Raw genomic sequence first — 57,671 nt, forward strand, 5'->3', positions numbered from 1 at the left:
GATGGTGCGGGACGGTTCGTCAGCGCGATCCTGCGACCGGCCAAGCGGCCGAGTGGGGCTGAGATCCGCCCCCACCTGCGCCGTCCGGTGCGGGCGATCCAGATCAACTGGCCGAACATTCGAATCCTGCTCCGCGGCGATAGCCCTTATTGCAACCCGCAGGTCATCGACTGGTGCCGCGCCAACGACGTCGACTTCATCTTTGGCCTCGCGCCCACCCCGACCCTGCGCAAGCATGTCGCGGATCTGGAGGCCAGCACGACCGCGCGCTTCGAAGCGTCGGCCAAGACAGGCAAGGTCCGCAGGTTCAAGAAGTTCGTTGACGGCGCCGCTAGTTGGAGCCGCGTCGAGCGCATCATCGCGCGGGTCGAGGTCGGCGCCCACGGTGGCGATATCCGCTTCGTCCCCCGCCTGCCATCACGCCGGAGCAATCCCGGCGCCTGACGAGGCGCGTGGAAAAGCACCGCAACGGCGACCACAGCGTCGCTTCAGGCCGTCAAAAGCTTATCGCCGTGCATCAAGGCGGCTAGATGGCAACGAGGCTTATGCCGCCCGAGCATCGCAGCTAAGTATGCATGAGGGGTCGTCCCTTCAAAATACTTGATACATTTGCGCTTGCGTAGCTCCTTGCATGCGCTCGATGCCAGGAGGAGACCTCTGTTCTAAACGCTCGCATCGATGCAACGCCGTTGACACCATCATCGCGGCGACCGCTTTGCCGCGGCCGCCGCAGCCCTTTTCGAGCATGACGATCATGCCGGCGCCATCGCAGTGATGCACTTGCAAATTCAGAGATGCACTCTGCCCAAATGCTAGGTGCCCAGCATATGTCCGGCATCCCGCAACGCCGCTACGAAGAGACGGGCATTGCCGTTGGCATCCATCTTGGCCTGCATCGACAGGGGCATCCTGTGCCAGCTCTCCAAGGCCGCAATGTAATGTGAGAACATACCGTTAACGATGCAATAGTGGGTAACTAGGCCGTGTCCGTCTAACGCCAGCACGCCGAATTGGCCGCCGTGGTATCGGATGGCTGCGACCCGCTGGACCTGCGCGTCACCGTCGATCCGCACGTTGAAAAGCAGGCTGCCGCGGCTCCTGGTGGCTATTTCGGCGGCTTTTTCAGCGAAGCTCAACGAGAGCGAGCGGACGCTTTCGACTGCCATCTGTAAAACCATCAAGTTCAGTTCATCCACTGCCATAAGGTACCTGTGCGCAAGACATGGGTGATTGCAATCGACCACACCGCTTGTTCACAGATGTCGGCTCACGACGGTTATTCAGGGTTCGCCGGTTATCCCTTAAGGGCGTGCTCATCAAAATGATCCTGACGTGGAATGCGCTGCATCTACGAAGCGCGAGGAGCAGGCCAGCCAAAGCTGTCGCGACAATTGATCTCATAATCCACCCCGATATCTGGATTTCGGCATCGCTGAACATCCCTGGTAAGTGAGCTGTTTGCGGCAAGCCCATCTCGGCTTTGTACTCCGAAACCGTTGCAATGGCGTCGCTCGGCGCTCGGGACCGACAGGCTCTGCTCGTCGAGAACTTTGTCCCCGAGAAGCGTTCGACTTTGAGCATTCCGCTGAAGCGTGACGTCTCGCCAGTCCGTGTCCTTGCAGCTCACCGCGAAGGCTTTTTGCGCATCGCACGCAAGCGCACGAATTGGTCTCCGTTCACTTCACAAAATGGTTTTCCTGAAGTACTGGAGCGCAGAGAAATCTCCGGTCGCAGCCTACCCGGTTAAAACAAGGACCCAACGATGAAGACTCTCGTCGTCTGCTCCGGCGGATTGGATTCCGTTACTCTTGCCCACAAGGTGGCAGCGGAGCACCAGCTGACCGGCCTGCTATCGTTCGATTACGGCCAACGGCATAGGAAGGAATTGGGCTTCGCCACCCTTTGCGCGGAGCGCCTGAGTGTCCCGCAGCGAATCATCGATATCCACGAGATCGGCGGCGACCTTTCCGGCTCCGCGCTGACCGACAATGTGGACGTGCCCGACGGGCACTATGCCGAAGACACGATGAAGATAACGGTGGTGCCCAACCGGAACGCCATCATGTTGGCCATTGCCTTCGGCCTCGCCGCAGCGCAAGACGCTGACGCAGTGGCGACGGCCGTGCATGGTGGGGATCACGTTGTCTATCCCGATTGCCGTCCGGCCTTCATCGACGCTTTCCAGATGATGCAGGACCACGCGCTCGACGGCTACGCGCAGATTCGCCTTTATGCACCCTATGTGAACCTGACGAAGGCGGACATTGTTACGGATGGAGCCACATACGGCACGCCGTTTGCGCAGACCTGGTCCTGTTACAAGGGCGCCGAGCGTCATTGCGGGAGGTGCGGGACCTGCGTCGAGCGGCGTGAGGCGTTTCACATCGCTGGGCACCCGGACCCAACCGAGTATGAGGACTCCGACTTCTGGCTCGGAGCGCTGCGAAGGACCACCGCGTAATGTTCCGCATCACCAAGGAATTCCACTTCTCAGCCTCGCATCAGCTCACCTCATTGCCACCCGATCACCAATGCGCGCGCCTGCACGGACATAACTACATCGTCGAAGTGGAGCTTTCAGCGGATGGACTGGACGATCACGGCTTCGTGCGCGACTACCACGACTTGGCGCCATTCAAACGCTACATCGACGAGAGCTTCGACCACCGGCATCTCAACGACGTGCTGGGACACGAGCAAGTCACGGCGGAATATCTGGCCAGACATTTCTACGACTGGTGCAAGGCACGCCTGAGCGAAACCGCGGCCGTGCGGGTGAGCGAAACGCCGAAAACCTGGGCGGAATACCGGCCATGACGAATACTCATCCCGCAATCCGCGTTAGCGAGATTTTCGGGCCGACGATCCAGGGCGAGGGCGTGCTCATAGGTTTGCCGACGATCTTCGTCAGAACCGGCGGGTGTGACTATCGCTGTTCCTGGTGCGACAGCCTCCATGCTGTGGACAATCAATTCCGCCATGAATGGGAGATGATGTCCGTTGGGGCGGTGTGGGAAAATGTGCTTGCCCTTTCCGGTGGCCGCCCGCTGATGGTGTCGCTATCAGGCGGCAATCCGGCCATCCAGCCGCTCGGCGCGCTCATCGACCGGGGCCATGGTGACGGTTACCGTTTTGCGCTGGAAACCCAAGGGTCGCTTGCCAGGGACTGGTTTGCGCAGCTTGACGTGCTGATCCTCAGCCCAAAGCCGCCGTCAAGCCGAATGACGACAGATTGGGCCGCTGTCGAGGCGTGCCTCCAGGCGGCACAAGGCAAGCCCCAAGTCGTGCTCAAGCTCATTGTTTTCGACGAAAGGGACTACACCTACGCGAAAGACGCCGCTGCGCAATTTCCGCAACTTCCGATCTATCTGCAGCCCGGCAATCACACGCCGCCACACCCCACAAATGATGACGCGCCTGTCGACCTTGACGGAATATTGAAGCGCATGGAGTGGCTGGTTGACAGCGTGACCCGCGACAGATGGTTCGAGGCCCGCGTGCTGCCGCAGCTGCACGTTGTGCTCTGGGGTAACAAGAGAGCCGTCTAGCCCAGGCCCTTTCCACTGGAACTGCGCCGGCAGAATTCGGGTGAACGGGTGGTTCAGGTCGAAGGGAGCTGTCGCCGACAACCATGATCCGACAGGCAGGGCTCGAGCGGACGATATCGTCGCTGCGCCAAGACGCGTCTGGTCCGCTCAGAATCTTGTCTCGATAGACGGTCGCCGATCAACAAACGTACCGCGGTCCATGATCGACTGAGAGGCATGACCGTTCCTCTGAGTGCTCAGACTGCCGCCGAGTGCCTGGCCGTTCCAGCTTCGAAATATTTGTCGAACCTGGCCGCGATGCTTCGGACGAAAGGGCGACTTTCAGCCGGCACAACGAATCTGTCGCCATCAAGTTCAAGCAATCGAACCGGATCGTGGAGGGCCATGGAACTTGACTGAAGGAGGAGCCTCTGGCCGGCCTCGCCGAAGCGTTCCACCAGATCGATGGCCGAGAAGGCGAAGTCGCACATCAAACGTTCGATGATCCAGCCGCGAACGCGGTCGTCGTTGGAAAGTGCGATACCCCGAACAGCGGCCAGCCCACCGTCATCAACCATGCGTCTATATTCGCTGGTTGAAGGCATGTTCTGCGCATAGCCTTGCCGAAACTGGCTAATGGATGACGGGCCGAGCCCGATCAAGATTTCGCAGCAATCGTCCGTGTAGCCCTGAAAGTTCCGGTGCAAAGTCCCGGTGTGTGCCGCAATCGCCAGCGCATCGCCCGGTTTGGCGAAATGGTCGAGCCCGATTGCCTCATATCCATTGTCTACAATCGCCTGTGCAGCCAGTTGCGACTGGGCAAAGCGCTCCGCGGGACCCGGCAACCAGGCCTCGTCGATCATCGTCTGATGTTTCTTGAACCACGGTACATGCGCGTAGCCAAACAGTGCGATCCGATCCGGTTCCAGGGTCAGTGCCTGCGTGACCGTAGAAGCGACGCTTTCCCTGGTCTGGTGCGGCAGACCGTAGAGCAGGTCCAGATTGACGGATTCGACGCCGCGCGAACGAACGCCGTCGACGACCGTCTTGGTCTGCAGGAAGCTCTGTTCGCGGTTGATCGCCTTTTGCACCTTCGGATCGAAATCCTGGACGCCGAGGCTCGCACGGGTCATGCCGATTTCGGCAAGCGCATCGAGGCGGGCATCGTCCATATCGTTGGGTTCGATTTCAACGCTGATCGTGGCGCCGGGAAGAAAGCCGAAGCTGTTGCGCAGGGCGGTTCCCAGCGCCACCATATCTTCGGGCTTGAGCATCGTCGGCGAACCACCGCCGAAATGGACGGCACGCACACGACCTTTGCCTCCAACAAGACTGGCGACGGTGGCGATCTCGGCATGCAGTGAGCGCAGATATGTGGTCACCGGTTCGTAATGGCGTGTCTGCTTGGTATGGCAGGCACAGAACCAGCAAAGCTTGTCGCAGTATGGGATGTGCAGATAGAGCGAGATTTCGTCGCCCTCGTCGAGCCCCTGTAGCCAGCCACGACAAACGGTAGCGTCAACGCTTGCATTGAAATGCGGCGCGGTCGGGTAGCTCGTGTATCGCGGGACGTTCTCGCCAAATCTGGCAACTAGCTTTTGTCGCATGTCGTGGTCCACCGTGTTTGCGTCGCCCGAACTGTGGATGCTTGGATGAGCCTAAGCCCTGATTTCGATCAACCTTCAGCACGGACAAACTGCCGCAAGGATTTTTCTACCGTGGATGCTATCCTGCCCGCACGGACCGGTAGAGCGATCGAATGACATTACGGCAGGATATTCACAGTTCCGGCATCCCCGTTCTTTGCCTGTCTTGCGAGGCACGGCGCCGCGGTGTCTGTGGCGCGCTAGAGCCAGACCATTTGGCTCAGCTCGCCAAGACGTCGTCGCGGCACAATATCGAGCCGGGGGTCGAACTGATCGGCGACGCCGAGGCGGTCGACTGTTATTCGAACGTGCTTTCAGGCGTGGTGAAGCTCACGAAGAGCCTGTCAGATGGACGCCAACAGATTGTCGGCCTGCATTTCGCCCCGGATTTTCTGGGTCGGCCCTTCAAGATGAAAAGTGCGATCAATGCGGAAGCGGCAACAGCTGTCTCGCTATGCTCGTTTCCCAGAGCGGCCATCGAACGGATGATGAAGCAGTCACCCGAATTTGTGCATCGCCTGCTCAAGCAGGCGCTGAACGAACTTGACGAGGCACGCGAATGGATGGTGACTCTGGGGCGCAAGACCGCACCAGAGAAGGTGGCGAGCTTTCTCCTCATGATTGCCCGGAACATCGACTCCAATGTTGACCCGACGGCTAGCTCGACGTGCTTCGAGCTGCCGATGACGCGTGCCGACATTTCTGATTTCCTTGGAATCACAAACGAGACCGTGAGCCGTCAGCTGACCAGCCTGAGAATGGACGGCGTGATTCGGATCGAGAACAACCGCCGCGTCACCGTGGACAGCATGAGCCGGCTGGAACGGCGCTGCGGCGGCCGAGGCGCTACAGCCGTTTGAATGACGCAGAAGCTGCATGGCCCCCGTCACTTACTTCATCCGGGGCAGGGCATGCTCGCGTTGGGCTCAGAAGAAGTCGCGTAGCGACAGCCCGTTCTCCATCCGATCGTATGCGCCAGTTGCCTTTCGGCTCGTCGGCGAAGCATCCACACTTGGCCGAAGTCAATACGCCTCATCCGCAGGGGAAAATCGCCGTCTCCCCAAGCCACGAATGTCACGACGGCAGCGTAACGCTGGCGCTGGCTGTTCCAAGGCATTGAACGCGGGGTTCGGTAAGGCGTCGACCTGCTTTCCAGCGTCGCAGAAGGTGCGCTCCCCCACACGCCCGCGGTCGCCTCCGCACCCGGGGCCCGACCGGGGACGCCAGGTCCCATCCATAAACGAGCGGCCGGTGGTGCGCTTCCACATTCGATTGTCGCAGTCTGATCGCACCGAACTCGATGCTGCTCGAGCAAAATGGTGCGGCTCTGACATGGATCAGGGCGAGCAGGCGACGGCTGCGCAATAAGACACCGCGGTTTGGCATCCGCCGGAATTGGAAATCGGGGCTTGCGATGAAATTCGGCAAAGAAATCGTGCTTCTAAGCCTGTTCGCATTCGCGGCTTTGGTGGCGGCTGGCGCTGGGGTGGATGAACCCTTTCGCCAGCATATGTGGGTCTTGTTCTTCGCCTTGGCTGGCTTCACTGCGATCCTACTGCGCAACACTGAGTTCAAGCCTGCCGCTCCGATCGACCCGTCCGCTTACATGGACGGGCCAATCCGCTACGGCGCCATCGCCACCATGTTCTGGGGTGTGGTTGGCATGCTGGTCGGGGTGGTCATCGCGCTGCAGCTTGCCTATCCCGATCTCAACATCCAGCCCTGGTTCAACTTCGGCCGCTTGCGGCCTCTGCACACCTCGGGCGTCGTCTTCGCCTTTGGCGGCAACGCGTTGCTTTGCACGTCTCTCTATGTCGTCCAACGCACCTGCCGCGCTCGGCTGTTCGGTGGCGATCTCGCCTGGTTCGTGTTCTGGGGCTACCAGCTCTTCATCGTCATGGCCGCGACCGGTTATCTGCTCGGCATCACCGAGAGCCGCGAATATGCGGAACCCGAATGGTATGCCGACATCTGGCTGACCATCGTCTGGGTCGCCTACCTGATCCTGTTTCTGGGCACCATCCTGAAGCGTAAGGAACCGCACATCTACGTCGCCAACTGGTTCTACCTTTCCTTCATCGTGACCATCGCGATGCTGCATGTGATCAACAACCTCTCGATGCCGGCCTCCTTCCTCGGATCCAAGAGCTATTCCGCATTTTCCGGAGTCCAGGACGCCCTGACGCAGTGGTGGTACGGCCACAATGCGGTCGGGTTCTTCCTCACCGCCGGCTTCCTCGGCATGATGTACTATTTCGTGCCCAAGCAGGCCAACCGGCCGGTCTATTCCTACCGCCTCTCGATCGTCCATTTCTGGGCAATCATCTTCCTCTACATCTGGGCCGGGCCGCATCACCTGCACTACACCGCCCTGCCCGACTGGGCGCAGACGCTTGGCATGGTGTTCTCGATCATGCTGTGGATGCCGTCATGGGGCGGCATGATCAACGGCCTGATGACGCTGTCGGGCGCGTGGGACAAGCTGCGCACCGATCCGATCATCCGCATGATGGTGATGGCCATTGCCTTCTACGGCATGTCGACCTTCGAGGGCCCGATGATGTCGATCAAGACGGTCAATTCTCTGTCGCACTATACCGACTGGACCATTGGCCACGTCCATTCCGGCGCACTCGGCTGGGTCGGCATGATCTCGTTTGGCGCAATCTACTTCATGGTGCCGAGACTCTGGAACCGTGAACGCCTCTATTCGCTCAGGCTCGTCACCTGGCATTTCTGGCTGGCGACGCTCGGCATCGTCCTCTACGCCGCGGTGATGTGGGTGTCCGGCATCATGCAGGGCCTGATGTGGCGCGAATACGACGAACAGGGCTTCCTGGTCTACTCCTTCGCCGAAACCGTGGCCGCTATGCACCCTTATTACATCATGCGCGCCATCGGTGGAGCCATGTACCTCTCCGGCACCCTGATCATGGCCTGGAACATCGCCATGACCATCCTCGGCTACCGGCGCGAGCAGGATCCGATGCCGCGCTCCACCCCCGCCCTCCAGCTTGCGCGATGATGAGACAGAAAATGAGGTTGATGAACAGACACGCGGTCATCGAGAAGAACGCTACACTTCTCCTCCTCGGGTCGCTGCTGGTCGTGACAATCGGCGGCATCGTCGAGATCGCGCCGCTCTTCTATCTCGATAATACGATCGAGAAGGTGGAAGGCATGCGGCCTTACTCGCCGCTCGAACTTGCTGGTCGAAACATCTATGTCCGCGAGGGCTGCTACCTCTGCCACAGCCAGATGATCAGGCCGTTCCGTGACGAGGTCGAGCGCTACGGCCACTACAGCCTGGCGGCCGAGTCGATATACGACCACCCCTTCCAGTGGGGATCGAAGCGCACCGGACCGGATCTCGCCCGCGTTGGCGACCGCTATTCCAACCTGTGGCACGTGGATCACCTGACAGATCCACGGTCCGTGGTGCCGGAATCGATCATGCCGAGCTATGCCTTCCTGAAGGACAAGCCGATCGCGGTGAAGGACTTCTCGACGCATCTGGTCGCCAACAGGCGCGTCGGCGTCCCCTACTCCGACGACATGATCGCCAACGCCAATGCCGATTTGATGGCGCAGGCTGATCCCAACGCCGACACATCCGGCCTCGAGGCCCGCTACCCCAAGGCCAAGATCGGCGACTTCGACCGCAACCCGCAGCAAGTCACCGAAATGGACGCGCTGGTTTCTTATCTCCAGATGCTGGGCACGCTGGTCGATTTCAAGAACTACGATGAGACCGCCGGCTACCGCTGAGGACAATGGCCATGACGTACAATTTCATGCGGGAGTTTGCCGACAGCTGGGGCCTACTTGCCATGGCTCTTTTCTTCATCGGATCTGTTGCCTTTGCAGTTCGTCCCGGAAGCCGCAGGCAAGCCGGCGAAGCAGCTCAAATTCCTCTGAAGGAGGACTGATCATGAGCAGCGATCACATCGACGAGGTTTCCGGCATCTCAACCACCGGTCATGAGTGGGACGGCATCCGGGAGCTCAACAACCCGCTTCCGCGCTGGTGGATCTGGACGTTCTACATCACCATAGTCTGGGCGATCGGCTACACCATCGCCTATCCGGCATGGCCTCTGCTGCACACGGCAACCAAGGGGGTGCTCGGCTACTCCAGCCGCAACGATGTCGGGAACGAGTTGTCCGCGGCTGAAGCGGCCAAGGGCAAATATGTCGCCGCGATAGAAGTGAAAAGTGTTTCGGAGATCGCGGCGGACGACACGCTGCGCGAATTCGCCGTCGCCGCCGGCGGTGCCGCGTTCAAGCTCAATTGCGTGCAGTGCCATGGTTCCGGCGCCCAGGGCTCCAAGGGCTTCCCCAACCTTAACGACGACGACTGGCTGTGGGGCGGCAAGGCGGACCAGATTCAGCAGACGATCACCCATGGCATTCGCTTCGCCTCCGATCCGGATACGCGCCTGTCGGAAATGCCCGCCTTTGCCGACATCATCACCGCCGACCAGATCAAACAGGTCAGCGCCTACGTCGCCAGTCTGTCGGGGGCCGTCGTCAATCAAGCATTGGTCGCGCCGGGCGCAAAGGTCTTTGCCGAAAACTGCGTGGCCTGTCATGGCGACAATGCAAAAGGCAACAAGGAACTCGGCGCTCCAGATCTGACCGACGCCATCTGGCTCTACGGGTCAGGCGAAGCGGCCATCGCCGCCCAGGTAACCGCACCGAAACACGGCGTGATGCCGGCTTGGGGCGCGCGCCTCGGCGAGATCAAGGTCAAGGAACTGGCGGTCTACATCCATTCGCTTGGCGGCGGAGAATAGGAAAGCAGCCTATTCTCGTCCTCCCCCTCCCGCCAAGCGACGAGGCCCGGCGCAAGCCGGGCCTCGGCATCATCCAGAACCGATGAGTCGGCTTCCGGCGAAATCGTCGCTGGTGACTGGAGCTTCTCGTGCTCGATAACACGCAAATAGAACGGATCGAACCCACTTTCAACTCCGCCAAGGTGCGCCAGCCAATGTATGCCGCGCGCAGGAAGATCTTCCCGAAGCGGGCCTCTGGCAGCTTTCGCCGATTCAAATGGATCGTGATGGCGATCACGCTCGGCATCTACTATCTCACGCCGTGGCTGCGCTGGGACCGCGGTCCGTTTGCCCCCGACCAGGCGGTGCTGCTCGATGTCGCCAACCGGCGCTTCTATTTCTTCTTCATCGAGATATGGCCCCAGGAATTCTACTATGTCGCCGGCCTTCTGGTCATGGCCGGCGTCGGTCTTTTCCTGATCACGTCAACCGTCGGCCGTGCATGGTGTGGCTACACATGCCCACAGACCGTATGGGTCGATCTGTTCCTGGTCGTCGAGCGCGCGATCGAGGGCGACCGCAACGCGCGCATGCGGCTCGATGCCGGTCCATGGACCACTCGTAAGCTTGCGCTGCGGGCATCGAAACACGTCATCTGGCTGGTCATAGCCGCAGCGACTGGTGGCGCATGGATCTTCTATTTCGCCGATGCGCCGACGCTGGTCGGCGAACTCTTCACCGGCACGGCAGCGCCTGTCGCCTACATCACCGTCGCGGTTCTGACGGCGACGACCTACACGTTTGGCGGGCTAATGCGCGAACAGGTCTGCACCTATATGTGCCCTTGGCCGCGCATCCAGGCAGCCATGCTCGACGAGAGCTCGCTCACCGTCACCTACAATGACTGGCGCGGCGAACCGCGCACCCGTCACGCAAAGAAGGTTCTTGCCGCAGGGCATCCCGTCGGCGATTGCGTCGACTGCAATGCCTGTGTCGCCGTCTGTCCGATGGGGATCGACATACGCGACGGTCAGCAACTCGAATGCATCACCTGCGCGCTCTGCATCGATGCCTGCGACGGCGTCATGGATAAACTCGGCAAGGAGCGAGGACTGATCTCCTACGCGACGCTCTCCGACTACAACGCCAACATGATGCTGGCCACCGCCGGCGGCGCCAGCTCGGTCGATCCGTCGCTGGTCAGGACGGATGACGGCCTGTTTTCGGACAGGGTGGCGCATTTCCATATCCGCAAGATCTTTCGGCCGCGCACTTACGTTTACATGGCTATGTGGTCGATGATCGGCCTGGGCCTGCTCTTTTCGCTGCTGACCCGCGACCGGCTCGAGATCAATGTCCTGCGCGACCGCAACCCGCAATTCGTGACGCTCTCCGACGGCTCGATCCGCAATGGCTATACCGTCAAGCTGCTGAACATGATCCCCGAACCGAGAACGATTATCATCACCCTCGGGGGTTTGCCAGGCGCAGAGATGAGCATCGTTGGCGTCGACCTCCCCGCCGATCGCTCCTTTGCGGTCCAGGTCGAACCCGACCGGCTGAAGATGCTGAAGGTTTTCGTGCGCCTGCCCGCCGATCAGATTAATCGCCAGGCGCAGACCTTCACATTCCGCGTCGAAGACAAGGTCAGCTTCGAGTCCAACGAATACACCGCCACCTTCAATGCGCCGGAGATCGCCAGATGACCGCCACCACGCGAAAACCCCGCGAATTCACCGGCAGGCACATGTTGGCCACCATCCTTGCCTTTTTCGGCGTGGTCATCGCGGTCAATCTGACGATGGCGACGCTTGCCAACACAAGCTGGACCGGCCTTGTCGTCGAAAATACCTATGTCGCGAGCCAGCAATTCAACAAGAAGGCTGAAGAAGGCCGTGCGCAGGCAGCGCTTGGCTGGACCGGCCAGTTGACCATCGCATGGGGTGAAGTCCGCTATGGCATCATCGACGCCGCGGGCAAACCGGTTTCCCTGCATGGCGTGAAGGTGCTGTTTCGCCATCCCGCTTACGAGAAAGAGGATGAGTCCGTCACGCTCGCCCTGGTCTCTGGCCAGGAGTTTGCTGCACAACACGTGCCAAGGGATGGTGTCTGGATCATCGAAATAGACGCCGATGCCGGCCTGGCAAAGCCTTATCGCGACGTGCGCAGGATCATGATTTCCAATGGAGCGCTAAAATGAGCTGTTGTGCACCGGGCGCTGAAATAGCGCTGGATCTGGCCAGCGGCACCTCGGTCCTGCCCTCCAGCCAGGAAATCAGGCTGGCGAGCCGATCGCTTGGCGACGACCTTCATCAGTCCGACCTTTCGGTGCCGACCGTTCATTGCGGCGCCTGCATCCAGACGATCGAGACGGCCTTGGGAAAACTCGATCACGTCGAGGCAGCTCGCGTCAACCTGTCAACCAAGCGGGTCTCAGTCCGCTGGCGCGGCGACGAGGCTCCACCATTGGTCGCTGTGCTCGGCCGGCTCGGCTATCAGGCGCATTTGTTCGAAGCCGAGATTGATGCAAAGGACAAGATGCTTTCGGAGCTTATCCGCGCCGTCGCTATTGCCGGCTTTGCTGCGGGCAACATCATGCTGCTCTCGGTGTCGGTCTGGTCCGGCGCCGAGGGCGCCACCCGCGACCTGTTCCACTGGGTCTCGGCCCTGATCGCCATTCCTGCGCTGGCCTTGGCCGGCGGCATCTTCTTCAAGTCGGCGTGGAATGCGTTGCGCCACGGCCGCATGAACATGGACGTGCCGATCGCCGTCGGCGTGTCGCTGGCCTACGCCATGAGCCTCTATGAGACGATCACCCACGGCGACCACGCCTATTTCGACGCGTCGGTATCGCTGCTGTTCTTCCTCCTGATTGGTCGCACGCTCGATCACGTGATGCGGGAACGCGCCCGCACCGCTGTGAAGAGCCTGTCACAATTGGCCGCGCGCGGCGCCATGGTGCTGCGCGGCGATGGCGCTCGGGGCTATCTGCCGGTGGCCGAGATCGAACCGGGCATGCTGTTGTTGATCGCCGCCGGCGAAAGAATCCCTGTCGATGGCAAAATTGTGCGCGGGACATCGGACGTCGACTGCTCCCTGGTCTCCGGCGAGAGCACGCCCAGTAGCGTGGCGCCGGAAGACACCGTGCAGGCCGGCGTCCTCAACCTTACCGGTCCGCTGACGGTAGAGGCCACAGCCGCCGCGAAGGATTCGTTCCTGGCGGAAATGGTTCGGCTGATGGAGGCCGCCGAAGGTGGTCGCGCCCGCTATCGCCGTATCGCCGACCGCGTGTCGGCACTCTACGCGCCCGTGGTTCATCTCACCGCATTGGTAACATTCACGGGCTGGATGGCGGCGACCGGCGACTGGCATCGGGCGATGACGATTGCCATCGCTGTTCTCATCATCACATGCCCCTGCGCGCTTGGCCTCGCCGTCCCAATCGTTCAGGTGGTCGCCGCGCGGCGCCTGTTTGAGAATGGCATCATGGTCAAGGACGGCTCGGCCATGGAGCGCCTGGCAGCGATCGATACAGCCGTGTTCGACAAGACCGGCACGCTCACGCTTGGCCAGCCCAGGCTCGTCAACACGTCGTCGATCGATCCCGCCATGCTGGCAATCGCTGCCGACCTGGCCGCGCATTCGCGTCATCCATATTCAAAGGCCATTGCCGGCTTTGCCGTCAGCAGCAGCCAGCACAAATTCGACGCGGTGACCGAGCACCCGGGTTTCGGGATCGAAGCCACCGCCGCCGGTATCACCTGGCGGCTGGGTCGACGCGGATGGGCTGGCTGGAAGGCGCGAACCGGCGGCGAAGGCAAACATGGCTACGGCGGAACAGTGCTGACGAAAAACGGCATGATTGTCGCATCCTTCGTTTTCGAAGATGCGCTACGCCTCGACACCAGGGCAGCGATCGATCAACTGCGCAACGCTGGTATGTGCGTGGAAATGCTGTCGGGCGATACCGCGAAAGCCTGCGCCGAGATTGCGGACGTGCTCGGTGTCGATGACTTCGTTCCCTGCCTGCTCCCGTCCGGCAAGGTTGAACGCATCGAGAGTCTGGCGAGAGACGGGCACAAGGTTCTGATGGTTGGCGACGGGCTCAACGACACACCGGCGCTGAGCGCGGCCCATGTCTCGATCGCACCGGCCACCGCCGCCGACATTGGCCGCAATGCAGCCGACTTCGTTTTCCTGCGCGAAAGCCTCATGGCGGTTCCGCTGGCGCTGGACGTTTCGCGCAACGCGGGAAACCTGATCCGCCAGAACATCGCGATCGCCATCGTCTACAATGCTGTCGCCGTGCCGATCGCCATTCTGGGTCATGTTACGCCTCTGATCGCGGCGGTCGCGATGTCTGCCTCGTCATTGCTTGTGATTGGAAACGCAATGCGTCTGCAAGGCTTCGCAACGGGTGCGTCGTCCGAAACGGCGCGGCAGGACAGGCCCGCGCGGGCCGGCGCCTTGGCCCGATCCTCATGACGACGCTCGCCTATCTCATTCCGGTGGCGTTGTTCCTTGGCGCACTCGGCCTGTCCGGCTTCCTGTGGGCGTTGAGAAGCGGCCAGTACGATGATCTCGATGGCGCTGCGGAGCGCATTCTAATCGACCGCGACGACGGCGCGGAGAATCCTCCTTGTTCCAAGTGACTCAGATCAACGCGCCGCGGGTCGGGATGTCCTATCGTCGTCCGACGAAAGATCAGGAGGGTGAGGATGCAAGCCGAATCCATAATGACAAAGCCAGTCATCACGACGGATGCGAACGCGACGATCGCGCAAGCGGTCGAGCTCATGCTTTCAAACAAGGTCAGCTGCCTGCCGGTAGCAGACAGCGACGGTGCCCTGATTGGTATTGTAAGCAAAAGCGACTTCTTGCGCCGAGAAGAACTTGGGACCCAGCGTGTGCGTCCGCGCTGGCTGGAGTTTGATCTTGGCCCGGGCACAGTCGCCAATGACTATGCGCGCTCGAACGGACGGATCATCCATCAGGTGATGACCACACCCGTCATCTCGGCGCCTCCTGGCGCCTTGATTGCAGATATTGTCGACCTGATGATGCAACATCGCATCAACAATCTTCCGATTGTCGATCGGGACAGGGTCATCGGCATCATCACGCGAACTGATTTGCTGCTTGTCCTGATCCGCGCCATGCCGAAACAGGGAACCACGCCACCCGATGACGACCTGATCCGCAAGGCTATCCTTGCCGAACTGCAGTCACAAACCTGGAGCGGTGGTGACTTGATCGATGTGAGGGTCAGCGACGGCCTTGTCGAACTGAAGGGGGCGATTGTCGACGAGCGTCAGCGGAAGGCAGCGATCGTTGCGGCTGAGAAGGTTGCCGGCGTCGGGCAAGTCAAGGACGGCCTCCTCCTCAGTACGGATCCGTTCGGTGAAGGTTTCATAGCTGCGGAAAAGGCGGGGACGCGGAGCAGAGTCCCTTTGGTTCTGCTCCCTTCCCACATCACTTGGACATGAGGCCGTCGGCGAGTTCCTTCGGCGTCTAGCGCCCGTCATGGGCGGAGAGTACGCTGTCGGCAGCAAGATGCCCGTCCTGACGGAATGCGATGGCCGCTGCCTGTTTTGGTGGGGCTTGGACCGGCGCTTCCTGTGGATCTGAAGAGCGGCCAATACGAAGATCTCGACGGCTCCGCCCAGCGGATCCTTATCGATCGGGAAGAGCCGCGAGGCTGAACCGGTTGGCGGCGCCCAACGACTGTGCGGATGCTGGTCGTCAGTCGACCGAGTCTTTGCTGGATTGCCTCGTCATGATGATATCGGCGCGCGTGCGAAGAACGGATCAGCCACAATACGTTGCCGAACCTTTGGCCAGTAGGGGCACGCGATTGGGAAGCCGAACATTCAGAATGCCTAGACATGCAAACGTTTTCACGGCAATCGACCACTCGACCGTGAACCCGCCGTTGCCGGGTTATCGAGCCTGCTTGATCCAGATCAGCGTTATCTCTTCGTCGGCGTGGTTTCATTGACCAGGCTTCCAACGGAGAACGCATGTCTATCGACGATGGGGAGATGAGCGGCAAACCGTGGGTGATTGCGATGCTTCAAGAGCGCTTCGTATCGCAGATAGCCGCTATGGCGGCACGCTGATGGCCGGCTCTGTCGACACATTCGACATCATTGTCGTCGGAGCTGGGCCGGTCGGACTTGCCTTCGCAGCATCGCTCGCCCTGAGCCGACTCAAGGTGGCTGTGGTTGAACGGCAGTCGCTCGACAGCCTGGCGAATCCGGCTTTCGACGGTCGCGAGATCGCGCTGACGCACGCATCGGTGAGAATCCTTCGCGAGCTCGGCGCCTGGGACGCCATGCCCGCATCTGACAAATCACCGCTTCATGGCGCGCGCGTGCTCAACGGATCGAGCCCTTTCGCCCTGTGCTTCGATACTCGCAGCGGATCTGGGGAACCACTCGGATTTCTGGTCCCAAATTGTCGGATCCGCGATGCCCTGTTCAAAATTGTCTACTTCCAGGATCATGCCCGGCTGCTGTGCGGCAACTCGGTCGTGAATGCAACAACCAGCGACGACGAGGCGGTCATAACGCTTTCTGATGGCAGGCAATTGGCCGCTCGGCTGCTCGTAGCAGCGGATTCGCGTTTGTCCGCGATGCGCGACCTGCTCGGCATTGGCGCCAACATCCATCCGCTTGGCCACTCCATGCTGATTTGCCGAGTGAGGCACGAGCGCTTCCATCACCAGATCGCGGTCGAATGGTTCGACCACCATCAGACCATAGCGATGTTGCCGCTCATGGAAGGCGTGTCGTCGCTGCTTCTGACTTTGCGCTCAATCGAGGCCGATAGACTGTCTGTTCTCGATGACGAATTGTTCCTCATGGAATTGATGAACCGGTGTCGAGGACGCCTCGGGCAGTTGACCCTGGCAAGCACCCGCCATGCCTATCCGCTGGTCACGACCTGGGCGCACAAGTTCTCGGCACCGAGTGCGGCACTTATAGGAGACGCTGCCATCGGCATGCACCCGGTGACCGCGCATGGCTTCAACATCGGCCTCAGCGGCCAGAAGCAACTCGCTCATAAAATACTGACAGCATGTCGCGCACGCCGCGACATTGCCGATCCCGACATGCTCGGCAGATATGAAAGCCGGCTGCGGCTGTCGGCGGCGCCGCTCTATCATGCCACCAACATGCTTGTCGGTCTTTACTCAAGCGAGCACCCGGCGGCACGGCTTGCAAGACATGCTGGGCTCCGCTTTGCCCAACATCTTCCCTTTGTCCGCCATGGCATTTCGGCCATGCTCAGGCGGTGAATCGCACAGAGCGCTACCGCTCTGGAGCGCTGTCTCGGCGCGGCTTCTTTGTCTTGCTGGCTCGCAGCGTCGCGGCAAGGCTGCTTCCTGGTGACGTTGCCGATCATGGCATGATTCGGATCAAGGCACGCGCGCGGGCGAAACCTTGATGATTCGGCAATGCTAAGCCAAAGGTGTGACCCGAAGCATGGTGAGCGCACTGGTTACCCTCGCTGGGTAGTTAACCCGTCCTTCAGTGGGCTTGCATAGGTTTGGTCCTCGCGAACAATGACGGAAGCAAGCTGGTCCATTCATGGCACCCCTAAAGAAAGAAGAATCGCTGGAGGCCAAAATCCGTCAGGATCAGCTTGCTGACCTGAGGGCCGGGCTCTTCGTGTCGATGCCGATAAGCGCGATCCTGTCAGGCCTGATTTGCGGGGTGCAGGCCCTTTCTGGCGGCGGCTTTGCCGCTGCAAGCTGGTTCCTGGTCGTCAATGCGCTAAATGCCGCCCGGCTTGCACTCGCCCGTTTTCAGCTAAAAGAAACGGGGCGCCATCAGGATTTGCTTGGCGTTTTGCCGCGCCTTCGCATGTTTGGCGTCCTTGCCCTTCTGGCAGGGTTTGCCTGGTCCTTCCCGGCCGTGCTGACTGTTGGATACACAACACCTCAAGCACCGATGCATCTGGTCATACTGGCGGGCATTTCAGCTGGTGCGGTTACATATGGCAGCTCGTATGCCGCCGCGGCGACCAGCTTCATCACACCTCCACTCCTCATCACGGTGGCGTGCCTTTTGGCGAAAGGCAATTTTGAACGCTACATTCTGGCTTTCACCGTTCTGCTCTTCATGGGCGGCTTGGTCCGAGCTTCGTTTGTTGGGCAGGCGCGCTTCCGCGAAGCAAGCCGCCTGAGACATGAGGCAGAGCGACTTGCGTCGGAAATGGAGCGCAACTCCAGGGAGGACCATTTGACCGCCCTTCTCAACAGGCGGGGCCTTGAACACGCCATCGGTCGGTTCAAGACCGCGGATGGCCCCTTCGTGGCAATGCTGATTGATCTGGACGGCTTTAAATCTGTCAACGACACCTACGGTCACAGGACCGGTGATGAACTGCTTGTCATGATCGCCCGCCGCATAGAGCAGGAAGCACCGGAAGGCTCAACGCTAGCTCGTATTGGCGGCGATGAATTCGTGCTGGTTTTTCCCTCAACGAGAGCTTCGCTTTCTGCCAGTGATCTCGCCTCCAATATCATAGCCAAAATTGCTCGTCCCTATATCGGGGTCGCGTCCGTGCGCGTCGGGGCATCTATAGGGATATACTTGGCGCAGACGTCGAGCCTGACTGAAATGCTGTTGCGGGCCGATATCGCCCTTTATACGGCCAAGCGCCATGGCAGGAACGAATTTTGCCTGTTCGATGCCGAACTCGACCGGGAACTCCAACGCCGCCAGTCCATCGAACGGGACCTTCATTCGGCGATAAAGACGGGAAGATTGCAACCTTGGTTCCAGCCGATCGTGAAACTCGACACCGAGGCCGTGGTCGGTTTTGAAGCCTTGCTGAGATGGTCCCATCCGACACATGGTGCCATCTCTCCACCCGAAATCATCACAGCCGCACGCGAAACCGGAATGCTTCAGCTGCTGACGCAAACCGTATTCGCCGACTGTTGTGCTTTTATCGACGGCTTGGTGAAAGCTGACTGTCGTAACATTAGTGTGGCGATGAATGTTTCCCCGCGCGAACTGGAAGCCGGCGATATCGACGACATGGTTCTGGATGGTCTGGCCGCAAGAGGCCTGCCTGCGACGATGTTCGAAATCGAGATTACCGAAGAATCGCCGGTGGATCCGGACAGAGTGGATGAAAAGCTCGGACGGCTTTCGCATGCCGGTATTTCCATCGCGCTCGACGACTTCGGCACCGGCTTTTCTACCTTGGCTTCTCTCAAGGACCGTCGGATACGCAAGGTGAAAATAGACCAAGGCTTCATTCGCGGCTTGGCCAAGTCCCGAGAGGACCGACTGCTTGTCAAATCCGTCATCGAACTCGGTGACATGCTCGGGATCGAGGTCATGGCCGAGGGCGTCGAAACAGAGGCGGATCGGCAAACCCTGCACAAGCTTGGTTGCCGAACCGCCCAAGGCTTCCTCTTCTCCAAGGCTGTGCCTTTGATGCAAGCACTGGAAATGGCAGTCAAACAGTACGCGAACCAGTTGTGACCGCTCCCGCAGCGCCCGCTGTCGCGGCCGTGCGCTGCCGAATTTGGCTACAGAGACTTGCCTACTCGAAACACGTGGCATTGGGCGCTGTGCATCAGCCGGCGAACAGTTCCTTGTAGCCGGTCGTCACCATCCAGTTCGCACGGTCGATATGGCTGCGAAGAGCTTTGCGGGCGCGGACCGGGTCAATGGACGGGTCGATGCCGAGGATGCGCTCGGCCATCTCCTTTTCGCTGGCATTCTCGGCGCAGGCATCCAGGATCCGCAGGTAGATCGTGAAATGCTCCCTGTCGTAGCTCGTGAGGTTCTCCGACCAGGGGACTTCATCGCTCAAACTTGAGCTTCGAGTCTCATCTGTTCCCATTGGTCCATTCATGCCTGCGAACCTCGCCTGTGAGCGCAGGCAGTATATCCCAAAATGGGATAATCCGAAACCGGGATTAGTCGCTGATCCGGTCTTTACCCGACCGGTTCGCCTCCATGCCCAAATCCCTTCGATCGCCCCGCCACCAGCGGTTCCTGGCCCGGCTGGTTTTGCTGCGCAAGGCCAAAGGCCTGACCCAGAAGCAGCTGGCTGACAAGCTTGGTCGTCCCCAATCCTTCGTGGCCAAGTACGAGGGCGCAGAGCGGCGTCTCGATGTCATCGAGTTTCTCGACATAACTGCGGCCCTTGACGCTGATCCGTGCGAGATTCTCTCCAGCCTCCGGTCCTAGCGGGCGCGCCGCATCTATCATGATCACGGACAGGAATATTGAGTGGGACAACGCCTCAATTTGTTGAAAGGCGAGCGCTGGTTTCGGAGGAAGCCGCGCGCACGGCGCCGATGCCTTTTGGTTCTCGACGTAACTGCGGCGCCTGACCATGTGCGAAAAAACTTGGCGGGCGCCCGCGCGCCTGACGACGCGCACCAGGTGCTCGTGAACCGAGCCCGCTTTTCTTCGGCAAGCTCAGGCGGTCTCGGCCATTCGGCTTCGCCCCTTGGCGTGGGCAGCCCTTCGGGCTGTGACGGCCGCCGCCCTTGCGGGCGGCGCGGTTTGTCTGTTGGCCTTTCCCGGTGGCGCGGGGCGGGCGGCACTCCCTTCTAGACCCGCCGCGGCAGCCCGCAACCCTTCGCGTGCCGCTCAGGGTCCTCCTCTTCGTTCCGGTCCTTCGGATGCGGTCCGCCTACCACGGCGGGCCTTTCCGGTCGCGACTCGCCGCCCACCCCGCTTCCGGGGAAAGGCGCGGCGATTGGCGAGCGGAGGATAACACATGCGTGCAAACAGCAAGCGTACCACCAGCGGAGAGGCTGGCGCAGGCAAGGGCAGGCGCCCAGGCGCAAGCCTCTATCAGGAGATCACCGACCGCATCATTGCCGAGCTGGAGCGCGGCACCGTGCCATGGGTCAAGCCATGGGGCAGCGCAAAAGCAGGCCTCGGCCTGCCGAGGAATGCGTCCACGGGGCGCACCTATTCCGGCATCAATATCCTCATCCTGTGGGGCGCCGTCATCGAGCGCAGCTATCCCAGCCAGAATTGGCTGACCTTCCGGCAGGCGCTTGCCCTGGGCGGCAATGTCAGGAAGGGCGAGCGCGGCACGACGATCGTGCATGCCGACCGCTTTGTCCCAAAGAACGAGAAGGAGCGCGCACGCCACGAGGGCGATGCACCACAGGCCGTGCCTTTTCTGAAGCGCTTTACCGTCTTCAATGTCGCGCAATGCGACAATCTTCCGGAACACCTCCATGCCCCTGCCGAGCCGCTGCCACAGTGCGAGATCGTGCCGCAGGCCGAGACGCTCATTCTCGCCAGCGGTGCGGATTTCAGGGTCGGCGGCGATCGCGCTTTCTACATGCCGTGCAGCGACCACATTCAGGTGCCGCCGCAGCCAGCGTTCCATCAGCAGATCGACTATTACCGGACCTGCTTTCACGAGCTAGGCCACTGGACCGGCCACCCGACGCGGCTTGCTCGCGACCTCTCCGGCTCGTTCGGCTCCAAGGCCTACGCGCGTGAAGAATTGGTCGCCGAAATCACTGCCGCCTTCGTCTGCAGCAATCTCGGCATCGAGCCGACCGTGCGTCACGCCGATTACATCGGCTCATGGCTGAAGGTGCTGCGCGAGGACAACCGCGCTATATTCCGTGCCGCCAGCCTAGCTTCAAAGGCCGCTGATTTCCTGTTTGGCCTTCCGGCCGATGCGGAAGGCGAGGCGCAAGAAGGGATTGCGGCATGACGATGCGCGATCCTCAACTGACCGCGACCGAGCCGACGCCGCAAAGGAGCAGACGCTCATTCCCGGCGTCCAGCCGATCACCACGCGGGCAAACCCTCCTGATGGACGCGCCGATGTGTCCGCGCGCGGCGCAAAGCTGCTCGAGGTCGGTCTCTAATGGGGAGGCGGATCAGAGGAAGGTCCGGTGAACCTTTCTCCCGCCGGACGCAAGAAGTCAACGCGACCCGTTCTGACAAGGAGTCTTTCCATGATCCTGATCACCAATCCACTGCGCGCACGACTGCTCGCCCATGGCGCCGCCGGCGCCGACATCGACCATTTTCCCGTTGTGAAACTGTTTGATCCGACAGGTGCCGCGACCTCGCTTCTGAGCGAACTCGACGCCGATGGCGACACGCTGTTCGGTCTTTGCGATCTCGGCTTCGGCTTCCCCGAACTTGGCAGCGTCAGTCTGGCCGAGCTTGCATCCGTAAAAGGGCCGCTTGGCCTCGGCATAGAGCGCGACCTGCATTTCCAGGCGCGCTTTCCGATCTCCGTCCATGCCGAAGCCGCCCGCATTTTGCGGCCACGTCACCGAGGCCGAGCGACTGCTGCGGCAGGCAGCAGACGCCCTATCAAAGCCCCATTCCGAGCTTCCGCCCGACACGGCGGAACAGCAGCGCCGATAGGCGCAAAAACCGTCCCGCCGCGGCGGCCTTCGGCCTCCGCGGCGGGGACAACCCGGCAGGCGGCGCTATTTCGCCGCGAAATCGCTTGCCGACGAGCGCGGTGAAGGCGATCCCTTGCCCTGCGCCATCATGGAGGACGGTGACGACGCCGATGCGCTGGAAGCTTCTCTGATCGAAAACCTCGCCCGCCTCGATCCTGACGAAGTATGGCAATGGGAGACGTTTCGCGGCTTGTCAGGCAAGGCCGCACCGTTCTCGACATCGCTGTGACCTTCGGCATCACTGATCTCAAGGTCAAACGCATTCTGGCGCTTGGCGACCTCTTGCCCAAAATCCGCGAAGCCTATCCGCGCGAGGAGATCGACACCGAGCCGGTGCGCCATCTCACCATGTCTTCCAAGGCGCAGCAGAAGGACTGGCTGGCACTCTGTGCCGATCCCGATCAATACGCGCCGCGTGGCTATCAATTGAAGCAATGGCTGTTCGGCGGCCAGTCGATTTCCACCAAGGTGGCACTGTTTGCCATCGAGGAGTATCCCGGCCTGATCACCTCGGACCTGTTCGGCGAGGACAGCTATTTCGCCGATGCCGACCTGTTCTGGCAAAAGCAGAACGAAGCGATTGCCACCAAACGCGACACCTATCTCAACGAGGGCTGGAGCGAGGTTGTGCGCTGGAACCGGGCCAGTATTTCCACGCATGGGACCACGAGAAGACCCCGAAGAAGAAGGGCGGCAAGATCATCATCACTGTCTCGCATCGCGGTGAGGTCGAGTGTCACGAGGGCTGGCTGTCACGCAAAGGAAGCCCGCCGCGCCCGCGAGGGCGGCGAGCAAGAAGAAACAGCCGCCAAGCTGCCGCGCCCCGAAGTCACCGGCCCGATGCACAACTATATCGATCTGCATCGCCATGCCGCCGTGCGCGCGGCCATGCTCGACCATCCCGCCGTGGCGCTGCGCCTCGTGGTGGCGCACGCCATCACCGGTTCGGGCCTGTGGCAGGTGCGGCCTGAGCCGCAGCGCGCAGCCAACGAGACGGTGACTGCCAGCCTTGCCGGCTGCAAGGCTGAAGCCGCATTCGGCAAAAAGCGGCGCGAGGTATTGGCCCTGCTCGGATCACCGGATGAGGATAGCTTGGTCGCCGGCGGCAATGGCGACGCCGTTGCTATCGCCGGCGTGTTCGCGCGCCTCTTGGCGCTCTGCGACGACGATGTCATGCGCGTTCTCACCCTTGTCATGGCCGAGACGCTTGCAGCCGGCAGCGCCGTCGTCGAGGCGCTCGGCAACCACCTGAACGTCGACATTGGCATATGGTGGCAACCGGACGATGCCTTCTTCGACCTCTTGCGCGACAAGGAAATCGCCAATTCGATGCTGGCCGACGTCGGCGGTAAGCTGGTCGCGGACGGCAATGTCGCCGAGAAGGTCAAGACGCAAAAGAACATCATCCGCGACTTCCTGGCGGGCGAGAATGGCCGCCCCTGGGTCGAGACCTGGCTGCCGCGCTGGATGAAATTCCCGGCCGAAAGCTGCTACACCAGCCGCAGCGGCTCCGCACCGCCGATCAGTGGACACAAGTGCAGCCGCTGTTCGTGCGCGAATAGTCGATCAGGGCCCGAGCGGCGGTTCTCTCGATTACCGCCGCTCAGGTCGCGCGCGCCGCTACGGGCCACGCCGGCTGCCGATTGGGCGTCTTGTCGAGCCAGTGCCGCGCGCGAGAAATTCCGACGCCAGTTCGCCCCATTTCGGCAGCCCCGCACCGCGCCGGGTTGCTTGCTGAGGCGCCAAAGGCCCATCGGGCCAATTGTCCGATCCGGTTGCCGACAGAGCCCGCGCAGCCGGCGCTCTGCATTGCGGCCGGCTTCTTGTGTCACCGATCGCGCCACCTGTCTCCATTGTGTCTCGGGGACCATTTCCTGCGGCTGGCTTGTCGACCTATGGGCGGATCAGGCCCGCCCGAAACCCTCGCCGGCAGCTTTTTTCCCCGCCGCCTGCGGCGGCTTCCTCGCGCCGCTTCGCTTCAAAAAAGCTGCCCGCGCGGGTCCTCCGCTATCGCTGCGGCCGTCCCGGTTCCGGCGGTCCGGACGCGCCCATCACGGTCCGCCATAGCAGGGGAATGGTCCCTTGCGAGCACCAAGAGGAGACTGGAAATGACCGCGATCGGATACGTCACCAAACAGGAAAACGGCGGCTACAAGGGCCAGCTCAAGACGCTCAGCGTCCGCGCCGACATCGATATCGTGCCCAATCAGGCAAAGAGCGCCGACACCCATCCCGACTTCCGGGTGCTGACGCAAGGGGTCGAAGTGGGTGCGGGCTGGATCCGCACCGGCGAGACCTCCGGCAAGGACTATGTGAGCCTGTCGATTGCCGCCCCCGAGTTTGGCCCCCGCAAGCTCTACGCCAATCTCGGCCGCGCCGCCGGCCAGGATGACGACGACACTTACGCCATCATCTGGAACCCGGTCGACTAACCGGCCGATCCGGAAAGCCCCGCGCCGCCACCGGCGCGGGGTCCTCTCTCAGGACCCGTGAGGCCGCCGAAGGGGGCGGCGAAAACTCGCCCCCCACTCTTCGCCCGTCCCCAAAACGATCTCGCTCGCCGATCCTCGCCTTCGCTTGTCCGTAGCGAAACGAGGATCATCATGGACGACGAAAACGAACGCGCAGCCCGCGCCAAGAAGGGCAGTCCGTTTCTCAATACCGCGCAAGCGGCCTTCTATATCGGGCTGTCCCAGCGCACGCTGGAGAAGATGCGCCTCAAAGGCGGCGGCCCGCAATTCCGCAAGCACGGCCGCTATGTCCGCTATCACATCGACGAACTCGACGATTGGTCGAAGGGGCACGCGCAGGAGACCGGGCCCGAGGACGGCGGGCACGATTCCGGCTCGGCCGGCGAGGGAGGCCGCTCATGAGCCGGCGTCCCACCATCCATCTGATCGGCAGCCATCTGCGGCGCATTCGGGCGCGCAAGACGATCGCCATGGCCACGATGGGCCTTGCCCTGATCGGCTTCGCCGCCTTCGGCAAACCATCGCCCTGGCTGGTCTGGAACGCCTCGGCGAGTGCGCCGGTCGGCCTCTATCGCGTCGCGTCCGGATCGCCGGCTCTTGGTGATCTCGTACTCGTCCGCCCGCCAAAACCGGTCGTCGATCTGGCCGCCGAACGCTTCTATCTGCCCAGCAACGTGCCGCTGGTCAAGCACCTTGCCGCGCTGGCTGGCGAGCACGTCTGCGCCTTCGGCGACGCCATCATCATCGGCGGCGAGATTGTCGCGCGCCGGCTTGCAACCGACACGCAGCACCGTCCGCTGCCTTCGTGGAATGCCTGCCGAAAGCTCGCCGCTGCCGAGGTTTTCCTACTCGGCAGCGACGAAAATCGCTCGTTCGACAGCCGCTATTTCGGGCCGGTGCCGACCGAAAATATCATCGGGAGGCTCGTGCCGCTATGGACCGAGTGACCCTCCTGATGCTGGGCATGGTGTCTCTCGCACCATGCTCCTGTTCCGCGGCGACCAACACGAAGCCGGTCGTCATCTCCCATAGTCCGCAGCTTGCAAGATGGCAGCCCTTCGTAGCCGAAGCAAGCCGGCGTTTCAGCATTCCACAGACTTGGATTTATGCCGTCATGGATGCCGAAAGCCGGGGGCAGACAAGGCTCAATGGACGGCCGGTCACGTCGAGCGCCGGTGCCATTGGCCTGATGCAGGTGATGCCAGGCACCTACGAGGAGTTGCGCGCAGAGCTTGGCCTGGGAGCCGCCCCGCACGACCCTCGCGACAACATTCTGGCAGGCACTGCCTATCTGCGCGCCATGTATGACCGCTTCGGATTTCCAGGCCTGTTTGCAGCCTATAACGCCGGGCCGGAGCGCTACGAACAGCATTTGCAGCGTGGGCGGCCACTGCCCAGCGAGACGGTTTCGTATCTGGAAGAGGTCAAGGCGGCGGGCATTTCGGCCGCTGATATGGACGCGCTCACCGACAAATCCCGTTCCAAAAGCGCGCCGGGAATCCCTTCCGGGCAGTCGCTGTTTTTCCTCCGAAACGGTGTTTCCGTGACCGGCCCGAATGGCCAACTCCTGGTGCCGCTCGGATCGGAGCGAGCAAGGTCAGGCCGGCCGGATCGCAGGTGAGGGCAGCGGCTACCGCGGTTCGGGCGGGGGGGCAGGGAGGCAGGTCCGCGGAAGGCAAGATAAAGGCATCGCCTCCTGAGGCGGCGAAGTGTTTGTCTGCACATCGTTTTCCCGGGAGGTTGCCTGCGGGTCCAGGAGGGTCTGGCGCGCAAGCCTCTGATTTTGCTGCTGGTTCATCGGAGGCCGCATGCAGGATGACGAATTCACGCCGAGGCTCGGCAAAATTGGCTCGCGCGGCTCGAAGGCGGGCAAACGCTACGCTGGCCAGGTCCAGGCCGCGGTCAACCGAGCAGGCGGCAGGAGCGGACGCGGCAGCCGCTTCATCGGAAGCCGGGTGGGGCGCGGCGGGGCTGCTGCCGCCGTTCTTAGAGCACGCGACCGCCACGCGGCCTTTCGGCAGCGGCGCGCAGTCGTCAAGGCACGCATCGTCAAGCTGGCCGGCAAGGGAGTCGACGGAGCACGTGCGCACCTCCGCTACCTCCAGCGCGACGGCGTCACCCGGGAAGGCGAGCGTGGCGAGCTCTACGCTGCCGACAAAGACCACGCGGACGGCAGGGCCTTTCTCGATCGCGCGAACGGTGACCGTCATCAGTTCCGCTTCATCGTCGCCCCTGAAGACGGTATCGAGTATGATGACCTGAAGCTGCTCACCCGGCGCCTCATGGCGCAAATGGAAGAAGACCTCGGCACCAGGCTAGACTGGGTGGCCGTCGACCATTTCAACACCGGCCATCCTCACACCCACATCATCGTGCGCGGCAGGGACGATCACGGCGAAAACCTCGTCATCGCGCGGGACTACATCTCCTCTGGCCTGCGCGAGCGCGCAGCCGAACTGGTTAGCCTCGACCTTGGCCCGCGCACCGACCGCGAGATCGAGCAGCGCTTGCGCCAGGAGATGGAGCAGGAACGCTTCACCAGCATCGACCGGCAGCTGATGCGCATGCGCGACGAGGGGCATGTCTCACCAGCCAGCCGAGACACCTTTCGCCAGACGCTGCACCAGGGCCGCCTGCGCAAGCTCGAGCGGATGGGCCTTGCCGAGGAGATGCCTTCGGGTCGCTGGCGCCTGGAGGATGAGCTCGAAGCCACGCTACGCCGCATCGGCGAGCGCGGCGACATTGTCAAGACCATCCATCGCGAGCTGACCGGCAAGGGGCTCGTCCGCAGTGCCGCCGACTATCTTATCCACGATCGATCCGACGGGTCGGCCCAAACCGTGGTCGGACGTGTCGTCGGGCGCGGGCTGGCCGACGAAATCACTGACCGCCATTACCTCGTCGTCGACGGCGTGGACGGCAAAAGCCACTATTTTGATATCGGCAAAGGCGAGGCCACCCAACCGACACCAGAAGGCTGCATAGTGCGGATCAGGCCGAGGGACACCGGGCCAAGAAAAGTCGACCGCACAATTGCCGGCATCGCCACGGTCAACGACGGGCGCTACAGCATCGATATCCATCTCAAGCATGACCCCTCGGCCACCGAACGCTTTGCCGAAACGCACGTGCGGCGACTGGAGGCGATCCGCCGTGCGACCGGTGGCGTCGAGCGCGAGCCGGACGGCACATGGACAGTCGCGCCCGACCATCTCAACCGCGTCGCGGATTACGAGCGTCAACGAGCGAGGGCCCAGCCTGTTGTCGTCGAAAAGCTCTCATCAATGCCGCTGGAGAGCCAAGTAGGCTTTGACGGCGCCACCTGGATCGACCAGGAGCTGGTATCAGCCCACCCTGAGTCCTTGCGCGACTCTGGCTTCGGTCGAGAAGTACGTCAGGTCCAGGCCCGCCGACAGCAGTGGCTGATCGCGCAAGGTCTTGCCCATGATGCGCAGGATCGGGTCATCTATCGCGCCAACATGCTTTCAATGCTGCGCCAACGAGAGCTGAACCGTGTTGCCAGTCAGCTCTCGGACGAACTCGGGCTCTCGTATTCTGAAGCGCAGCATGGCAATCGAATAGACGGTACGCTGCGCGGCTGCGTCGAGCTCGCCGGCGGAAAATACGCTGTCATCGAGAAATCGCGCGAGTTCACGCTGGTGCCCTGGCGGCCGGTGCTTGAGCATCATATCGGCAAGGAGGTGTCTGGCGTGGCGCGCGCCGAGGGGATTTCCTGGACGATCGGACGGCAGAGGAGCGGGCCTGGCGTTTCGTGAACTGGCTACAATTTATTTGTCCACGTTGAAACAGGTACTCAGCCCAGACGGAGTTCCTCCGCCTGCTGCTTGCTCGCAGCATTCATTTGGCGGAGAGTCAGTGTTCTGCATTTTGTAGTTCGCTCTGTCAAAAAGCGCTGGGAATATGCATCATGTTCTGCGTTGACACGGAAGCCGGGCCGGGCCGACAGGTGCCGCCCTGTGGTTGCGGATCGGCTCCCGATGGCTGCCAGCTAGAAAGGTGGGCTGACTCGTGATAGCGCAAGGGGCTATGGCGGCCGCGGTACGGCGAAGCGAGCTCTGGCATCGAGGATGAAGCCGCACTTCCCGATCTTATTCTACTCGCAGGACCGGCAGACGCGGCGGTCGCCCCTGCGGGTGCTGTTGGCCCTGGCGTGAACTGGCAGTCCGTCCCGCGGGGACTTTGTAACGGAGAAAAGTCGCTGCGATGGCCCGGGTGACGATGCGGTCAGCGACCATGCCAGACGAGATCGGCAGCTTTCTGCCGCGGCACGGCGCCGGAGCCATAAGGCCGCCGCGACATCGGGTCTGGCGCACCTTCGGATGTTGGCTGGCCGCGGTTTACTTCGAGCAGCGCCGGGTGGGTCATGCGGTGCCGCTACTGGGCACCGAGGCAGCTTTGGGCATGAGACCCGTTCAATCGCGCCGGCCACGTCGGTCATCGCGACATCTGGAGTCGAGGCCAGGTCAGACCGGGAAAAAAACCTGCTCGTCGCGCGGGAGCCCCGGGTTGCGCCGTCGATCCTTCCGCCCAACTCAGCGCCGCGCGACCAGCAATAGCCCCTTGCCCCGAAACTGACGCCAAGCCGACGGACCGCTCTGCGCATACCGATGCCGTCCGCGCCGTCGTCGGCGGAAACCAGCGAGCCGTGGACCTCACACAATCTGAGCCGCTGGTGACGATGTGCATCGCCTACTTCCATCCGCACTCCTATCGACGAACTCGCCCGCTGCCCGCGGTGATGCAAACCCGTGGATGAATATTTCGCCGAAGCCGCAGTGGGGGCTCAGCCTCGACGATTTTTTTGCCTTGCCCCGGCGGGCGGCGCAACCGAGCATCGAGACAAAAAACGGGAAAGGGAGGGCACCAGCCCGTTAGAGCCGTGGCCATGATGATGTGGGGACGATCTCCTGGAAGAAATGTGGAGATCGACGCTCTCCTGACGCGCTCATCGAAGATTTTAGGCCGCGCCGACGTGGCTGCTTGAGCGATAACACTCACTCCGGAGGCCCCAGTGCGGCTCCTTGGCCAAGCTGCTCGGCACGCCGTGAGTGTGCTTTCTTGTTTGGGGAAGGGAGACTTACGTCTACAACAATCTCGTTTCGATCTACGATGGAGAGTCGGCGAGACAAGTGTTGCTGATGTTCATTGGCTCCGTAGCAACTTCTGCAGTCACAATGCAGCTTATGTTCCTATGCTGGAGAGTTGGCCATTCAACTCGCGTAGCTCGCTTTGTTGCGGTGGAGCTTGGTCAGAGCACACTGCTGCTTTACCTGCTTCAGGGCGCCGTGTTTCGCTTCATGGATCTAATAGGGTTCGGAGAGCTTTGGGATCTCCCGAGCAGAATCGGGTTCGCCACTTTGCTTGGTGCCGCGATCGTTGTCTCCGCTTGACAATTCGCAGGATTGCGCGTGACCACGGATGGTTGTCGCGCGGCTACGCTTAATATGTGACGACGCTTGCGCCTTGTAGGCAATTGTTGCGGCCGCCCACGGCCGACATGAACGTGCTTGGCCGCACGTTTTCTAAGTGAGGCGGAAAGAGGCGCGCGGCCCCTCTCCCCAGCAACCCGCCTTGCGGATTCCTCCTCCGCCCGCTTCGCAGACGGGGATACCCTCCGCCCCCTTGCTATTCGTTGCCCGCCGCTATGCAAAGGACAGGCGACCTGAATCCGTGCTCAAGCCGATCTGGCGGCAGAGGGGGGCGGGCTGAACATGGGACCCGTGATTGACATAATTGCCGCGCGAATCCTCATGCTCGCCTAACCGGCCGGAACGATTTGCAATCCGGGCAGGCTCGACAAATTAAGGAGTAGCTCGTTCCGTGTCCAAGCCCAGACAAGTCTTGGTTTTCTCACGGGCGCGATACAAAAGGCACAGGCTGGACTTGGCTGCCGGGGGCGGGGCTTGTCGACCGCTCGATTGAAAGTGAGATGCGAGGCGGAGAATCACCCATGTGCAGAGCGGCAAGGCGCTCGCCTACCTCCCTGTCATTCACCGTTAGCCGATGGTTTAGACGAAGATAGTCCGTCCATGTCGGCGTGCGGAATGTCTCGGTCCAAAGCGTCGACTTCTGAAGGTCGCGCTGGAGGGTCCAGTCCCGCGCACCGGCGCGGCTCTGAACGCGCCGCCTTTCGCGCATGCAACTCAGAAATTCATCGATACTCTCCTCGGGTATCGAGTACTCCACCTTGATCACGATCGGACCGCTCCTGGGCTTCAAAGGGAGGGCCAGTTCTGGTGGCCTGAAGTCGACGGCCGCTTGATCCGATTCCTCCCATAGCCGCACTGGCAATAGCTTTCCCACAGCCGCGACCAGCAACAGTGCCGCTGCAGCACCTTCCAAAGCCCACGTCAGCGAATAGTACTGCGCGACAGCACCCCAGATCCAGCTGCCCGCTGCCATGCCGCCGTAGGTCAGGGCGTAATAGATGGACAGGGTCCGACCAACGACCCACCTTGGGCTTGCCAACTGCACACACACGTCGGTTCCGGTCCAGGTGACAACCCAGCCAGCGCCACCGATTGCAAGCGCGATCGCCGCCACAGCCACCGACGATGTGAGGGCCATCAAAAGGCAACACGTTGCGCAAGCAACGGATGCGAGCGTGATCAATCGGTTCTGGGACGTAATGCGTCTCAAGTAGCTGCTGCCAATGCCGGCTATGAAGGCGCCTGTGCCGAAGCCAGCCAATAGCACCCCGTAAACAATTGGCCCTCCCGCCAGCTGGTCGCGAACCAGGAGGGGGAGCAGAGCAAGGATCGAGATGCTTGACAGCCCGAATAGGGTTGCACGCACAATCGCCACTCTGATCTCGGAGGATATTGCCGTGAATCGCATGCCATCATGAATGGCCGTAGTCATCCGCTCGCGCGGAAGAGGCGAAAAGCGAACTTGCCACTTTGAGCGCAGAACAGCGCTCAACGGGACCAGGTCACTCAGCGCAGCGAGGGCGAAAGCCGTAAGGGGGCCTAGCAAAGCTAAGATTACACCGCCCAGCGCCGGTCCTATGCTCCGAACCACGTTGTAGCCCACCGACATCAGCGTCACTGCGGCGGGTATGTCGCGCTTTTCCAGGATATCGCCTACCGACGCGTGCCATGCTGGATCGTTCAAGGCAAAGCCGCATCCGGCCAAGAAACTCAGTCCCAGGATCAGCCATGGACTAACAAAGCCCAGTCCCACAGCGAGTGCCAGCGCCGTGGATGCCAGTGCGATAAGGCAGTGTCCGGCAAGCATCACGCCGCGGCGGCTGAAGCTGTCTGCAATGGCTCCAGCAAGGATCGACAAGAAGAACGCGGGCAGTGTCGATGCAGCCTGTACGAGCGCAACCATTAGATCGGAGGCTGAAATCGTCGCCATGAGCCAGCTTATAGCCACGCTCTGCACCAGCCAGCCAAGGCTGGATATCTGCGTGGCTGTCCAGATAGAACGAAAGACCGGGTTGTGAAGAGGGATCAGTGTGTTTGCCGCAAAGCGCGGAGGATCTTGACGCCGCATCACTTCTCTCCTCCACTGGGTGTCGTTCTTCCGCTCATTTGCTTACAGCGGTGCGCTCTGTGCACAGACTGCGTCACAACGAAGTTCCGAAATCGCGCTCGCAACAGGGACAATGTGACATCCATGGTGCTGATGCGCCTTGAGGTACCAACCTGGCCGTTAGCTGATGGGTCCCGCAGCCCGCTGGGTGCGGTCAGTTCTGCCCTGCGACTCTTGGCTTTGGACGGTGCTAGCGCCCCGATGGCCGGCTTGTCAAACTGCCGTAGTGCCAGCACATCCATCCCATCTGTTGACCGCGATCTCCGGCGAGGTCGAGCAGCAGTAGGTCAACGGCAAATCTGGGTATTTCCGCTATCCGGTCGAGCGCGTGGCCATCGTCCGGAAACCCGAAGACGTTCATCACCCAGGCGACCACCACGCCCGAGACAATGCGACACGGCGGTAGCGGTTCACCAGAGGACGTGCGTTCTACTCAGCAGGAACATTGTTCTGCCGATCGTCGGCTGCGCCAGCCGTCACGTAAAGCGGCGCCAGAGTTCTTGCACCCGTCATTGGACTCCCGCTTTGCAGGTTTCGCCTAGGGCCTGCATCAGGTCATCTATAATGTCCTGAGGATGTTCAAGCCCTACAGAAATTCGCAGCAATCCGCCTGGCGCTTTGGACTTCGCACCTTCAACGGATGCGCGATGCTCTATCAGAGAATGCGTCCCGCCAAGGCTTGTCGCCCGGACAACAATCTTCAGGCGGCCGGCCACGGCCATTGCAGCATCGGCTCCGCCCTCGACGATAAAGGATAGCATCGCTCCGTAATGGCTCATTTGCCGCGTAGCAAGATCGTGTCCCGGATCAGTTTGCAAACCAGGAAAGAGCACTTTTTCGACGCGCGGATGAGACGCCAGGGCCTCGGCCACTTTCTGGGCGCCTTCGCAATGGGCGCGCATGCGGACCGGCAATGTCTGCAGGCCCCGCAACGCCAGCCAACAGTCGAAGGGCGCTGCGACGCTGCCCTTGTGTTTCTGGACCATCCGCAATGGGCGACCGAGGGGTGACGCGTTTGGGACAATGACGACACCGGCCATCAAATCCGAGTGGCCGCCAATGTACTTTGTCGCCGAGTGCATCACCGCGTCTGCCCCGATTTCGAGTGGCAGTTGAAGCACTGGGGTGGCCCACGTATTGTCCACCACCGCCAACGCGTCTGCCTCGTGCGCGATTGCGCAGATGGCCGCAATGTCGACAACGCGGATCATCGGGTTTGACGGCGTCTCGACCCAGACGAGGCCAGTCCGCTTCGATGTCACCGCGGCGCGCAAAGCGTCCAAATCGCGCATGTCGACGGGGGCAAAGTCGAAGCGAGACCCAATGTCGGTCTCTTCGATCAGCGAACGAATGCCGAAATACATGTCATCCGGCAGAACGATCCGACCCGCCGACGGATGGCTCTCGAAAACTGCAGCGATTGCGGCCATGCCCGAAGCGAAGGCGATGCCGTCTCCCCCTCCCTCAAGCGTCGCCATGGCCGCCTCGAACGCATTGCGTGTCGGATTTCCATCCCTTGTGTATTCGAAGCCGGACGGAAATGACCCGTTGGCGCCTCGTTCGAACGTGGTGCTGGTCTGCAGCGGCATGGATACGGCCCCCGTGGACGCGTCGACACCTCGGCCGCAGTGGATCGCCTTCGTCTCAAAACGCATCGGCTATTTCCTTCCTAACGGGCAGTTGCAATTTCGTGCCGGTCACTATACTGACCGCAATACGCGAGCCGAGGACCCAAGTCAATATAATGACCAATGTTACGGAAGCGTTTGATGCCGAGCAAGCGCTTGGGCAAGCGATAGCAGCCCGGATCCGAGACTTGAGGCGTGACCAAAACCTGACCCTGGATCGCCTGGCTAAACTAAGTGGCCTATCGAAGGGAACCGTGGTCGCGCTGGAGCAGGCTAGGGCAAACCCCAGTATCGGCATACTGTGTCGGCTGGCGGCGGCGTTTTCGCTCTCGGTGGCCGATTTGTTGAACGAGCACCCTTCCACGGTGCGCCTTCCCATCGAGCGGACAGAGACCAGGAGGCTTTGGACGAGCGCCAAGGGAAGCTCTGCGCAACTGCATTCGTCGACCTCGGGACGCACGATGTTCGAACTGTGGAGCTGGGTCATGATGCCGGGCGACGTGTTTTCCGCGGACGCTCATAGTCCGGATACGCGCGAGCTGATCTCGGTCAGTCAGGGTGCCCTGAGCGTTGTGGTAGGTACCCACGTGGAAATTTTAAGCGAAGGCGAGAGTGCGCGGCTTGTCACTGACCAACCTCACTCATATGCGGCGGCATCTGATGTGCCCGCCCACTTCACGATGGCGGTGCTTGAGCGTGGTGGACACCGAAATCCGGGGCACTCGTCGACGGCAGCGAAGATTCAGGGGCACGTTCCGTAAGGCCCCGCCGATTACTAACAACCGCACATTCGCGACAGGAGATAAACCGTTGTACGTTCCGCCTCATTTTGCCGTCCCTGATCAGAACGCCCTGTTCGACCTTATCGAGAGACACCCGCTCGGTATCCTCGTCACCCAAAGCAAAGGCACGCTGGACGCGAACCACCTCCCTTTCGAGCTTGACCGCTCGAAGGGAGACAAGGGCGTTCTCAATTGCCATGTCGCTCGCAAGAACCCAGTCTGGGAGGAAGTCGCCAATGGCGATGAGGTTCTCGTAATCTTCCGTGAGGCCGACGCTTACATCTCGCCGAACTGGTATCCGAGCAAGCATGAATTCCACAAGCAGGTGCCGACCTGGAACTATCTCGTCGTCCATGCCCACGGACGCATCACTGTCCGGGATGATGAGCGGTATGTGCGCCGCAACGTGGCGAAGCTCACTCACATGCAAGAAGCCTCGCAGCCGGTCCCATGGAAGATGGGCGACGCGCCGAAGGACTTCATCGACACGATGGTCAGGGCAATCGTCGCCCTGGAGATCGAGATCACCGGCCTGGTTGGAAAATCAAAACTCAGCCAGAACAAAGAGTTGCGCGACATTCAGAACCCTGGCGAAATGCTGCGTGCCCAAGGGGCCATTGCGATGGGAGAAGCGATGCTCGCGGCTGCGGCGGTCAAATCCCAATAGCATGTGTCTTGTCCCGACAAAGCCGCTGGTGCCGGCTTCCCGACGGGTCACCTAGTCCGCCTTGACGCACGGCAATAGCGTTTGACGGCCTGAAGCGACGCTGTGGTCACCCTTGTGATGCTTTTCCACGCGCCTGGTCAGGCGACAGGATTGCTCCGTCGTGAGGACAGGCGGGAGTTTGCAGCTTGCGGTGGGCGGGTTCGTTTCCGGCGCCTGCGCCCCGTCGTATGTCGCGAGTTGAGGAATGCGATCGAGGGCGATGTGCAGGATGCGCTGCGGGAACGTCGTCGGCTGGCACAGACGGACTTCCGATTTCACCTCGACCACCCGCGCAGCGGTTTTGAATGAGGCGCAAACGCACGCGTGTCGAATTGGGCGATTTCCCTTGGGCGCCGAGCTCGACCATGCGCGATGATGCGCTCGACGCAGCTCCAGCTGGCGGCGCCTTCAACGAACTCCTTGAACCTGCAGACCTTGCCCGAAAGCACTTGCTCTTACGGGAGATGATTGGCTTTGTCGCCGAAGCGACTGATGGAGATGTTGGTGGGCGCCGCCGCGTAGGCGACGACCCCGTAATCACAGCGGGAGCTCGCAGGCGGGGTCGACAAAAACCCTTGATTGGCCGAGCTTGAGGTGCATCTCTATCAGGCTGATTGCCTATTGGGCTGGTCCAGCGTTTGATCGGACGCATGATCCATCCGACCAGCTTGTGAGGGATGCAACCGAACCAGGCGCTGCTCCCACAGTCTTCGCAGGCCCTCCATTAGAGCTGCATGCCTGGCCTGATCCGGCTCAATCATATTGAGGTGATCTCGCAACACGGCTTCGCCCTCGATCCGCATCAGTAGATTAAACAAGTCGTTTGAAATTCGCACACTGTCAATGCTGGAGTGGTTCGGAATAATCTCGCAGACAGTCTCCTGATGATCTCGCGCTGTGTAAGCACGGGTTTGATGGAGGGAGACTGAGGGAGGCAATGAAATCGCAAGCGCAGTCCAATCCTGCAGCGTTGCAGCCCTTTTTTTTACCAGGAAGGGCCCGACCACAAGTCCATCCAGCTCTGTCGTCAAAAATGTGGCAATCGCGTCTGCAACCGTATCCACGATCGGTTCAGCATTGTTGTTAAAGGACGTATTGAGCAGAATTGGAGTGCCTGTCCGCTTCTTGAAGGCATTGATGACCTCCCAGTAAGCTGGGTTGGCATCGCGCGATACTGTTTGCAGCCGAGCCGTACCGTCGACGTGCGTAATGGCACCCAACAAGGCGCGCTTTGAGTCACGCACGCGAACGACGAAATTCATGAATGGAAATTCGTGCTTACCGTCCGGGAGGTCGAAAAATTCGCTCGCATCCTCTTCCAGCACAGATGGTGCGAAAGGCCTATAGCCTTCGCGCTTCTTGACCATGGCATTGATCCGGTCCTTGTTTGCAGCGGGCCGAGGGTCGGCAAGAATGCTGCGGTTGCCCAGCGCACGTGGCCCAAACTCCGAACGACCCTGCACCCAGCCGATCACGGCGCCGTTGGTGATCCAGTGGGCTGCACTGCTCGCTACGTCATAAGAGCGTTCAACCTCGAGATGTCCGGACCATGCATTCAGTTCCTGTTCCACGGCGCGGTCGCTCCCGAGATCAGGACCCCAATAGACCTCCTGCAGTCGCTCACGCGGCGCGGGGCGGCCCATCTCGTTAGAGACTATCAGCGCAGCTCCCAATGCGCAGCCAGCGTCGTGAGACGCGGGTTGCACGAAGATGTCTTCGAAAAGCCCTGAATACAGCAGCTTGCCGTTCATCGTGCAGTTGTGGGCTACCCCTCCCGCCAGACACAACCGCTTCATGCCGGTGGCCTCACGGTGGTGCCGGAGAATGTGGAACACGATCCGCTCAAGCGCTTCCTGCAGTGACGCACTCACATCTCGATGCTGCTGGGTGAAAGGCATTCCCTTTCGCCTGATCTCGATGTTGCGGAGCAACGCCGGACCGATGCGGTCGAGGTGAACACGGTAGCCACCGTTGGCGGAGAGCTCGTAGAACTGCTCGAAGAGCTCGCGATAGGGAGCGGGGTCGCCATAGGGCGCGAGTCCCATTACCTTATACTCGTCGAACATGCCGTAGCCGAGACAGCGGATCGTCTCGAGATAAAACAGCCCAAGAGAATTGTCCTCCGGGAAAGCCTCGATTTGCGTAATTTCTGTGCCAGACCCTACCGCCACAAGGCCCGACAGGAAATCACCACAGCCATCAATCGCTAGAATGAGACTTTGTTCGAAGCCCGACATTGCAAAGGCGCTCACGGCGTGCGCCTGATGATGACCTACGAATGAAATACGCGAACTGTCCAACTTAGTGCCGAACTCACGCGCTAACAGGTTCTGCACCAACATTTTAGCATCCAACGGAGTGGAGAGAATGTCCGGTTGGGAAGCGGACATACCTTCAAGCATGGCGTTGGCATAGGGCTCGCTGGCGTAGACCGCGACACGATCAATGTCGCTGAGCTGAACCCCCGCCGTCGAGAGACAGTATTGAATCGAACCACTTGGCAGCTTGTTCGAGTGCTTGATTCGATTGAGGCGTTCCTCTTCTACGGCGGCTATCACCTTTCCGTCTCGGACGAGCACCGCGGCGCCATCGTGCATAAAGGCGTTCGGACGCTCGAATCGGTTTTCATGGACTTGGTCAAGTCCGCCGCTGATTCCTAGGCACAGCATTTCTTTCTCCAAATAGTAACGGGAAGCCAAATTGGCTTACCTCGACTGTTTCGAACTAAATAGGCGTGTTGTCGCCTGCAGCTGCGACCGCCCGTCAGGCATCAGCGGCATCGAAGAAAGCCTCATAAACGATCAATGAGATGCTTCGACTGTGACGCCTACAGTGCCATCACGCCGAGAGCTTGGCTGGATCATCCAATCCTGAGCGGCTGCTGACATGTATCCGGCGATGTCGTTTTCATCGGCAGAACCAACTTGCGATGCCGCCTGTTCTTGGGAAGGGCGGCCGTCGACGAATAACAGTACCGCCCCCGTGAACTGGCCCGATTTCATTCTCCGAAGCGACCATGGTCGCACCGCCCGACATTGTCGGCCAGTTGCAACTCACTTTCTCGGCACGACCTCCACTGCACGTCAGGGCGCATCGAAGATTTTCTCCTTTGGATTATACCTAAGGCAGCTTTCGTCACGCGTTAGAGCAGCGTGTGATTGGTGCGTGAGGCTCTTTTTTGTCCATGCACGATTCCGGAAGAGTGATGAAATCGATTGTTTTGATCAAAGTCATCCACGCTATGAATAACAGCCGCAGCACATGCGTTTTTCAAAGCGCTTCAGGCTTCCCGGATGGCTACTCCGATGTGAAGCGCATGGCATTCCAAGCGCTCTGCCAACCAAACGATGAGTATCGGCGTCGACCCTCATTGCCTTCGTCTTCGCGACTCCGTGACAGCGGCTGGCATTGTGTTTGTAGGGCATCGGGCGAAGATCATGTCGATCGGCCATCTCGCCTGCCTATTGACAAACCCTTGAACAATGATCCACGCACCAGCGCGATTGTGATCACGAGCGCCTCTGAGCTCGGGAGGTTCGGTTTTCTGAGGGTTCCTGGGTCTCCGAAGCGATGGAGGTAGCTAGCCTTCCTGGTGCTATACGGTTGTGCTCTTCATGGAGTGGACGCGTTTGCGTCTCGAAAGCGGTTCTTCAGTGGAACCGGCGCCAAGGCCCGTCTGTGGTCGTTCAGAACACGGGGTGCCGTCTCCAAACCGGATATTGGAGCGGGCAGCCGCCGGAATTTGACCCATGGAAATGAGCGCCTGTCAGGAGGCGTTCGAAAACGGCGCGATCTTCATCGCGGCTGTTTCATGGTGTCATTCCTGACATGTTCTTTATAATCGGCAGCTTGCGGATAGTCTTGCCCGTCGCCGCCCGTAGCGCGTTGGCGACGGCCGGGCCGATCGGCGGCACACCTGGCTCACCAACTCCCGTGGGCGGCTCCTCGGACGGCACAATGTGCACCTCGACTCGCGGCATCTGCTCGATCCTGAGCGGTGTATAGGTATCGTAGTTCTCTTGGTCTACGACACCGCCCTTCAGGGTCAGCTCCTCCTGGAGGATCGCACCTAGCCCGAATCCGATACCGCCCTCCATCTGAGCGCGAATCTGGTCAGGATTTATCGCGGTGCCGCAATCTACCGCGCAGACGACGCGGTCGACCTTGAAACCATTTTCATCGTTGAGGGTGATCTCCACCACATCGGCGACATAGGTCGAGAGGCTTTCATGCAGGGCCACGCCGCGGAAACGGCCTTCCGGCAGAGGCTTGTCCCAGCCTGCCTTCTCAGCAGCCACTTTAAGCACGGCGGCATGCCGTGGATGGTGACCGAGCATTGACAAGCGGAAGTCGACCGGATCACGGTTCGCAGCGGCGGCGAGCTCATCGATCAGGGTTTCCACCGCGTAAGCGGTGTGGGTGGAGCCTACCGAACGCCACCACAGCACCGGGATGTTCACGTCCGTGGTGGTCAGCTCGACCTTCAGGTTCGGGATCGCATAGGGCAGGTTGGTGGCGCCCTCTACGGAGGTTGGATCGATGCCGTTCTTGATCATCGCCGCAGAGGTCGAACCGCCCAAGACCGATTGACCCACGATGTGGTCATGGAGAGCGACGACATTGCCTTTCTTGTCGAGCCCCGCCTTGACTGCGTGCACATAGGCCGGGCGGTACCGCCCACCCCGCATGTCATTCTCGCGGGTCCACTGCACCTTCACTGGCTTGCCGCGTCCCAGTGCACGCGCTGTGGAAACAGCTTCGATAATGACATCTGCATCCAAGACCGCGCGGCGGCCGAAACTGCCGCCGGTCTTCATCACGTGCAGCCTCACCTTGTCCGGCGTGGTGCCGCCTACCTGAGCGGCAGCCGCCTGATAAAGGTCGGGCATCTGGTGTCCGCCCCAGACGTCGATGGTGCCGTCTTCGTTGATTCGGGCGGCCGCGTTGAGTGGCTCGATCGAAGCATGGACAAGATAGGGGAATTCGTAGTGCCCCTCGATGATTTTCTCAGCACTGGCGAACGCTGCGGGAGTGTTACCGTCGTCGCGCGCGGTGGCCGCGCCCAGATCGTCTGCTGCCTTGTTGTATTCGGCCATGATCTCGGCCGTGCCGCGCTCTTCGGCCTTCTCCTCGTTCCAGGTCACCTCCACGAGGTCGCGGCCCTTCAGCGCCGTCCAGGTGTCCCTGCCAACCACGGCAAGGCCTCGCGGCGTCTGGACGACATCGACAATGCCGTCGAGTGCCTTGGCCTTGGTTGCGTCGAAGCTCTCGATCTCGGCGCCGAACTTCGGCGGATGGATCATAACGGCCGTCTGGAGTCCCTCCATCATGAGGTCGATCGTGTAGGTCTGCGCGCCGTTGGTCTTGCCGGCGGAATCGTAGCGCTTGAGGCTGTCCGATCCGATCTGGGCCCACTTGTCGCGCGGCTTTAGCGGCACGTCGTCGGGAACCGGCATTCCCGCTGCGGCTTCAGCCAGGTCACCGTAGCGCGCCTGCATCCCTGAGGCGTGCGACACGACCCCGGAAGCGACTTTGATCTCGCCGGCTGGCACGTCCCACCGCTGCGCCGCGGCCGCCACCAGCAAGGCCCGTGCGGCAGCACCCGCCTTGCGGTAGCGTTCCCACGACGAGCCCATCGACGTGGAGCCACCAGTTGCCTGTGCGGCCCCGCCCAAGGCGAGATTGCCGTAGAACGCGGTATTGCCATATCCGCCGACCACGTCCACCTGCGCCCAGTCGCCGTCGAGCTCTTCCATAACCAGGGTGGCGATGCCGAAATAGGAGCCTTGTCCCATCTCGAACTGCGAGGAGTGGATGATGATTCGGTTCTCCTTTGTGATCTCGACATAGGTCTGGAAGGGGTTCGCCGGAACCTTTGCAGGGGTCGTTTGTGCGATGTCGGGCGCGGCCAGCACTGGCCGGTAGCCCACTGCGAGGCCGCCGGTGGTGACGCCCGCGCCGACGAGGAACCAGCGGCGCGTGGGCCGCACGGCAGTATGCTTCGAGAGAAACTGCGACATGCCTCAAGTCTCCAGCCGGTTGGCGGTCTCGTGGATGGCCGCGCGGATGCGATGATAGGTGGCGCAGCGGCAGAGGTTGCCGCTCATCGCCGAATCAATATCATCGTCCGTCGGCTTAGGCGTTTCGGTAAGGAGGGCCACGGCCGACATGATCTGGCCAGACTGGCAATAGCCGCATTGAGGTACGTCGAACTCGGCCCACACGGCCTGGACCGTTTCGCCTATCTTGCCCGACACACCCTCAATGGTGGTGATCGAGGCTCCTTCGATGTCGCCGACTGCGGTCTGGCACGAGCGCGTCGGCATGCCGTTAACGTGAACCGTGCAAGCGCCGCACTGGGCAAGCCCGCAACCGAATTTCGTTCCCGTGAGTCCGATGACGTCACGGACCGCCCAGAGCAGCGGCATCTCTGGATCGACGTCGAGTGTTCGCGCCTCGCCATTGAGGGTAAAAGCGACCATTGCTTGCTCTCCTTGTCCTGAGCTGGCTATCTCGTTGAGCCTCCGCCCGCCTGGCAACCGAGCTCTTGTTGCTGAGGCCTAGCGACCACACCGTAGGAACGCGCAGCTCAAGCAACAAGCCGCTAGGTTGGCGAGTTACGAGATCGTGAAGTGGGTCGTGTCGAAAGGCTGGAGGCAACTGAATGTCATTTTTTGGGCGGACAGGCCGCTTTAGGCTGGGTTACACGAGACTGGACATTCGGGTCGTCGCGAACATCGACCGCTGGTCGGCCGCGTCCGGCAGGGCCCTGATTGGCTACACGAAATGAAATGGGACTACTATCGATGGTGGCCTACCTCGACCCGCAACCTCCACGACTGGACCCTCAGGTTTCCGGCTATCGTCCCGGGCGGTGGCCGAGCTCGGCGCCTCGGACGCGATAATAGGCGGTGAGGCGTTCGTCGTTGACCAGAAGGCTTGTCGCGCATTCCCAGTCTTCAGCGGGCTCTTGGCCGCGGCGGGAGACGTCAGGACCATGCTTGCCGGCTTCGACCTGCTCAAGATCGACGGCGAGGGTCTTCGCGATCGGCCACTCGTCGATCGGCGCAAAGCGCTAGTTAACCTGCTGAGACGCCGCCAAACGGCATCGTTCTGAGCGACGAGATCAGCGGCGGCAGCGACATTCTCGCGCAAGTCTCCCAGTTCGGCCTCGATGGGCATCGTCTCCAAGCTGCGTGTCAGTCCATATCGATCCGGCCGGCGCCAAGAATGGGTGAGACAAAATGCGTGCTGAGTGATGAGTTCATCGTCATCGGCTGCGAACCCGGCAACAGTTACGGCGGTCGGGAAGCGTGCTCTGGCGAATGTCGAGGACGGAAATCTGGTGTTCGCCGGCGGCATTGGTACCGGCTTCAATGCGCGCACCGGGCCGGAAGTAAAGCGCCGGCTCGATGCCATTCCAATGGATAAACCACCGATTCCTAGTTTGAAGGCGAACGGCATGGGCGGAGTGCCCTGCGCAGTCTGTACCTCCGCAGTCGATTGTCGAGTTCGAAGGGGGTGTGATTGGCGTCGAGACCGCTCCAGCCATGGCTATCAGCACGCCGAGTGCGTTGTTTTCGATCAGTTCTCGAAATGAGCGGGTAAATACCTTTCACTTGCCGAACGGGGTTTGCTGTTCACCGGCTGGCATCCGATGGCAAACCTTTCAACGCGGCGGCGATCTGGCGCTTCGCTGCTGGGGGCAGAGGCAGGATGGGACGCGGGGGTTCGGCACTGCAAACGTCGAGCAATTCAGCGAGTGCATAGACGACGCGAAGGCTCGAGAACTCCTTGAAGAGGCTCCAGATCGGGACCAGCGCGGCATTGATCCGTCGCGCTTCGGCCGCATCGCCCTGTTGCGCCGCTGTGACGATCGTCATGCAGACCTCGGGCAGGATGCCCGCGAGGACGCTGTACCATGTGTCGGCGCCGGCGATCATGGCCTCGGCGGCGTTCCAGTCGCCGCTGTAACCAATCGAGAACCCTTCCGGCAGTGTGCGCCTCTGGGCGGTCAGGTGGTTCTTGATCGCATCGCTTTTGTCTGTCGGATTCTTGATGGCGACAATCCCAGCCACCTTTGCCAGGCGGCTGACAAGGGGTGGACTGAAATGGAAATGCGTCGTTCCTGGATTGTCGTAGACGACGATCGGCAGGCCACTTTCGCGCGCCACAGTGGAGAAATGATCGAACACCTCGTCATCAGTAAGCGGGGTGTAGGAGGCGGCGGCAAGCAAACCCGCAGCTGCTCCAAGGGCCTTGGCGTCTTGCGCGAGCCCCACGGCTTCATCGGTGCGCAGCGCGCCCACACCCACCACGACCGGCATTTGCCCCGCCGTTTGGTCCAAGGTCTCGGAGAGCGCCCGCCGCCGTTGCTCGCGCGACAGATAGATGTATGTGCCGGTGCTGCCGAGAAGACCGATGGAATCGACCTGAGCAATGCCAAGCCGAGCAATCAGCCTGCGCAGGGCAACGCTATCGACGCGGCCGTCACGATTGGTCGGGGTGATGGGGAACGCGGAAAGACCGCTCAGGAATGCCATGGCAAGGCTCCAGATCTATGTGTGAGCGCAGAGGTGGCCGCACGCCAGGTCATTACAAGACGTCCAAAGCCCGCCGCAGATCGGCGATCAGGTCATCAGCGTCTTCAAGCCCCACCGAGAGACGCATGAGATCCTCGCCGACTCCATCGGCCAAATGGGCATCCTTGCGGATCGGCTGCCGAGCACGGGTGAGGCTTGCTGGATGATAGATGAGGCTGTCGGCATCGCCGAGGCTGACGGCGCGAATGATCAGGTTGAGCCGGTCCATCATCCGGCGCGCTCCTTCGTATCCAGCGTGGAGGCCAAAGGCCAACATGCCCGATCCGTTGGACATCTGTTTTCGCGCCGTCACCTGATCAGGGTGCGAGTCGAGGAACGGATAACTCACAAATGCCACCGCCGGGTGCGCTTCCAGCGCCCGAGCCACCGCAAGGGCTGTGGCGCTGTGCCGTTCCATACGCAGCGTCAGCGTCTTGAGACCGCGCAGGATTAGGAAAGCTGACATGGGCGAGAGCGCTGCGCCGGTGATGTAGCGCAGGCCCGTTTCATGCAGCGTACGGAGCGTCTGGGCGTCGCCGAGAAGCGCCCCGCCAAGGGCATCGCCATGACCATTGATGTACTTGGTCATCGAATGGAGCACGATGTCCGCCCCGTGCTCAAGCGGTCGCTGGAGCGCGGGCGAGGCGAAGGTGCTGTCGACTGCAACCCTTACACCGCGCGCGTGAGCGCGCTCGGCAATTGCCGCTATGTCGAGGATGCGGCTCAGCGGATTCACCGGCGTCTCGAAGAAAACCAGCCGCGTCCGCTCGGTGATCGCAGCATCGAGATTGTGGGGATTTGACAGATCGACCGCGACGACCTTGATGCCGAAGCGGGGGACCGCCTGTTCGACCATGGCAAGCGTGTTCGCATAAAGCGTCTTGTGGACGATGAGTTCATCGCCCTGGGACAGGAGCGACAGGATCAGAGTGCCGAAGGCCGCCATCCCCGAGGCAACAACCAGCCCCGCCTCGGCTCCTTCCAGATTCGCGAGCCGCTGCACGAGGATCTCGGTCGTGGGATTGTATTCGCGCGCATAGAGCCTTCCACCAAGGGCGGCGGCGGCATCGTTTGCTGCCACGCTTTCGAACCCATAGGTTGACGTCAGGAACACTGGCGGCTGGACGGCATTGGAAAAGCCGGCCGGATCGTAGCCATGATGGATCGCCCGGGTGGCAAATCCGGGGCTGGTTCGGTTGAGCGACCCCGTGGGAGCATCGGTTTCGGATTGATGGGAGCTGGTCATTCGGCCTCTGCGATCTCTCTTGGGGTTCCGAAAGATTGACGGCAACCTGGCCAATGTGAAATATCCAGTTGGCGATGAAAGAGATGGTCCAGTCTTCAAGTGCCGGGTCTGCAGCGCGCTCGCACGCGATGGGTGCACGCCAGATATACGAAGCCCTTCGCGAGCAAATCCTCGGCGGCGTCTACGAAACCGGCAGTCAGTTGCCATCCTCCCGGGCGCTGGCAAATGACCTCGGCGTTTCGCGAACCACGGTGACGGTCGCCTATGAACAACTGGCTGCGGAGGGTTTCATCGAAGTCCGTCAAGGCGCACGACCTCGCGTTGCGTCTTCGTTGATGGGCCATGGGACGGGGCGCACTCACGCGCAACCGGTCGGCCCAATCCACCTGTCCGCATATGGCGAGCGGCTGCGCGCGACGTCACCCTGGCCAGATTATCTGCCGACTGGGCTGAAGGTCGAGTTCCGCTATGGCGACCTCGCGCCGTCGGATTTCCCTTCATTGGTCTGGAAACGCGCGATGAACGAGGCGATGGGGCAGCGCCCGCTGCGTCTTGCCTATGACGATCCTCGCGGCTCGCGCCGGCTTCGCCAGGCGCTTCAGGGCTATCTCTGGCGCGCCCGGACCCTGAGCTGCGACCTCGACCAGATCATAGTTGTGAACGGTTCGCAGCAGGGCCTTGATCTGTGCGCGCGCCTGCTTCTCGATCCCGCCGACCGTTTCGTCATCGAGGATCCGTGCTACAGGATGGCGCGTCAGGTCTTTGCCAGTACGGGTGCCTCACCCATCCCGGTCATCGTCGACGAAGACGGGATGAGGACCGAGTTGCTGGCGGGGATCGGAGCACGACTGGCTTATGTGACGCCATCGCATCAGTTTCCGCTGGGCGGCGTCATGCCGATCGCGCGCCGCCATCAGCTTCTGAAATGGGCGCGGCACAACAACGCCTATGTGATCGAGGACGACTACGACAGCGAATATCGCTACGACATCAATCCGGTCCCTCCGCTGCACAGTCTCGAGGACCACGGGGCTGTCATCTACCTCGGCACGATCTCCAAAACGCTCTCGCCGATGCTGCGCATCGGGTACCTCGTCGTCCCGCCCGAATTGCAGGAGGTCTTCGCAACCGCCAAACAATTCGCAGACCGGCATTCGCCGGTCGCTGAACAGGAAGCGCTGGCATCGTTGATCGAGAGCGGCGGCTACGAAAGCCATGTGCGCCGTGTGCGCAGGCTGAACGGCGAGCGTCGGGAAACGTTGTTGGGTGCCTTGCAGCACAGCTTCGGGGATCGCATCACTGTCCAGGGAGCAGATGCGGGACTGCACGTCGCGGTTTGGTTCAATGACCTGCCACGATCGCGGGAAACGGCCTTGGTCGAATCCGCCCGCGACGCTGGCCTTGGGCTACACCTGATCTCGCCGCTCTACGAACGGCCATCGGACGAAGGCCGCACCGATCGCGTCGGACTTGTCATGGGCTATGCCGCCTTGAGCATTCGGCAGATCGGGAAGGGCGTTGAGGTCCTGCGAGAGGTTGTCAAGCAGGTGCAAGACGCGATGCCGGCGCGGAACAACTGAGCCGGGGCGACGCCGAAAGCTGGCGCTGAAAACGGTCCGAGGGCCCCCCGTATTTCTTTCCAAACAGCCAACTGGACCGGGAAAATGCCATGCAACTGGCGCTGTTGATCAGGCCAGTTTTGCAGCAGGTTCCACGAGACGAATTTCCGAGAGTGATGATGACCTGGCGAGGAAAGCTGCTTCACGTCCATATCGCGCCTGCCGCCTCCTATGAAATGGAGGAGCTGGCGCAGGCGCAGCTTATTGCCGGCCAAGGCATTGTCGGAGACCGCTACTACTTGGGGACGGGGACCTATTCCGCGCGTCCTGACGTTCGCGAAGTGACGCTGATCGAAGCTGAAGTCTTGGACGCCATCGCGCAGGGCGAACCCAGAATTCCGGGCTTCAAGGCCAAGCTCGCACCCGAAGATCACCGGCGCAATCTTACGACACGAGGCGTTCCGCTTAGCCATCTTGTCGGCAAACGCTTCCGGGTCGGGGAAACGATTCTCAGGGCCGCCCGGATGAATGTGCCGTGCAAGTATATCGAGGAGTTGCTCGGGCTTTCGGGTCTCTACGAGGGGCTTCTGAACCGCTCCGGCCTGAACTGCACAATCGACGTCGGGGGCGTGATCCGCCCTGGTGATCTGATCTTGCCCATCGACGAGTGAAACGCCATGGCCTCGCCGCGTATTATCATGAAGCTGACCGTGACCGCCGTCCGCAAGGAGCCGGGCGACGTGCTGGTCATCGACCTGAAACACCCACGCAAACCTGTGCTGCCGGCGTTCGAAGCGGGTTCTCACGTCGACGTCCATCTGCCTGAAGGGAAGGTGCGTCAGTATTCACTTTGCGGCGACCCGACCGAGCTGGGCCGCTACACCATCGCGGTGAAGCGCGAGAATGACGGCCGTGGCGGCTCGGCGTGGATCCACGAAACCATTGCCGTCGGCTCCGCACTGCCTGTCTCCGCGCCACGCAACCATTTTGCGCTCAAGCCAGGCGAGGGGCCGACTTTGCTGCTGGCAGGGGGAATCGGGATCACCCCGATTCTGGCCATGGCGCGCGCGCTCACCCGGCAGGCCAAGCCCTTTGAGTTGCACTATTTCACCCGCAGCCGTGCGCTCACGCCACTCTTGGCGGCGATCGGGCGCGATCTTCCCGGCGGCAATGTGCGGATTCATTTCGACGACGAGCCTCAGACCCGGCAGGACATCGCCGCGCTGCTGGCGAACCGTTCGGCCGAGGCTCAGGTTTACTATTGCGGGCCGCCTGGCTTCATGGCGGTTGTGGGGCGCGCGGCCGAACACTGGCCCGAGGGTACTGTTCATTTCGAAACTTTCCAGCCTCCCGAGTTTGATGGCGCGCCACCGGAACCATTCGTCATAGAACTGGGTGAGGGCAGGATGGTCGAGGTTTCGGCGCAGACCACGGCGCTCGCGGCCCTGCGCGGGGCCGGTGTGCCGTTGATGGCCTCGTGTGAGAATGGGGTGTGCGGGACCTGCGAATGCGCAATGCTGGCGGGACAGCCGATCCATCGGGATGCCGTCCTGTCCAAGGAGGCACGCGGCCACCGCTTCATCCCCTGCGTGTCGCGCGCGACAGGTTTGTTGAAACTCGATCTTTGACCATTTGGGCGGGGGTCCTGTGAGACCGGCAGCTTATTTGCAGGAAACTGAATGACGAGGAAACTGGAATATCTGAACGAGATCGAGCGCTGCGTCTCCTGGCTCGCAGCCTGGACGATCCACCACGCCAACCACGTCCGCGAGGGCGATGAGATCAAGGTCGGGGGGCATCAGGCCTCGTCCGCGTCGCTGAGCACCATCATAACCGCGCTCTACGGTTCGGTCCTACGCCCGCAGGATCGGGTGGCGGTCAAACCCCATGCGGCGCCGATCTTCCACGCACTTCAGTATCTGGCGGGCAACCAGACTCACGAAAAGCTCATGAACTTCCGCGGCTACAAGGGCGCGCAGAGCTACCCTTCGCGGACGAAGGATGTCGACGATGTCGACTTCTCGACCGGGTCGGTGGGTCTCGGCGTTGCTCAGACGCTGTTCTCGTCGCTGGTGCAGGACTACGTCTCGGGTCACGGCTGGATGAAGGAGCGTGCCGAGGGCCGAATGGTCAGCCTGATCGGCGACGCCGAGATGGATGAGGGCAACATCTACGAGGCCCTGATCGAAGGCTGGAAGCACGGGCTCAGGAACTGCTGGTGGGTGGTCGACTACAATCGCCAGTCGCTCGACGCCGTGATCCGGGAGGGCCTCTGGCAGCGGTTCGAGCAGATTTTTCGCAACTTCGGCTGGGACGTGATGGTCCTGCGCCACGGCGCTCTGCAAGAGGCTGCCTTTGCCGAGCCGGGGGGCGAGAAGCTGCTCGAGTGGATAGAGCGCTGTCCGAACCAGCTCTATTCGGCGCTGACCTTCCAAGGGGGTGCTGCCTGGCGCAAGCGGCTGCTCGACGAGATCGGAGACCAAGGGCGGGTAACCACTCTGATCGAACGCCGCTCCGACGACGAGTTGCAGGCGTTGATGACGAACCTTGGCGGGCATGACATGCCGAGCCTCCTCGAAGCCTTCGAGGCGGCGTCCAAGCATGACCGTCCCGTCTGCTTCATCTGTTACACCATCAAGGGCTACGGTCTTCCGCTTGCCGGACACAAGGACAACCACGCGGGGCAGATGACGCCCACGCAGATGGAAGACTACCGCCTGCAGATGGGCGTAAAGCGGGGTGAGGAGTGGGACAAATGGGCGGCCGCCAACTTGCCGGAAGCGGAACTTGACGCCTTCTTCGCAAAGGCGCCGTTCTTCAGTGAGGGCCGTAGGAGGCTGTCTGCGCCGTCGGTGCCGGTGCCCGAAACCCTTCCGTCACCGGGGCAGCCCGGCAAGCCGCTCTCGACCCAGATGGGCTTCGGCCAGATCCTGAACGACATCGCACGAGAGCGCAGTCTGCTTGCCGACCGCATTGTCACGACCTCGCCCGATGTGACGGTCTCGACCAATCTCGGTGGCTGGGTCAACCGGCGCGGCCTTTTCGCCCGGGAGACCATGGCGGACACCTTCAAGGCCGAACGCATTCCGTCGACCTTTACCTGGGAATTTGGGCCGAAGGGGCAGCACCTCGAGCTCGGGATCGCCGAGTCGAACCTGATGATCATGCTCGGGGCGCTCGGTCTCTCGCACTCGATTAATGGCGTGCGCCTACTGCCGATCGGGACAGTCTATGATCCCTTCATCTACCGATCGGCCGACCAGCTAAACTACGCCTGCTATCAGGATGCGCGCTTCATGCTGGTCGCAACGCCCTCGGGCGTGACGCTGGCGCCCGAGGGCGGGGCACACCAGTCGATCGGCACCCCATTGATCGGCATGGCGCAGGATGGGCTTTGCGCCTTCGAACCGGCCTTCGTCGACGAACTGTCCGTGATCATGCGCTTTGCCTTCGATTACATGCAACGTAATGGCGAGGGGAATCCGGATGAAACGACGTGGCTGCGTGATCAGACCGGAGGATCGGTCTATCTTCGCCTGTCAACCCGGCCGCTCGAGCAGCCGCTGCGCGACATGAAACCGGCGCTCGCGCGGGACATCGTCAATGGCGCCTATTGGCTGCGTCCGCCCGGGCCGAACGCGAGTGTCGTCATTGCTTACCAAGGCGTTGTCGCGCCGGAGGCGATTGCCGCGACGGGTCTTCTGGCGGAGGACCGGCGCGATGTCGGGCTGCTCGCGATCACCTCCGCGGACCGGCTTAATGCGGGCTGGCAGGCGGCGGAACGAGCCCGGCAGCGTGGAGCGATTGGCGCCCTGAGTCATATCGAGCGGCTGCTCGCGCCGCTATCGCGTGACTGCGGCATCGTCACCGTGATCGACGGCCACCCGGCGACGCTCGCGTGGCTCGGTGGGGTTAACGGGCATCGCGTGAAGGCGCTCGGGGTCGAGCATTTCGGCCAGACGGGGACTATTGCGGACCTCTACCGTCACCACGGCCTGGACACCAACGCCATCGTACATGCGGCACAGGCGGTGAGTGCGGGACCGGCTGTTCGCTACCGGAAGGCGCTGCCTTGACCATGAGCTACCGGACGCTTCGGGCCGGTACGGATCGGCTCACGTCCACCGCCCCGCCATTTCCACGGGCGTTCCGGTTCGCTTCAAAGCGACAGCTGCCAGGGACACTGTGGACGTTCTGATCGCGCTAGAGTAGCTCGTGCGACCCCCAGGGTCACCTGGAATACGCAGGGAGGCGGCTTTTATTTAGCCTTGCGTCCAATTACGAATTCGATCCAATCCAGTCCGGAGCAAAAGCTCCGCGTCCTCCCGATTTTCGGCTTCGACGTAGCACCGCATTTCCGGGGCATTTCCGGATGGACGCAAATGCAAGACACGCTTATCCGCGAGAGTGATACGAATTCCGTCAACATCGCTAACCTTGCTTACCACTCCAATCGACCCGACGAAGGCGGCGATGTTAGTTTCCGCTGTACGAAGGTATGTCATGAGGCGAGTGCTGCTTTCGACGGAGAAATTTTCCAAGCGATCCGCCACCGCCGCTGGCAATTGAAAGGAACTGCCAATCTCCGACAGTGGCTGCCCACTTGTATTAACAAGGGAAAGTGCCGCAAGGATGGGGAGAAAACTGTCGCGTGTGGGTAGCGCTCGCAGTTTAGTTCCGTTCGGGTCAAAGTCCGTGCCGGTCAACAAACCACCGTTTGCTTCGAAACCAACCACGCGCTCGTGACCCAACGCAACCAAATCGAGCATGGCAGCAATAACAAATGGCGATCCAACCTTAGTACGTACAACTTTGAAAGAACCTGCGGTCTCGATACCAGAGTTTGATGTGACCGGCGTGACGACCGTCTTCGCTTGCAGGAAGTTCGCCGTAACCAGGCCTAACAAATCACCACGAAGGGGGTCTCCGTGGTCGTCAGCTACCAGTGGGCGGTCACCATCGCCATCTGCCGAGACGATCGCATCAAGTCGATGCTCTTTGGCCCAGAGCTTGAACTGTTGAGCAGTCTCGTCAGGGACCGCTTCAGTGTCGACAGGAATGAAACCTTCCGAACGTCCCAGGGTTACGACCGTCGCACAGTGACATGAGAGAATGTCAACCAAGAGATCGCGCGCGACTGTGCTGTGCTGATATACGCCCACCGTTAAGCCCTTTAGAGCATTATTCTCCATAAGCTTCCGATTGCGCTCCATGAAAAAAGCCTTGCATTCGGCCTCCCGGTGCTGCCGACGTGCAACAGCACCTTCAAGGACGTATCCGCGCTTCTCCAACTGCAAGGCGATGCGCGTTATCTCCCGCTCATCACCTTTGTCGATCTCACCGTCGGGTCGATAGAATTTTATTCCATTACGGTCGGCCGGAATGTGCGAGCCTGTGATCATCAAACAACCACTCTTACGCGCCTGAGCATACAGTGCCAGGGCAGGGGTGGGGACTGCGCCGCAATCGACTACGATGAAGCCGAGCGCCGACAGTGCCGCCGCACAGACGGCGGCGATGGCCGGACTCGAGGCGCGAAAGTCGCGCCCTATGAGTATCTCGTCGCCAATTCTGGCCAGGCCGGATTCCAGCAGGAATGTCGCGAATGCCGTTGCATATAGGGCAGAGGCGGCTCCTGCCAATTCTGTCGCTAGGCCCCGTAATCCACTTGTTCCGAATTTCATACCAAATCCGACGTTGCTAACTGGTTTTTAAAGGTGACATGCTCAAACCTTGGCTCGTCCGGAATGCCCATCGACAGATCCCTCGGACGAGAACAAGAAGTACATTCCGTTAGCGTAGACGCGTTCGGTTCTGTACGGTTACCCTTGTGAGGATTGGCGCGGTCGGCGTCGTCGTGGGCAGCGCACCGTGACCTTCATGGCGACGAGGTTGGAGCGGATGGGGTTGAGATCCGGCAGGGCTCCTCGCGGCTGGCTCACATGAGCGCTCGCCGTCGAGTGATTGTCTCAGTCCACATTAGCTCTGGGTCCCGAAAGCGCGTACAGGCCTGAGACGCAGCAAATCCTTTTATTTATCGCCGTTCGGTGTAGCTCCCGTTCAGAAATGCATGATAGGCACTCTCGATGCCTTCCATGAGAGCGATCTTTGCTGCCCATCCCAAAGTGCGCAGCTTGTCGACGCTCATCAGCTTTCGCGGTGTACCGTCAGGTCTAGAGTGATCATGCGCAATCTCCCCAGTAAATCCGACTACACGGCAGATCATTCTTGTCAGCTCTAGGATCGTGATGTCCTGTCCGCAGCCGAGATTGACGTGATCATGGTCAGAGTAGTTCTTCAGAAGGAAGACTAATGCGTCGGCGCAGTCGTCGACGTGCATGAATTCCCGACGTGGTGTGCCCGTGCCCCAGATGGTGATTTGCTTATCACTTATGAGCTTAGCTTCATGCGCTTTCCGGATCAGCGCTGGGACGACGTGGCCTGACTGCAAGTCATAATTGTCGCCTGGCCCGTAGAGATTCGTCGGCATAGCGGAGATGTAATCGCGGCCATATTGCTCGCGATAGGCTTGAGCCATTTTGATGCCGGTGATCTTGGCGACGGCGTAGCATTCGTTGGTGCGCTCTAGTGGGCCGGTCAAAAGCGCGCTTTCAGGAATGGGCTGTGGTGCCATCTTCGGATAGATGCAAGACGAGCCGAGGAAGAGGACGCGGTCGACATTGTTTTCGTGGGCTGCCGCGAAGATATTGGCCTCGATCATCAGATTGTCGTAAAGAAAGTCGACCGGATAGGTGGCGTTCGCGAGAATGCCGCCTACCTTTGCCGCCGCCATAACGATAGCGTCCGGTTTCATCACTGCCACGAAGTTTTCAACTTCGGTCTGTCGCTTGAGATCTAGCTCTCCCCGAGGGGCGGCCACAACTTTGCAGTCTTCGGACGCGAGGCGGCGTACAACAGCGCTGCCCACCATACCTTTATGGCCAGCGACCCACACGGTTTTTCCGTTCAGATCATACATTACGCTTCCTTCATGACTACAGATGTCTGCATGACCTTCAGGTCTTCGCGGACCATTTCCGCAGCAAGGTCGCGCACGGATATCTCATGCACCCAGCCGAGCTTCTCCTTCGCCTTGGTAGCGTCACCCAGGAGAAGATCGACTTCCGTGGGGCGGAAGTAGCGTGGGTCCACTTGGACTAGGCATCTGCCGCTCGCTAGATCATAGCCCTTTTCGTCGACACCCTTGCCACGCCATTCGATCTCGACGCCGACATCTTCGAAAGCCCACTCGACGAATTGGCGGACAGGAGTCGTTTTGCCCGTAGCCAGCACGTAATCATCCGGTTGATCCTGCTGCATCATCATCCACATACCTCGCACGTACTCACGCGCATGGCCCCAATCGCGTTGAGCATCGAGATTGCCGAGATAAAGCTTGTCCTGCTTGCCCAGGTAAATAGCAGCGGCAGCGCGGGTGATCTTGCGCGTCACAAAAGTTTCGCCACGAAGGGGGCTTTCGTGATTAAAAAGAATGCCGTTGGAAGCGTGCATACCATAGCCCTCGCGATAATTGACGACCATCCAGTAGGCGTAGAGCTTGGCGGCGGCGTAAGGGCTGCGCGGATAAAAGGGCGTCGTTTCGTTCTGCGGTACGGACTGCACGAGGCCGTATAGCTCTGACGTCGAGGCTTGATAGAAGCGGGTCTTGTCCGTCAGACCGAGGAGGCGAATCGCCTCAAGAAGTCGCAATGTACCGATACCGTCCGCGTTTGCTGTGTACTCAGGTGTTTCGAACGACACCTGGACATGGCTCTGAGCAGCCAAGTTGTAAATTTCGTCTGGCTGAGATTCCTGAACCACGCGGATGAGGTTAGTCGAATCAGTGAGATCACCGTAATGCAAGATTAAGCGCGGATCGGATTCGTGCGGGTCTTGGTAGAGGTCTTCGATACGACCGGTGTTGAAGGAAGAGGAACGTCGCTTAATCCCATGAACGATGTAGCCTTTTTTGAGAAGAAGACGGGCAAGATAGGCACCATCCTGTCCAGTTATGCCCGTAATAAGAGCAACTTTCCTGCTATCACCCATTCTATTCCTGCTCTATTAAAGTTTAAAGTTTCGGCTCCGGCTCGCCACGCCGACACAATGTGCGGCCCGCCCGGTGCCCTATGGAGCACTTCGACAGGTGCGGCGCGAAGATCGTCATTGACGGTCCGCCAGCCGAGCACACCTGCTCTGCTTAGAGTCACGAGCAAAAATAGAGTCGCCCCGCTAACCTGTCGGACTCGTACATGCGGTCTGAGTGCCGCTCAGCTCACGCCCTGAGCGACATGTACTCCCAGCACCTTGCAGCTGATTTGCTCTTCTATCAGCGAGTGAGGACGCCTTTCTTTCTTGCTTCAGCGTCTTCTAATGGGGATTGTTTGGATCCGTGAAATCGATTGTTTGGATAAAGTGCATCCACAGAATGGATTGTCTGAGCGAGCAGCGGGGGCGCATCGCCGGCCCGGAGTCGTAGCGCGAGCTTCCGTTCGGGGCGAGGACAAAGTTCGTGGCCGCGAGCCGCACCACAGCATCCGGCACAGGTCGTGCAGAACTTTGGGAGCCGACTGCGGATTCTGTCGATCAGCTGGTTCCAGGCGCGTCGAGCCGTCGACCTCATCTCGCCCGGTACCGGTTGCTGTATGCAGCCTTGCACCCTTGGCGTACGGCGTCGACGGAATGATTTGCTTCGGCAGGCAGTGTCTTAGCGTTTCCGGCTGTTTCGGCTCTATTGACCGGGCCCGCGTCAGCCGAGCCCCTTCATCATGGCATCCAACACATGGATGGCCGGCATCCACTCAATAGATTTTACATATGCGGCGGAGGCCCAGTAGAGAAGGCTGAACCGGAAGCGAGGGCAACCCCAAGCGAGGGCATCGGCTTCAAGCTTTGCGAGCGTCACGGGATTAGTGGGCAGTGCTGAGTGAGCTCTTCTGCCCTATGGCCCGGCCTCTGCCAAGGGCCCGGCGTCAGGGTCTACTAGTGTCGACTAAGGATTCCAAACCGGATGCAACCTCCTCTCCGAAACGAGATTTCCGAAAATGTATGTTAGTGGAGTGGAAAAGCGCCGGTTCGTCGTCTCTCGGAGGCGTACGGGGTTCGGTGATTGTCTGTGGTCGTTGGCGGCCGCTTGGCGCTACGCGCAGCGGTCGGGACGAACTCTAGTCATCGACTGGCGGGGGGCCTGCTACCTCGACCAACCCTTCACAAATGCGTTTCCGGTGTTCTTCCAGCCGATCAATGACATCGCTGGCGTGCCGGCTATTTCCGACGACCGGATCAACGACGTTTCCTTCCCCGGTCCATTCTTCCCGGAGTGGTGGAACAGGCCGGCGATCGAGTGCCTTTACCGGCCAGATGAGCAGATTTTCCAAGAGCGCGATGAGTTGGGCGAGCTCTTTCAGGCCGAACACGATGTCGAAGCGAACACAGTAGTGTGTGACGCTTGTCTGATGTGGCGGTGCGATGAGGATGCAGAGCGGCAGGTGTTCCAGAGTGTCCAGCCTCGGCCAGAAATTCAAGCCCGCATAGATGCCATTTATCAGGAATGTTTTGAGGGGCACAGCATCATCGGGATTCATGTTCGGCACGGTAACGGTGAAGACATCATGGAGCATGCGCCCTACTGGGCCGATCCGGAGCTCGCCGTTCGGCAAGTGTGCGCTGCAATTGACAAGGCTAAGGCGTTACCGCACCCCAGGCCTGTGCGGCTGTTCTTATGCACGGACAGCGCGCGGATACTGGATCTTCTGGCGGCCAGGTTTCCCGATCTGCTCACTGTCCCGAAGCACTTCGGATCCAATCAAGGTGGCCCCTTACACACTGCAGCACTCGGGATTGACGGCGGAATTTCCGCCCTCGTTGAGATGTATCTTCTCGGGCGCTGCGATACCGTAATTCGGTTTCCCCCGACGAGCGCCTTTACACGATATGCACGTCTATTCGCACCACGGGTACTTGAATTCGATCTGAAGGAGCCAAGTCGTTTGACTTTGATAGAAGACAGCCAAGTCTCTGATCTCAGTTAAGACCCGCCACCTGCGCAATTCGGCAGAGGCAACCAACAGGCATCAGTGGAGGCGTCGTACATTACCGATAGCGTCGTCATCTGACGCCGCCTGCAACGCACCAGAACTTCGCTGTTACGCGCGGCCGCAGACAAGCCAGAGCGACGGCGATCGTGACGCTGACGCTCGAAACAACGCGGGCGATCACTCCAGAGACGAGATTGAGGTTGGTTATGAAAGTCATTCCCGTGATCATCAGCGGCGGAGCCGGATCGCGGCTATGGCCCGCCTCAAGGCAATCGCACCCCAAACCTTTCCTCAAAGTAGCGGATGGATATTCTCTCATTCAGCACACTGTGCTGCGCGTCGCTTCGATAGAAGGTGTCGTGGAACTCGTCGCTGTGACATCCGGGGAACACCTCTTCCTGACCAAGGACGAATTTGACGAACTGGATTCCGTGGTCCTGCCACGCACCTTTCTGCTCGAGCCCGAACCTCGGGATACGGCCGCCGCCGTGGCTGCAGCCGCGATCCATGCGAGGGCAACGCAAGGCCCTGACGCGATCCTGTGCGTCTTCCCGGCCGATCACCTGATTGGCAACCTGCCTGCGTTTCTAGACGTCATGGGCCTGGCCATGGAACATGCGAAGCTCGGGCGGATCGCCACATTGGGCATCACCCCAACCAGACCGGACACAGCATTCGGCTACATCGAAGCAGATGGTGAGAACGTCGTCCGTTTCGTTGAAAAACCGG

At 60.8% G+C, this 57,671-nt stretch carries 47 protein-coding genes and 3 pseudogenes (1 of these 50 running past the window's edge); 36 read left to right on the forward strand and 14 right to left on the reverse strand.

Going from position 1 to position 57,671, the window contains the following annotated elements:
- Positions 1-405 (forward strand): annotated as a pseudogene (locus tag NKJ64_RS23105) (transposase); the annotation flags it as partial.
- Between the two features lie 186 nt (positions 406-591).
- Here the strand turns inward: NKJ64_RS23105 and NKJ64_RS23110 are convergent.
- Together NKJ64_RS23110 and NKJ64_RS23115 are read right to left on the reverse strand one after the other, a co-directional pair.
- Entirely contained in the window at positions 592-756 is a 165-nt protein-coding gene (locus tag NKJ64_RS23110; protein ID WP_023685557.1) for a hypothetical protein, read from the reverse strand.
- 56 nt (positions 757-812) lie between these two features.
- Positions 813-1,202: a hypothetical protein gene (locus NKJ64_RS23115; RefSeq protein ID WP_023673549.1), complete on the reverse strand. Its 390-nt coding sequence runs from the start codon at positions 1,200-1,202 to the stop codon at positions 813-815.
- A 560-nt stretch (positions 1,203-1,762) separates the two neighbouring features.
- Here NKJ64_RS23115 and queC point away from each other — a divergent pair.
- From queC to queE, 3 genes are read left to right on the forward strand one after another with little or no spacing between them, the layout of a single operon-like run.
- Positions 1,763-2,461 (forward strand): 7-cyano-7-deazaguanine synthase QueC, encoded by a 699-nt coding sequence (gene queC / locus NKJ64_RS23120; RefSeq protein WP_023697800.1) that lies wholly within the window; start codon positions 1,763-1,765, stop codon positions 2,459-2,461.
- On the forward strand, positions 2,461-2,817 hold the full coding sequence (queD, locus tag NKJ64_RS23125; protein WP_023673552.1) for a 6-carboxytetrahydropterin synthase QueD: 357 nt from the start codon (positions 2,461-2,463) through the stop codon (positions 2,815-2,817). Before queC ends, queD begins: the two co-directional genes overlap by 1 nt.
- Positions 2,814-3,548 (forward strand): 7-carboxy-7-deazaguanine synthase QueE, encoded by a 735-nt coding sequence (gene queE / locus NKJ64_RS23130; protein WP_023673553.1) that lies wholly within the window; start codon positions 2,814-2,816, stop codon positions 3,546-3,548. Before queD ends, queE begins: the two co-directional genes overlap by 4 nt.
- A 236-nt stretch (positions 3,549-3,784) precedes the next feature.
- Here queE and hemN read toward each other — a convergent pair whose 3' ends face one another.
- A complete protein-coding gene (gene hemN, locus NKJ64_RS23135; RefSeq protein WP_023697802.1) occupies positions 3,785-5,134 on the reverse strand; it encodes an oxygen-independent coproporphyrinogen III oxidase in 1,350 nt (449 codons plus the stop codon).
- 152 nt (positions 5,135-5,286) lie between these two features.
- On the opposite strand from hemN, the gene NKJ64_RS23140 reads away from it, so the two are divergent.
- From NKJ64_RS23140 to NKJ64_RS23200, 13 genes are all read left to right on the forward strand, one after another.
- Entirely contained in the window at positions 5,287-6,033 is a 747-nt protein-coding gene (locus NKJ64_RS23140) for a Crp/Fnr family transcriptional regulator (RefSeq protein ID WP_031215568.1), read from the forward strand.
- 554 nt (positions 6,034-6,587) lie between these two features.
- Entirely contained in the window at positions 6,588-8,198 is a 1,611-nt protein-coding gene (gene ccoN / locus NKJ64_RS23145) for a cytochrome-c oxidase, cbb3-type subunit I (RefSeq protein WP_352463416.1), read from the forward strand.
- A gap of 11 nt (positions 8,199-8,209) precedes the next feature.
- Positions 8,210-8,941, forward strand: a complete 732-nt coding sequence (gene ccoO, locus NKJ64_RS23150; protein WP_023818743.1) for a cytochrome-c oxidase, cbb3-type subunit II — start codon at positions 8,210-8,212, stop codon at positions 8,939-8,941.
- A gap of 11 nt (positions 8,942-8,952) precedes the next feature.
- Positions 8,953-9,102 carry a CcoQ/FixQ family Cbb3-type cytochrome c oxidase assembly chaperone gene (locus NKJ64_RS23155; protein ID WP_023690689.1) on the forward strand — a complete coding sequence of 50 codons (150 nt, stop codon included), beginning with the start codon at positions 8,953-8,955 and terminating at the stop codon, positions 9,100-9,102.
- Positions 9,103-9,104: 2 nt separating this feature from the next.
- Positions 9,105-9,968, forward strand: coding sequence for a cytochrome-c oxidase, cbb3-type subunit III (ccoP, locus tag NKJ64_RS23160; protein WP_352463417.1), 864 nt, complete (start codon positions 9,105-9,107; stop codon positions 9,966-9,968).
- A gap of 128 nt (positions 9,969-10,096) precedes the next feature.
- On the forward strand, positions 10,097-11,653 hold the full coding sequence (gene ccoG, locus NKJ64_RS23165; RefSeq protein ID WP_352463418.1) for a cytochrome c oxidase accessory protein CcoG: 1,557 nt from the start codon (positions 10,097-10,099) through the stop codon (positions 11,651-11,653).
- Positions 11,650-12,147, forward strand: coding sequence for a FixH family protein (locus NKJ64_RS23170; protein ID WP_352463419.1), 498 nt, complete (start codon positions 11,650-11,652; stop codon positions 12,145-12,147). The genes ccoG and NKJ64_RS23170 overlap by 4 nt, the downstream gene beginning before the upstream one ends.
- Complete coding sequence (locus tag NKJ64_RS23175) at positions 12,144-14,432, forward strand: cation-translocating P-type ATPase (RefSeq protein ID WP_352463420.1); 2,289 nt, start codon at positions 12,144-12,146, stop codon at positions 14,430-14,432. Before NKJ64_RS23170 ends, NKJ64_RS23175 begins: the two co-directional genes overlap by 4 nt.
- The gene (gene ccoS / locus NKJ64_RS23180; RefSeq protein ID WP_023818738.1) at positions 14,429-14,599 is read left to right on the forward strand and encodes a cbb3-type cytochrome oxidase assembly protein CcoS; all 171 of its coding nucleotides are present in this window, start codon (positions 14,429-14,431) and stop codon (positions 14,597-14,599) included. The genes NKJ64_RS23175 and ccoS (NKJ64_RS23180) overlap by 4 nt, the downstream gene beginning before the upstream one ends.
- A 66-nt stretch (positions 14,600-14,665) precedes the next feature.
- Complete coding sequence (locus NKJ64_RS23185) at positions 14,666-15,433, forward strand: CBS domain-containing protein (protein WP_352463421.1); 768 nt, start codon at positions 14,666-14,668, stop codon at positions 15,431-15,433.
- 84 nt (positions 15,434-15,517) lie between these two features.
- Positions 15,518-15,649, forward strand: coding sequence for a cbb3-type cytochrome oxidase assembly protein CcoS (gene ccoS, locus NKJ64_RS23190; RefSeq protein ID WP_081740647.1), 132 nt, complete (start codon positions 15,518-15,520; stop codon positions 15,647-15,649).
- Between the two features lie 416 nt (positions 15,650-16,065).
- Positions 16,066-17,247, forward strand: coding sequence for a 5-demethoxyubiquinol-8 5-hydroxylase UbiM (gene ubiM, locus NKJ64_RS23195; RefSeq protein ID WP_352463422.1), 1,182 nt, complete (start codon positions 16,066-16,068; stop codon positions 17,245-17,247).
- A 292-nt stretch (positions 17,248-17,539) separates the two neighbouring features.
- Positions 17,540-19,450, forward strand: a complete 1,911-nt coding sequence (locus NKJ64_RS23200) for a putative bifunctional diguanylate cyclase/phosphodiesterase (protein WP_352463423.1) — start codon at positions 17,540-17,542, stop codon at positions 19,448-19,450.
- A 94-nt stretch (positions 19,451-19,544) separates the two neighbouring features.
- Here NKJ64_RS23200 and NKJ64_RS23205 read toward each other — a convergent pair whose 3' ends face one another.
- Entirely contained in the window at positions 19,545-19,826 is a 282-nt protein-coding gene (locus tag NKJ64_RS23205; RefSeq protein ID WP_081731646.1) for a DNA -binding domain-containing protein, read from the reverse strand.
- Positions 19,827-19,930: 104 nt separating this feature from the next.
- On the opposite strand from NKJ64_RS23205, the gene NKJ64_RS23210 reads away from it, so the two are divergent.
- From NKJ64_RS23210 to NKJ64_RS23260, 11 genes and pseudogenes are all read left to right on the forward strand, one after another.
- Positions 19,931-20,164 (forward strand): helix-turn-helix domain-containing protein, encoded by a 234-nt coding sequence (locus NKJ64_RS23210; RefSeq protein ID WP_023708050.1) that lies wholly within the window; start codon positions 19,931-19,933, stop codon positions 20,162-20,164.
- A gap of 538 nt (positions 20,165-20,702) precedes the next feature.
- Entirely contained in the window at positions 20,703-21,665 is a 963-nt protein-coding gene (locus tag NKJ64_RS23215) for an ArdC family protein (RefSeq protein WP_023697813.1), read from the forward strand.
- A 247-nt stretch (positions 21,666-21,912) separates the two neighbouring features.
- Positions 21,913-22,333, forward strand: a pseudogene (locus tag NKJ64_RS23220) (DUF2958 domain-containing protein).
- Positions 22,334-22,447: 114 nt separating this feature from the next.
- Positions 22,448-22,603 (forward strand): hypothetical protein, encoded by a 156-nt coding sequence (locus NKJ64_RS23225; protein ID WP_245263156.1) that lies wholly within the window; start codon positions 22,448-22,450, stop codon positions 22,601-22,603.
- The gene (locus NKJ64_RS23230; protein ID WP_352463424.1) at positions 22,546-24,441 is read left to right on the forward strand and encodes a hypothetical protein; all 1,896 of its coding nucleotides are present in this window, start codon (positions 22,546-22,548) and stop codon (positions 24,439-24,441) included. The genes NKJ64_RS23225 and NKJ64_RS23230 overlap by 58 nt, the downstream gene beginning before the upstream one ends.
- Before the next feature lie 41 nt (positions 24,442-24,482).
- Positions 24,483-24,806 carry a DUF736 domain-containing protein gene (locus NKJ64_RS23235; RefSeq protein WP_023672372.1) on the forward strand — a complete coding sequence of 108 codons (324 nt, stop codon included), beginning with the start codon at positions 24,483-24,485 and terminating at the stop codon, positions 24,804-24,806.
- 171 nt (positions 24,807-24,977) lie between these two features.
- On the forward strand, positions 24,978-25,247 hold the full coding sequence (locus NKJ64_RS23240; RefSeq protein ID WP_023672373.1) for a helix-turn-helix transcriptional regulator: 270 nt from the start codon (positions 24,978-24,980) through the stop codon (positions 25,245-25,247).
- Positions 25,244-25,792 (forward strand): S26 family signal peptidase, encoded by a 549-nt coding sequence (locus NKJ64_RS23245; protein ID WP_023685538.1) that lies wholly within the window; start codon positions 25,244-25,246, stop codon positions 25,790-25,792. The genes NKJ64_RS23240 and NKJ64_RS23245 overlap by 4 nt, the downstream gene beginning before the upstream one ends.
- Positions 25,793-25,809: 17 nt before the next feature.
- Positions 25,810-26,466 (forward strand): lytic transglycosylase domain-containing protein, encoded by a 657-nt coding sequence (locus NKJ64_RS23250; RefSeq protein ID WP_348626517.1) that lies wholly within the window; start codon positions 25,810-25,812, stop codon positions 26,464-26,466.
- Positions 26,467-26,653: 187 nt separating this feature from the next.
- Positions 26,654-28,621, forward strand: a complete 1,968-nt coding sequence (gene rlxS / locus NKJ64_RS23255) for a relaxase/mobilization nuclease RlxS (RefSeq protein WP_023685536.1) — start codon at positions 26,654-26,656, stop codon at positions 28,619-28,621.
- 1,293 nt (positions 28,622-29,914) lie between these two features.
- Positions 29,915-30,309: pseudogene (locus NKJ64_RS23260) on the forward strand (nodulation factor fucose acetyltransferase NolL); the annotation flags it as partial.
- A gap of 407 nt (positions 30,310-30,716) precedes the next feature.
- Here NKJ64_RS23260 and NKJ64_RS23265 read toward each other — a convergent pair.
- Positions 30,717-32,363, reverse strand: a complete 1,647-nt coding sequence (locus NKJ64_RS23265) for an MFS transporter (protein ID WP_023704122.1) — start codon at positions 32,361-32,363, stop codon at positions 30,717-30,719.
- A gap of 548 nt (positions 32,364-32,911) precedes the next feature.
- On the reverse strand, positions 32,912-34,057 hold the full coding sequence (locus tag NKJ64_RS23270; RefSeq protein ID WP_352463425.1) for a trans-sulfuration enzyme family protein: 1,146 nt from the start codon (positions 34,055-34,057) through the stop codon (positions 32,912-32,914).
- Positions 34,058-34,146: 89 nt separating this feature from the next.
- Here NKJ64_RS23270 and NKJ64_RS23275 point away from each other — a divergent pair, with 89 nt between their 5' ends.
- Both NKJ64_RS23275 and NKJ64_RS23280 read left to right on the forward strand, forming a co-directional pair.
- A complete protein-coding gene (locus NKJ64_RS23275) occupies positions 34,147-34,791 on the forward strand; it encodes a helix-turn-helix domain-containing protein (RefSeq protein WP_031197303.1) in 645 nt (214 codons plus the stop codon).
- 49 nt (positions 34,792-34,840) lie between these two features.
- A complete protein-coding gene (locus tag NKJ64_RS23280) occupies positions 34,841-35,479 on the forward strand; it encodes an FMN-binding negative transcriptional regulator (RefSeq protein ID WP_023672382.1) in 639 nt (212 codons plus the stop codon).
- Between the two features lie 644 nt (positions 35,480-36,123).
- On the opposite strand, the gene NKJ64_RS23285 is transcribed toward NKJ64_RS23280, so the two are convergent.
- From NKJ64_RS23285 to NKJ64_RS23305, 5 genes are all read right to left on the reverse strand, one after another.
- Entirely contained in the window at positions 36,124-38,187 is a 2,064-nt protein-coding gene (locus tag NKJ64_RS23285) for a carbamoyltransferase family protein (RefSeq protein WP_023685529.1), read from the reverse strand.
- Between the two features lie 1,140 nt (positions 38,188-39,327).
- Complete coding sequence (locus NKJ64_RS23290) at positions 39,328-41,538, reverse strand: xanthine dehydrogenase family protein molybdopterin-binding subunit (RefSeq protein WP_023685528.1); 2,211 nt, start codon at positions 41,536-41,538, stop codon at positions 39,328-39,330.
- A gap of 3 nt (positions 41,539-41,541) precedes the next feature.
- The gene (locus NKJ64_RS23295) at positions 41,542-42,000 is read right to left on the reverse strand and encodes a (2Fe-2S)-binding protein (RefSeq protein ID WP_023689394.1); all 459 of its coding nucleotides are present in this window, start codon (positions 41,998-42,000) and stop codon (positions 41,542-41,544) included.
- 1,158 nt (positions 42,001-43,158) lie between these two features.
- Positions 43,159-44,061, reverse strand: a complete 903-nt coding sequence (locus NKJ64_RS23300; RefSeq protein WP_023685525.1) for a dihydrodipicolinate synthase family protein — start codon at positions 44,059-44,061, stop codon at positions 43,159-43,161.
- 52 nt (positions 44,062-44,113) lie between these two features.
- Complete coding sequence (locus NKJ64_RS23305) at positions 44,114-45,346, reverse strand: trans-sulfuration enzyme family protein (RefSeq protein ID WP_023685524.1); 1,233 nt, start codon at positions 45,344-45,346, stop codon at positions 44,114-44,116.
- Positions 45,347-45,420: 74 nt separating this feature from the next.
- Between NKJ64_RS23305 and pdxR the strand changes: the two genes are divergently transcribed.
- From pdxR to NKJ64_RS23325, 4 genes are all read left to right on the forward strand, one after another.
- Positions 45,421-46,926 carry a MocR-like pyridoxine biosynthesis transcription factor PdxR gene (pdxR, locus tag NKJ64_RS23310; RefSeq protein WP_033000523.1) on the forward strand — a complete coding sequence of 502 codons (1,506 nt, stop codon included), beginning with the start codon at positions 45,421-45,423 and terminating at the stop codon, positions 46,924-46,926.
- A 158-nt stretch (positions 46,927-47,084) separates the two neighbouring features.
- Entirely contained in the window at positions 47,085-47,576 is a 492-nt protein-coding gene (locus NKJ64_RS23315) for an MOSC domain-containing protein (RefSeq protein WP_023711837.1), read from the forward strand.
- Positions 47,577-47,582: 6 nt separating this feature from the next.
- Positions 47,583-48,533 carry a PDR/VanB family oxidoreductase gene (locus NKJ64_RS23320; RefSeq protein ID WP_023685521.1) on the forward strand — a complete coding sequence of 317 codons (951 nt, stop codon included), beginning with the start codon at positions 47,583-47,585 and terminating at the stop codon, positions 48,531-48,533.
- Positions 48,534-48,584: 51 nt separating this feature from the next.
- On the forward strand, positions 48,585-50,981 hold the full coding sequence (locus NKJ64_RS23325) for a transketolase (protein WP_023685520.1): 2,397 nt from the start codon (positions 48,585-48,587) through the stop codon (positions 50,979-50,981).
- A 186-nt stretch (positions 50,982-51,167) separates the two neighbouring features.
- Here NKJ64_RS23325 and NKJ64_RS23330 read toward each other — a convergent pair whose 3' ends face one another.
- The 3 genes from NKJ64_RS23330 to gmd form a co-directional block, all read right to left on the reverse strand.
- Complete coding sequence (locus NKJ64_RS23330) at positions 51,168-52,589, reverse strand: phosphomannomutase (protein WP_031204385.1); 1,422 nt, start codon at positions 52,587-52,589, stop codon at positions 51,168-51,170.
- Positions 52,590-52,939: 350 nt separating this feature from the next.
- Complete coding sequence (fcl, locus tag NKJ64_RS23335) at positions 52,940-53,884, reverse strand: GDP-L-fucose synthase (RefSeq protein ID WP_023685518.1); 945 nt, start codon at positions 53,882-53,884, stop codon at positions 52,940-52,942.
- A complete protein-coding gene (gene gmd / locus NKJ64_RS23340; RefSeq protein ID WP_352463426.1) occupies positions 53,884-54,954 on the reverse strand; it encodes a GDP-mannose 4,6-dehydratase in 1,071 nt (356 codons plus the stop codon). Before gmd ends, fcl begins: the two co-directional genes overlap by 1 nt.
- Positions 54,955-55,949: 995 nt before the next feature.
- Between gmd and NKJ64_RS23345 the strand changes: the two genes are divergently transcribed.
- Together NKJ64_RS23345 and NKJ64_RS23350 are read left to right on the forward strand one after the other, a co-directional pair.
- The gene (locus NKJ64_RS23345) at positions 55,950-56,936 is read left to right on the forward strand and encodes a nodulation protein NodZ (RefSeq protein ID WP_023685515.1); all 987 of its coding nucleotides are present in this window, start codon (positions 55,950-55,952) and stop codon (positions 56,934-56,936) included.
- A 212-nt stretch (positions 56,937-57,148) separates the two neighbouring features.
- Positions 57,149-57,671, forward strand: the start of a protein-coding gene (locus NKJ64_RS23350; RefSeq protein ID WP_023753786.1) for a mannose-1-phosphate guanylyltransferase/mannose-6-phosphate isomerase. 893 nt of this gene lie beyond the right edge of the window; only the first 523 of its 1,416 coding nucleotides appear in the window; the start codon lies at positions 57,149-57,151; its stop codon lies off the right edge, out of view.

Origin of the sequence: Mesorhizobium sp. M0062, assembly GCF_040323125.1 — a bacterium.
GTDB lineage: Bacteria > Pseudomonadota > Alphaproteobacteria > Rhizobiales > Rhizobiaceae > Mesorhizobium.

What these genes read in the sequence shown, in the direction of transcription:
- NKJ64_RS23110 (WP_023685557.1), bottom strand. Translation starts at nt 756, where the DNA reads ATGATCGTCATGCTCGAAAAGGGCTGCGGCGGCCGCGGCAAAGCGGTC.
- NKJ64_RS23115 (WP_023673549.1), bottom strand. Translation starts at nt 1,202, where the DNA reads ATGGCAGTGGATGAACTGAACTTGATGGTTTTACAGATGGCAGTCGAA.
- queC (WP_023697800.1), top strand. Translation starts at nt 1,763, where the DNA reads ATGAAGACTCTCGTCGTCTGCTCCGGCGGATTGGATTCCGTTACTCTT.
- queD (WP_023673552.1), top strand. Translation starts at nt 2,461, where the DNA reads ATGTTCCGCATCACCAAGGAATTCCACTTCTCAGCCTCGCATCAGCTC.
- queE (WP_023673553.1), top strand. Translation starts at nt 2,814, where the DNA reads ATGACGAATACTCATCCCGCAATCCGCGTTAGCGAGATTTTCGGGCCG.
- hemN (WP_023697802.1), bottom strand. Translation starts at nt 5,134, where the DNA reads ATGCGACAAAAGCTAGTTGCCAGATTTGGCGAGAACGTCCCGCGATAC.
- NKJ64_RS23140 (WP_031215568.1), top strand. Translation starts at nt 5,287, where the DNA reads ATGACATTACGGCAGGATATTCACAGTTCCGGCATCCCCGTTCTTTGC.
- ccoN (WP_352463416.1), top strand. Translation starts at nt 6,588, where the DNA reads ATGAAATTCGGCAAAGAAATCGTGCTTCTAAGCCTGTTCGCATTCGCG.
- ccoO (WP_023818743.1), top strand. Translation starts at nt 8,210, where the DNA reads ATGAGGTTGATGAACAGACACGCGGTCATCGAGAAGAACGCTACACTT.
- NKJ64_RS23155 (WP_023690689.1), top strand. Translation starts at nt 8,953, where the DNA reads ATGACGTACAATTTCATGCGGGAGTTTGCCGACAGCTGGGGCCTACTT.
- ccoP (WP_352463417.1), top strand. Translation starts at nt 9,105, where the DNA reads ATGAGCAGCGATCACATCGACGAGGTTTCCGGCATCTCAACCACCGGT.
- NKJ64_RS23170 (WP_352463419.1), top strand. Translation starts at nt 11,650, where the DNA reads ATGACCGCCACCACGCGAAAACCCCGCGAATTCACCGGCAGGCACATG.
- NKJ64_RS23175 (WP_352463420.1), top strand. Translation starts at nt 12,144, where the DNA reads ATGAGCTGTTGTGCACCGGGCGCTGAAATAGCGCTGGATCTGGCCAGC.
- ccoS (WP_023818738.1), top strand. Translation starts at nt 14,429, where the DNA reads ATGACGACGCTCGCCTATCTCATTCCGGTGGCGTTGTTCCTTGGCGCA.
- NKJ64_RS23185 (WP_352463421.1), top strand. Translation starts at nt 14,666, where the DNA reads ATGCAAGCCGAATCCATAATGACAAAGCCAGTCATCACGACGGATGCG.
- ccoS (WP_081740647.1), top strand. Translation starts at nt 15,518, where the DNA reads ATGCGATGGCCGCTGCCTGTTTTGGTGGGGCTTGGACCGGCGCTTCCT.
- ubiM (WP_352463422.1), top strand. Translation starts at nt 16,066, where the DNA reads ATGGCCGGCTCTGTCGACACATTCGACATCATTGTCGTCGGAGCTGGG.
- NKJ64_RS23200 (WP_352463423.1), top strand. Translation starts at nt 17,540, where the DNA reads ATGGCACCCCTAAAGAAAGAAGAATCGCTGGAGGCCAAAATCCGTCAG.
- NKJ64_RS23205 (WP_081731646.1), bottom strand. Translation starts at nt 19,826, where the DNA reads ATGAATGGACCAATGGGAACAGATGAGACTCGAAGCTCAAGTTTGAGC.
- NKJ64_RS23210 (WP_023708050.1), top strand. Translation starts at nt 19,931, where the DNA reads ATGCCCAAATCCCTTCGATCGCCCCGCCACCAGCGGTTCCTGGCCCGG.
- NKJ64_RS23215 (WP_023697813.1), top strand. Translation starts at nt 20,703, where the DNA reads ATGCGTGCAAACAGCAAGCGTACCACCAGCGGAGAGGCTGGCGCAGGC.
- NKJ64_RS23230 (WP_352463424.1), top strand. Translation starts at nt 22,546, where the DNA reads ATGGGAGACGTTTCGCGGCTTGTCAGGCAAGGCCGCACCGTTCTCGAC.
- NKJ64_RS23235 (WP_023672372.1), top strand. Translation starts at nt 24,483, where the DNA reads ATGACCGCGATCGGATACGTCACCAAACAGGAAAACGGCGGCTACAAG.
- NKJ64_RS23240 (WP_023672373.1), top strand. Translation starts at nt 24,978, where the DNA reads ATGGACGACGAAAACGAACGCGCAGCCCGCGCCAAGAAGGGCAGTCCG.
- NKJ64_RS23245 (WP_023685538.1), top strand. Translation starts at nt 25,244, where the DNA reads ATGAGCCGGCGTCCCACCATCCATCTGATCGGCAGCCATCTGCGGCGC.
- NKJ64_RS23250 (WP_348626517.1), top strand. Translation starts at nt 25,810, where the DNA reads ATGGTGTCTCTCGCACCATGCTCCTGTTCCGCGGCGACCAACACGAAG.
- rlxS (WP_023685536.1), top strand. Translation starts at nt 26,654, where the DNA reads ATGCAGGATGACGAATTCACGCCGAGGCTCGGCAAAATTGGCTCGCGC.
- NKJ64_RS23265 (WP_023704122.1), bottom strand. Translation starts at nt 32,363, where the DNA reads ATGCGGCGTCAAGATCCTCCGCGCTTTGCGGCAAACACACTGATCCCT.
- NKJ64_RS23270 (WP_352463425.1), bottom strand. Translation starts at nt 34,057, where the DNA reads ATGCGTTTTGAGACGAAGGCGATCCACTGCGGCCGAGGTGTCGACGCG.
- NKJ64_RS23275 (WP_031197303.1), top strand. Translation starts at nt 34,147, where the DNA reads ATGACCAATGTTACGGAAGCGTTTGATGCCGAGCAAGCGCTTGGGCAA.
- NKJ64_RS23285 (WP_023685529.1), bottom strand. Translation starts at nt 38,187, where the DNA reads ATGCTGTGCCTAGGAATCAGCGGCGGACTTGACCAAGTCCATGAAAAC.
- NKJ64_RS23290 (WP_023685528.1), bottom strand. Translation starts at nt 41,538, where the DNA reads ATGTCGCAGTTTCTCTCGAAGCATACTGCCGTGCGGCCCACGCGCCGC.
- NKJ64_RS23295 (WP_023689394.1), bottom strand. Translation starts at nt 42,000, where the DNA reads ATGGTCGCTTTTACCCTCAATGGCGAGGCGCGAACACTCGACGTCGAT.
- NKJ64_RS23300 (WP_023685525.1), bottom strand. Translation starts at nt 44,061, where the DNA reads ATGGCATTCCTGAGCGGTCTTTCCGCGTTCCCCATCACCCCGACCAAT.
- NKJ64_RS23305 (WP_023685524.1), bottom strand. Translation starts at nt 45,346, where the DNA reads ATGACCAGCTCCCATCAATCCGAAACCGATGCTCCCACGGGGTCGCTC.
- pdxR (WP_033000523.1), top strand. Translation starts at nt 45,421, where the DNA reads ATGAAAGAGATGGTCCAGTCTTCAAGTGCCGGGTCTGCAGCGCGCTCG.
- NKJ64_RS23315 (WP_023711837.1), top strand. Translation starts at nt 47,085, where the DNA reads ATGACCTGGCGAGGAAAGCTGCTTCACGTCCATATCGCGCCTGCCGCC.
- NKJ64_RS23320 (WP_023685521.1), top strand. Translation starts at nt 47,583, where the DNA reads ATGGCCTCGCCGCGTATTATCATGAAGCTGACCGTGACCGCCGTCCGC.
- NKJ64_RS23325 (WP_023685520.1), top strand. Translation starts at nt 48,585, where the DNA reads ATGACGAGGAAACTGGAATATCTGAACGAGATCGAGCGCTGCGTCTCC.
- NKJ64_RS23330 (WP_031204385.1), bottom strand. Translation starts at nt 52,589, where the DNA reads ATGAAATTCGGAACAAGTGGATTACGGGGCCTAGCGACAGAATTGGCA.
- fcl (WP_023685518.1), bottom strand. Translation starts at nt 53,884, where the DNA reads ATGTATGATCTGAACGGAAAAACCGTGTGGGTCGCTGGCCATAAAGGT.
- gmd (WP_352463426.1), bottom strand. Translation starts at nt 54,954, where the DNA reads ATGGGTGATAGCAGGAAAGTTGCTCTTATTACGGGCATAACTGGACAG.
- NKJ64_RS23345 (WP_023685515.1), top strand. Translation starts at nt 55,950, where the DNA reads ATGTATGTTAGTGGAGTGGAAAAGCGCCGGTTCGTCGTCTCTCGGAGG.